General features: G+C 68.5%; 52 protein-coding genes and 2 pseudogenes. 26 read left to right on the top strand and 28 right to left on the bottom strand.

Annotation, left to right across the window (positions count from 1 at the left end; genetic code table 11):
* A pseudogene (locus EXE47_RS14730) lies at positions 1-128 on the top strand (hypothetical protein); the annotation flags it as partial.
* Between the two features lie 27 nt (positions 129-155).
* Here EXE47_RS14730 and upp read toward each other — a convergent pair.
* Both upp and EXE47_RS14740 read right to left on the bottom strand, forming a co-directional pair.
* Positions 156-833, bottom strand: coding sequence for a uracil phosphoribosyltransferase (upp, locus tag EXE47_RS14735; protein WP_049932007.1), 678 nt, complete (start codon positions 831-833; stop codon positions 156-158).
* A gap of 93 nt (positions 834-926) precedes the next feature.
* Positions 927-1,166: a hypothetical protein gene (locus EXE47_RS14740; RefSeq protein ID WP_086216696.1), complete on the bottom strand. Its 240-nt coding sequence runs from the start codon at positions 1,164-1,166 to the stop codon at positions 927-929.
* A 58-nt stretch (positions 1,167-1,224) separates the two neighbouring features.
* Between EXE47_RS14740 and EXE47_RS14745 the strand changes: the two genes are divergently transcribed.
* Together EXE47_RS14745 and EXE47_RS14750 are read left to right on the top strand one after the other, a co-directional pair.
* Positions 1,225-1,551, top strand: coding sequence for a hypothetical protein (locus EXE47_RS14745; protein ID WP_086220239.1), 327 nt, complete (start codon positions 1,225-1,227; stop codon positions 1,549-1,551).
* A 96-nt stretch (positions 1,552-1,647) separates the two neighbouring features.
* Entirely contained in the window at positions 1,648-1,881 is a 234-nt protein-coding gene (locus tag EXE47_RS14750; RefSeq protein WP_137708490.1) for a hypothetical protein, read from the top strand.
* A 27-nt stretch (positions 1,882-1,908) separates the two neighbouring features.
* On the opposite strand, the gene EXE47_RS14755 is transcribed toward EXE47_RS14750, so the two are convergent.
* Complete coding sequence (locus tag EXE47_RS14755; RefSeq protein WP_089308523.1) at positions 1,909-3,225, bottom strand: GTP-binding protein; 1,317 nt, start codon at positions 3,223-3,225, stop codon at positions 1,909-1,911.
* A gap of 163 nt (positions 3,226-3,388) precedes the next feature.
* On the opposite strand from EXE47_RS14755, the gene EXE47_RS14760 reads away from it, so the two are divergent.
* The 4 genes from EXE47_RS14760 to EXE47_RS14775 all read left to right on the top strand — a co-directional run bounded on the left by EXE47_RS14760 (position 3,389) and on the right by EXE47_RS14775 (position 7,120).
* A complete protein-coding gene (locus EXE47_RS14760; protein WP_049931998.1) occupies positions 3,389-3,595 on the top strand; it encodes a hypothetical protein in 207 nt (68 codons plus the stop codon).
* A gap of 94 nt (positions 3,596-3,689) precedes the next feature.
* On the top strand, positions 3,690-3,986 hold the full coding sequence (locus EXE47_RS14765; protein WP_049932143.1) for a hypothetical protein: 297 nt from the start codon (positions 3,690-3,692) through the stop codon (positions 3,984-3,986).
* A 28-nt stretch (positions 3,987-4,014) separates the two neighbouring features.
* Positions 4,015-4,968 carry a TRC40/GET3/ArsA family transport-energizing ATPase gene (locus tag EXE47_RS14770; protein WP_089308524.1) on the top strand — a complete coding sequence of 318 codons (954 nt, stop codon included), beginning with the start codon at positions 4,015-4,017 and terminating at the stop codon, positions 4,966-4,968.
* A 265-nt stretch (positions 4,969-5,233) separates the two neighbouring features.
* Positions 5,234-7,120 carry a carbon starvation protein A gene (locus EXE47_RS14775; protein WP_049931995.1) on the top strand — a complete coding sequence of 629 codons (1,887 nt, stop codon included), beginning with the start codon at positions 5,234-5,236 and terminating at the stop codon, positions 7,118-7,120.
* 49 nt (positions 7,121-7,169) lie between these two features.
* Here the strand turns inward: EXE47_RS14775 and EXE47_RS14780 are convergent, their stop codons facing one another.
* Both EXE47_RS14780 and EXE47_RS14785 read right to left on the bottom strand, forming a co-directional pair.
* Positions 7,170-7,844 (bottom strand): hypothetical protein, encoded by a 675-nt coding sequence (locus EXE47_RS14780; protein WP_049931993.1) that lies wholly within the window; start codon positions 7,842-7,844, stop codon positions 7,170-7,172.
* Positions 7,837-8,217 carry a cupin domain-containing protein gene (locus tag EXE47_RS14785; RefSeq protein ID WP_089308525.1) on the bottom strand — a complete coding sequence of 127 codons (381 nt, stop codon included), beginning with the start codon at positions 8,215-8,217 and terminating at the stop codon, positions 7,837-7,839. Before EXE47_RS14785 ends, EXE47_RS14780 begins: the two co-directional genes overlap by 8 nt.
* 127 nt (positions 8,218-8,344) lie before the next feature.
* Between EXE47_RS14785 and EXE47_RS14790 the strand changes: the two genes are divergently transcribed.
* From EXE47_RS14790 to EXE47_RS14805, 4 genes are all read left to right on the top strand, one after another.
* The gene (locus EXE47_RS14790; protein WP_049931991.1) at positions 8,345-8,596 is read left to right on the top strand and encodes a hypothetical protein; all 252 of its coding nucleotides are present in this window, start codon (positions 8,345-8,347) and stop codon (positions 8,594-8,596) included.
* A 122-nt stretch (positions 8,597-8,718) separates the two neighbouring features.
* Positions 8,719-9,405: a DUF5828 family protein gene (locus EXE47_RS14795; protein ID WP_086216691.1), complete on the top strand. Its 687-nt coding sequence runs from the start codon at positions 8,719-8,721 to the stop codon at positions 9,403-9,405.
* A gap of 76 nt (positions 9,406-9,481) precedes the next feature.
* The gene (locus tag EXE47_RS14800; RefSeq protein WP_049931988.1) at positions 9,482-9,721 is read left to right on the top strand and encodes a hypothetical protein; all 240 of its coding nucleotides are present in this window, start codon (positions 9,482-9,484) and stop codon (positions 9,719-9,721) included.
* Positions 9,722-9,776: 55 nt separating this feature from the next.
* Positions 9,777-10,151, top strand: coding sequence for a helix-turn-helix domain-containing protein (locus EXE47_RS14805; protein WP_049931986.1), 375 nt, complete (start codon positions 9,777-9,779; stop codon positions 10,149-10,151).
* Between the two features lie 18 nt (positions 10,152-10,169).
* Here the strand turns inward: EXE47_RS14805 and EXE47_RS14810 are convergent, their stop codons facing one another.
* The 6 genes from EXE47_RS14810 to EXE47_RS14840 form a co-directional block, all read right to left on the bottom strand.
* On the bottom strand, positions 10,170-12,299 hold the full coding sequence (locus EXE47_RS14810) for a S9 family peptidase (RefSeq protein ID WP_089308526.1): 2,130 nt from the start codon (positions 12,297-12,299) through the stop codon (positions 10,170-10,172).
* A 180-nt stretch (positions 12,300-12,479) separates the two neighbouring features.
* Entirely contained in the window at positions 12,480-13,073 is a 594-nt protein-coding gene (locus EXE47_RS14815; protein WP_086216688.1) for an IMP cyclohydrolase, read from the bottom strand.
* Positions 13,074-13,535: 462 nt separating this feature from the next.
* Positions 13,536-14,129: a KEOPS complex subunit Cgi121 gene (gene cgi121 / locus EXE47_RS14825; RefSeq protein WP_089308527.1), complete on the bottom strand. Its 594-nt coding sequence runs from the start codon at positions 14,127-14,129 to the stop codon at positions 13,536-13,538.
* Positions 14,126-16,585 (bottom strand): ATP-dependent DNA helicase, encoded by a 2,460-nt coding sequence (locus EXE47_RS14830; RefSeq protein WP_089308528.1) that lies wholly within the window; start codon positions 16,583-16,585, stop codon positions 14,126-14,128. Before EXE47_RS14830 ends, cgi121 begins: the two co-directional genes overlap by 4 nt.
* Positions 16,586-16,753: 168 nt before the next feature.
* Positions 16,754-17,650: a hypothetical protein gene (locus EXE47_RS14835; RefSeq protein ID WP_089308529.1), complete on the bottom strand. Its 897-nt coding sequence runs from the start codon at positions 17,648-17,650 to the stop codon at positions 16,754-16,756.
* 96 nt (positions 17,651-17,746) lie between these two features.
* Positions 17,747-18,424 carry a class I SAM-dependent methyltransferase gene (locus tag EXE47_RS14840; RefSeq protein ID WP_049931979.1) on the bottom strand — a complete coding sequence of 226 codons (678 nt, stop codon included), beginning with the start codon at positions 18,422-18,424 and terminating at the stop codon, positions 17,747-17,749.
* Between the two features lie 66 nt (positions 18,425-18,490).
* On the opposite strand from EXE47_RS14840, the gene EXE47_RS14845 reads away from it, so the two are divergent.
* Complete coding sequence (locus EXE47_RS14845; RefSeq protein ID WP_049931978.1) at positions 18,491-18,934, top strand: hypothetical protein; 444 nt, start codon at positions 18,491-18,493, stop codon at positions 18,932-18,934.
* Between the two features lie 63 nt (positions 18,935-18,997).
* Here EXE47_RS14845 and EXE47_RS14850 read toward each other — a convergent pair whose 3' ends face one another.
* Together EXE47_RS14850 and EXE47_RS14855 are read right to left on the bottom strand one after the other, a co-directional pair.
* Complete coding sequence (locus tag EXE47_RS14850; RefSeq protein ID WP_049931976.1) at positions 18,998-19,573, bottom strand: magnesium transporter; 576 nt, start codon at positions 19,571-19,573, stop codon at positions 18,998-19,000.
* Complete coding sequence (locus tag EXE47_RS14855; RefSeq protein WP_049931974.1) at positions 19,570-20,142, bottom strand: magnesium transporter; 573 nt, start codon at positions 20,140-20,142, stop codon at positions 19,570-19,572. The genes EXE47_RS14850 and EXE47_RS14855 overlap by 4 nt, the downstream gene beginning before the upstream one ends.
* 812 nt (positions 20,143-20,954) lie before the next feature.
* Here EXE47_RS14855 and EXE47_RS14860 point away from each other — a divergent pair.
* Positions 20,955-21,533 carry a hypothetical protein gene (locus EXE47_RS14860; RefSeq protein WP_049931973.1) on the top strand — a complete coding sequence of 193 codons (579 nt, stop codon included), beginning with the start codon at positions 20,955-20,957 and terminating at the stop codon, positions 21,531-21,533.
* Between the two features lie 27 nt (positions 21,534-21,560).
* Here the strand turns inward: EXE47_RS14860 and EXE47_RS14865 are convergent, their stop codons facing one another.
* On the bottom strand, positions 21,561-22,424 hold the full coding sequence (locus EXE47_RS14865) for a hypothetical protein (RefSeq protein ID WP_086216142.1): 864 nt from the start codon (positions 22,422-22,424) through the stop codon (positions 21,561-21,563).
* A 178-nt stretch (positions 22,425-22,602) separates the two neighbouring features.
* Between EXE47_RS14865 and EXE47_RS14870 the strand changes: the two genes are divergently transcribed.
* Complete coding sequence (locus EXE47_RS14870) at positions 22,603-23,076, top strand: hypothetical protein (protein ID WP_089308530.1); 474 nt, start codon at positions 22,603-22,605, stop codon at positions 23,074-23,076.
* Between the two features lie 227 nt (positions 23,077-23,303).
* Here EXE47_RS14870 and EXE47_RS14875 read toward each other — a convergent pair whose 3' ends face one another.
* The 4 genes from EXE47_RS14875 to EXE47_RS14890 form a co-directional block, all read right to left on the bottom strand.
* Positions 23,304-24,485: an aspartate kinase gene (locus tag EXE47_RS14875; RefSeq protein WP_049931970.1), complete on the bottom strand. Its 1,182-nt coding sequence runs from the start codon at positions 24,483-24,485 to the stop codon at positions 23,304-23,306.
* Between the two features lie 419 nt (positions 24,486-24,904).
* The gene (locus EXE47_RS14880) at positions 24,905-25,606 is read right to left on the bottom strand and encodes a Zn-ribbon domain-containing protein (protein ID WP_089308531.1); all 702 of its coding nucleotides are present in this window, start codon (positions 25,604-25,606) and stop codon (positions 24,905-24,907) included.
* Positions 25,607-26,020 carry a DUF2073 domain-containing protein gene (locus EXE47_RS14885; protein ID WP_049931967.1) on the bottom strand — a complete coding sequence of 138 codons (414 nt, stop codon included), beginning with the start codon at positions 26,018-26,020 and terminating at the stop codon, positions 25,607-25,609.
* Positions 26,020-26,661 carry an Era-like GTP-binding protein gene (locus EXE47_RS14890; RefSeq protein WP_049931966.1) on the bottom strand — a complete coding sequence of 214 codons (642 nt, stop codon included), beginning with the start codon at positions 26,659-26,661 and terminating at the stop codon, positions 26,020-26,022. The genes EXE47_RS14885 and EXE47_RS14890 overlap by 1 nt, the downstream gene beginning before the upstream one ends.
* Positions 26,662-27,115: 454 nt before the next feature.
* On the opposite strand from EXE47_RS14890, the pseudogene EXE47_RS14895 reads away from it, so the two are divergent.
* Positions 27,116-27,591: pseudogene (locus tag EXE47_RS14895) on the top strand (TetR/AcrR family transcriptional regulator).
* A gap of 1,336 nt (positions 27,592-28,927) precedes the next feature.
* Positions 28,928-30,670 (top strand): Cdc6/Cdc18 family protein, encoded by a 1,743-nt coding sequence (locus tag EXE47_RS14905; RefSeq protein WP_049931964.1) that lies wholly within the window; start codon positions 28,928-28,930, stop codon positions 30,668-30,670.
* Positions 30,671-30,722: 52 nt separating this feature from the next.
* Here EXE47_RS14905 and EXE47_RS14910 read toward each other — a convergent pair whose 3' ends face one another.
* The gene (locus EXE47_RS14910; protein WP_137708488.1) at positions 30,723-31,799 is read right to left on the bottom strand and encodes a S26 family signal peptidase; all 1,077 of its coding nucleotides are present in this window, start codon (positions 31,797-31,799) and stop codon (positions 30,723-30,725) included.
* A gap of 129 nt (positions 31,800-31,928) precedes the next feature.
* Here EXE47_RS14910 and EXE47_RS14915 point away from each other — a divergent pair, with 129 nt between their 5' ends.
* Positions 31,929-33,638 (top strand): DNA-directed DNA polymerase II small subunit, encoded by a 1,710-nt coding sequence (locus EXE47_RS14915; RefSeq protein ID WP_137708489.1) that lies wholly within the window; start codon positions 31,929-31,931, stop codon positions 33,636-33,638.
* 33 nt (positions 33,639-33,671) lie between these two features.
* On the opposite strand, the gene EXE47_RS14920 is transcribed toward EXE47_RS14915, so the two are convergent.
* The 4 genes from EXE47_RS14920 to EXE47_RS14935 all read right to left on the bottom strand — a co-directional run bounded on the left by EXE47_RS14920 (position 33,672) and on the right by EXE47_RS14935 (position 36,440).
* Positions 33,672-34,304, bottom strand: coding sequence for a YigZ family protein (locus EXE47_RS14920; RefSeq protein ID WP_089308534.1), 633 nt, complete (start codon positions 34,302-34,304; stop codon positions 33,672-33,674).
* Positions 34,301-34,801, bottom strand: a complete 501-nt coding sequence (locus EXE47_RS14925; protein ID WP_086220197.1) for a hypothetical protein — start codon at positions 34,799-34,801, stop codon at positions 34,301-34,303. The genes EXE47_RS14920 and EXE47_RS14925 overlap by 4 nt, the downstream gene beginning before the upstream one ends.
* 7 nt (positions 34,802-34,808) lie before the next feature.
* On the bottom strand, positions 34,809-35,414 hold the full coding sequence (locus EXE47_RS14930; RefSeq protein ID WP_049931956.1) for a hypothetical protein: 606 nt from the start codon (positions 35,412-35,414) through the stop codon (positions 34,809-34,811).
* 90 nt (positions 35,415-35,504) lie between these two features.
* Entirely contained in the window at positions 35,505-36,440 is a 936-nt protein-coding gene (locus tag EXE47_RS14935; RefSeq protein WP_089308535.1) for an MBL fold metallo-hydrolase, read from the bottom strand.
* Between the two features lie 132 nt (positions 36,441-36,572).
* Between EXE47_RS14935 and EXE47_RS14940 the strand changes: the two genes are divergently transcribed.
* A complete protein-coding gene (locus EXE47_RS14940; protein WP_049931954.1) occupies positions 36,573-37,517 on the top strand; it encodes an NAD(P)H-binding protein in 945 nt (314 codons plus the stop codon).
* Positions 37,514-38,182, top strand: coding sequence for a hypothetical protein (locus tag EXE47_RS14945; protein WP_089308542.1), 669 nt, complete (start codon positions 37,514-37,516; stop codon positions 38,180-38,182). Before EXE47_RS14940 ends, EXE47_RS14945 begins: the two co-directional genes overlap by 4 nt.
* A 114-nt stretch (positions 38,183-38,296) precedes the next feature.
* Here the strand turns inward: EXE47_RS14945 and EXE47_RS18540 are convergent, their stop codons facing one another.
* Positions 38,297-38,464, bottom strand: a complete 168-nt coding sequence (locus EXE47_RS18540; RefSeq protein WP_004599209.1) for a DUF5786 family protein — start codon at positions 38,462-38,464, stop codon at positions 38,297-38,299.
* 125 nt (positions 38,465-38,589) lie between these two features.
* Between EXE47_RS18540 and EXE47_RS14950 the strand changes: the two genes are divergently transcribed.
* Entirely contained in the window at positions 38,590-39,639 is a 1,050-nt protein-coding gene (locus EXE47_RS14950; RefSeq protein ID WP_049931952.1) for a DUF5784 family protein, read from the top strand.
* 106 nt (positions 39,640-39,745) lie between these two features.
* On the opposite strand, the gene EXE47_RS14955 is transcribed toward EXE47_RS14950, so the two are convergent.
* Positions 39,746-40,030, bottom strand: coding sequence for a hypothetical protein (locus EXE47_RS14955; RefSeq protein WP_008585525.1), 285 nt, complete (start codon positions 40,028-40,030; stop codon positions 39,746-39,748).
* A 167-nt stretch (positions 40,031-40,197) separates the two neighbouring features.
* Between EXE47_RS14955 and EXE47_RS14960 the strand changes: the two genes are divergently transcribed.
* Genes EXE47_RS14960 through hemB form a run of 3 tightly spaced genes read left to right on the top strand, consistent with a single transcriptional unit; the run spans position 40,198 to position 42,291 of the window.
* Positions 40,198-41,073, top strand: a complete 876-nt coding sequence (locus EXE47_RS14960) for a PHP domain-containing protein (RefSeq protein WP_089308536.1) — start codon at positions 40,198-40,200, stop codon at positions 41,071-41,073.
* Positions 41,074-41,098: 25 nt separating this feature from the next.
* Positions 41,099-41,263, top strand: a complete 165-nt coding sequence (locus tag EXE47_RS18800; RefSeq protein WP_167373086.1) for a DUF6757 family protein — start codon at positions 41,099-41,101, stop codon at positions 41,261-41,263.
* Between the two features lie 47 nt (positions 41,264-41,310).
* A complete protein-coding gene (gene hemB, locus EXE47_RS14965; RefSeq protein ID WP_089308537.1) occupies positions 41,311-42,291 on the top strand; it encodes a porphobilinogen synthase in 981 nt (326 codons plus the stop codon).
* Between the two features lie 223 nt (positions 42,292-42,514).
* Here the strand turns inward: hemB and EXE47_RS14970 are convergent, their stop codons facing one another.
* A complete protein-coding gene (locus tag EXE47_RS14970; protein WP_049931946.1) occupies positions 42,515-42,757 on the bottom strand; it encodes a ferredoxin in 243 nt (80 codons plus the stop codon).
* Positions 42,758-43,118: 361 nt separating this feature from the next.
* On the opposite strand from EXE47_RS14970, the gene EXE47_RS14975 reads away from it, so the two are divergent.
* Positions 43,119-43,373 carry a hypothetical protein gene (locus EXE47_RS14975; RefSeq protein ID WP_049931944.1) on the top strand — a complete coding sequence of 85 codons (255 nt, stop codon included), beginning with the start codon at positions 43,119-43,121 and terminating at the stop codon, positions 43,371-43,373.
* A gap of 72 nt (positions 43,374-43,445) precedes the next feature.
* On the top strand, positions 43,446-46,121 hold the full coding sequence (locus EXE47_RS14980; protein ID WP_089308538.1) for a valine--tRNA ligase: 2,676 nt from the start codon (positions 43,446-43,448) through the stop codon (positions 46,119-46,121).
* A 30-nt stretch (positions 46,122-46,151) separates the two neighbouring features.
* On the opposite strand, the gene EXE47_RS14985 is transcribed toward EXE47_RS14980, so the two are convergent.
* A complete protein-coding gene (locus tag EXE47_RS14985) occupies positions 46,152-47,207 on the bottom strand; it encodes a quinone-dependent dihydroorotate dehydrogenase (RefSeq protein WP_049931940.1) in 1,056 nt (351 codons plus the stop codon).
* A gap of 100 nt (positions 47,208-47,307) precedes the next feature.
* Positions 47,308-47,511: a hypothetical protein gene (locus EXE47_RS14990; protein WP_049931938.1), complete on the bottom strand. Its 204-nt coding sequence runs from the start codon at positions 47,509-47,511 to the stop codon at positions 47,308-47,310.
* 343 nt (positions 47,512-47,854) lie between these two features.
* On the opposite strand from EXE47_RS14990, the gene EXE47_RS14995 reads away from it, so the two are divergent.
* Positions 47,855-48,184, top strand: coding sequence for a non-histone chromosomal MC1 family protein (locus tag EXE47_RS14995; RefSeq protein ID WP_049931936.1), 330 nt, complete (start codon positions 47,855-47,857; stop codon positions 48,182-48,184).
* Positions 48,185-48,638 lie beyond the last annotated feature (454 nt).

A 48,638-nucleotide genomic window follows, 5' to 3' on the forward strand; every position in this document is an offset into this window, starting at 1 on the left:
ACATCCACTGGAGCCACGGCAACTTCGGCTACTTCCCGACCTACTCGCTCGGTTCCGTGATGGCCGCGCAGCTGTTCGAGGCCGCCGAGGCCGAGATCGACGACCTCGACGCGAAGATCGCCGAGGGGGGCCGGAAGGGGGAGCCGTCGAGGAGTTCACACGGTCCGGAACGCCCGGTCGCCGGCGTCGCCGAGGCCGGGGACGATGAACCCGTCGTCGTCGAGGTGATCGTCGATGGCGACCGTCAGCAGGTCCGCCTCCGGGACGGCCTCGCTCACGCGGACGAGGCCGGCGGGCGCGGAGACCGCGGAGAGCACGAACAGGTCCTCGAAGTCGTCGGCCTCGTCGAGGACGTGGTCGAGGACGGCGGCCATCGTCGATCCCGTCGCGAGCATCGGGTCCGCGACGATGACGGTGTCCTCCGGGCGGATCTCGGGGAGCTTCACGTAGTCGATGGTGATCGGGAACTCGCCGTCGTCGGTCATCCCGGCCGCCTCGTCGCGACCGGCGGAGATGACGCCCTGCTTCGCGCGGGGGAACGCCTTCAACAGCCCCTCGACGAAGGGGGTCGCGGCCCGGAGGACGTTGATGATCACCACGTCGTCGAGTCCTTTCACGCGCTCGCCGGTCGTCTCCGCGAGCGGGGTCTCGACGGGGACGTACTCCGTCTCCATCGCGCCGTCGATGATCTCGTAGCCGCAGATCCGCCCGAGCTTCACCAGCCCCTTCCGGAACGCCACCTGTTCCGTCTCGGCGTCGCGCAGCCGCGAGAGGGTGTCCGTCGCCAGCGCGTGCGTGATGAGGTACGCGTCGTCGCGGTCTTCGATCGTCATTATACGGAACCGCGCCCGGAACGGTCTTAAAACGTGGCGAATCGAGCGCTCGCCGGACCGCGACCGGAGGGCAGCCCCCTCCGGCGACCGCACCTAGCGGAGCGCGACGACGTACGTCACCGCGAAGAGGATCACGGCGAGGGTCGCGACGTTCCGGAGCGACAGCGTCGCCGTCCCGACGAAGTCGAGCCCCCAGACGATCATCCAGGCGAACCACGCCGAGAGCACGGCGTTCATCGCGAGCAGCACCTTGGGATCGCCTGAGGAGCGCTCGACGCCCTCGCGGATCCCGGCCTCGTCGCCTCCCTCGTCCGTGCGCTCCTCGGCACTCATACGCGGATTCGCGGCTGTGCGCCACTTAGCTCTTGTCCGTTCGGGCCGTACGGCCCTCATGATCGGCCCGGTCCGCCTCCGCAACCGACGCGGGGACCCCATCGATCCGATCCCCTTCCTCGTGACGACGGGGCTCGCGTTCGCGCTGGTCTTCTCGTTCGGGCCGCTGTACGGCCTCGCCTACGGGCTGTCGCTTTCGGCCGCGCTTGCCCTCTCGGCGCTCGGGTTCGTCGGAGTGACCATCGTCGCGTACCGACAGCTCGTCCGGTCCGCGCCTCCGGTCGGTGCCGGGGCGCTCCCGGCCGACCTCCGGTTCGAACGCCTGTTGTACGCCGGGGTCGTGCTGGGGATCGCGTTCCTTGCGCTCACGCTGCCGCTGCTGTGACGGGGCGCCGAGCGCGGGGCGGCCTCCGCGGGTCGGCTGTGCGAATCGGTTACACGACACCGGGGGACTAAGATGATCGATGCGGATCATTACGATATGGGCATCTTCGAGACGGTAACCGACGCGCTGGCGGGGTCGACGGGGACGGCACCCGGGGCCGCCGGCGATGACGGCTCCGAGGGGGCGTACTGGTGCGACGACTGCGGCGTCCGCGTCCGCGACGTCGACGACGAGGGGCTCGACCGCGACGCGGAGGGGACGCCGACGTGTCCCGACTGCGGCGACCCGATGCGGTTCGCCCGCGCGACCGGGGGCGACTGCGCCTGCTGATCGCCGACCGCCGGTCGCGTCGAGGGGTTACGGCTCCCGGAGCGCGACCTCGGCGCCCTGCTCGCTCGGGAACGGGGCTGGGCCGACGTCGGCCGGGTCGTCACCGATCCCCGGGTCGCCGAGCTCCGCGAGTTCGTCGTCGGTCAGAAGCGCGTCATCGAGCCGGTCGACGAGCGGTGCCTCGTCGACTCCCGTGCCGATGACGACGAACTCGGTCCGGCGGTCGCCGTGGTCGTCGTCCCACTCTAGCTTCGGGCGGTTCGAGCGGAGCATATCGCGCTCGACCGACGGCAGGCTCGCGATCCACGGGCCGAGCGCCTCGACGCGGACCGACCGACCCGCCTGCCCGACCTGCTGGCGCTGGTCGGTGCCTGCGACCCACAGCGTCCCCTTCGAGCGGACCACGTCGGCGGGGAGGTCTCGGAGGAGAGCGGCGAGTCGGTCCGGGTGGAACGGCCGCCGGCGGCGGTAGGTGAAGGAGGTGACGCCGTACACCTCGTCGGGGTGGCGGTGGTCGTGGGCGTGGTCGCCGTCGCGGCCGTGGTCGCCGTCGTGAGCGTGGTCGTCGTCCGTCCCGCTGTCGGCGTCGGCGTCGTCGACCTCGGCGAGCGCGCGCTTCCAGCCGGGGAGTTCGCCGAGTTCCCGCTCGTCGAACAGCTCGACGCCGAGGATCCGGTCCGGGTCGACCGCGGAGAACTCCGTGACGACCGTCTCCGCGTCGGGCTGGAGCGCGCCCACGAGGTCGACCGCCTCGTCGATTTCCGCGTCGGTACAGAGGTCCGCCTTGTTACACACCACGAGGTTCGATACCTCGACCTGCTCGACGAGGAGGTCCGAGAGCGGCCGGTCGGCGTCGTCCTCGTCGCCGGTCGCGGCCCCGGCGCCGGCGTCGGGATCGACGCGCCGCTCCGGCGTCTCGTCGCCCGCGAACGCGTCGAGGAACTGCCGCGTGTCGATCACGGTCACCAGCGCGTCGACCCGGTACCGGGCCGCCGCGCGCGACTCGGTCGTGAACAGCCGCGCGACTGGCGCGGGCTCCGAGATGCCCGAAGACTCGACGACCAGGGCGTCGAAGGAGCGCTCGTTCGCGAGCCGCACCACGGCGCTTTCGAGGTCGTCCTGAAGCTCACAGCAGATACAGCCGTTCGACAGCTCCGTGACGCCCTCGACATCGACCTCGGACTCCTCGGCGATCAGGTCCGCGTCGACGTTCACGTCCCCCATGTCGTTGACGAGGACCGCGATGTCGCGGTCGCCGGCGTTCCGGAGCAGGTGGTTCAGAAGCGTCGTCTTACCCGCGCCGAGTCCCCCCGAGAGCACGGTCACCGGGATGCGGTCGTCCATACGGGCGGATCGGACACGACGCTCTTGAACCCCCGGCCGACACACGGAAACTCGGGCGGCGGGGCGAAAACCGGGCGGCGCGCGGGGCCGGCCCGGGGGGTGAGACCGACGCGGACCGGTCCGAGCCGATACGTTGATACGCCGCGGTCGTCGTACTCGCGATATGGTTCTGTCCGCCTCCGCCGTGTCGCTCGTCAGCGTCTCGGTGACGGTGCTGATGGTCGCCGCGATGCTGTATCTCGTCTGGGGATCGCTCGACAGCGACATCCACACGCCGAGCCCCGGTAGCGAGGACCACCCGGAACTGGACGACGACGGCGACGACAACGACGAGGCGTCGGGCGAACTTCCGGACGGGAACGCCGCCTGACGCCGCGACCGCCGAGGCCGATCCGGCCGCTGTCCGCCCCTCGGCGGCCCGGGCCGCGACAGGTTTTAACAGGGGAAGAGTGTCATGAGGAATGATGACAGTAGCAGACCGGATCGAGCGGTTCCGGGCGGTCCTCGAGGAGTGGGTCCGGGGCCTGTACCACGGGATGATCACGCACCCGGCCTACGAGAAGATCGAGAAGGAGGCCGAGGACGCCGAAGACGAATTCATGCTGGCGTGTTTCCCGGACGCGTTCGGGATCCCGTCGCCGGTGTCGTACTACACCGCCGAGCTGCTCCCGTACCTCGAAGACGAGTTCGAGGCGTGGGAGCGGCGACTGTGGGACCGCGAGACGCTGCTAGAGCGGAAGGGGCAGCAGTACCACTTCTGATGACCGGACGACACTCACGCCGCGACTGATGGAGCAGTTCGTCTTCTTCGGCGGCAAGGGCGGCGTCGGCAAGACGACGGTCTCGTGCGCGTACGCCCACCGCTGCGCGCGAGACGGTCTCCGGACGCTCGTCGTCTCGACCGACCCGGCCCACTCGGTGTCGGACGTGTTCGACCAGCGGTTCGGCGACGAGCCCGAGTCGGTCGCGGACGTCGACAGGCTCGACGCGATGGAGATCGACCCGGAAGACGAGATGCAGCGGCACCTAACGGAGATCCGCGAGGCGCTCTCGGAGCAGGTGTCGGCCGCGATGGTCTCGGAGATCAACCGCCAGCTGGAGATGTCCCACGGGACGCCGGGCGCGTACGAGTCGGCGCTGTTCGACGCGTTCGTCGACGTGATGCGCACGGAGAGCGAGCCGTACGACCGGGTCGTGTTCGACACCGCCCCGACGGGGTCGACGCTCCGGCTGCTCGGGCTCCCTGAGTTCCTCGGCGACTGGATCGACCGGCTGCTGTACAAGCGCGAGCAGTCGATCGACCTGTTCGAGAAGGCGGCGATCGGGGACATGGAGCCCCGGCGCCTGCTGGAGGGCGACCCCGTGATCGAGCGGCTCAACGAGCGCAAGGAGTTCTTCGAGTACGCCGGCGAGACGATGCGCACGGACGCCGCCTTCTTCCTCGTGTTGAACCCCGACCAGCTCTCGGTCAACGAGACGGAACGGGCCATCGAGGCGTTCACCGAGCGAGACCTGCGGGTCCGCGGGCTGGTGGCGAACAAGCTCACGCCGTCCCCCGACGAGGGAGAGCAGGGGCGCGGAGCGCGCTACCTCCGCGAGAAGGTCGAGACCGAGCGCGAGCGGCTCGCGCAGGTCCGCGAGGGGTTCGACCCGCCGCTCGTCGCCGAGATCGAGTCGCGCACGACGGAGGTCCGGGGGGACGTGCTCGCCGACGTGGCCGCGTCGCTCGACGTGGAGCCGTAGATCCGTCGGAGGCGAGCGCGCGGCCGCGAGCTGGGAGAGCGCGCGCGGCGATCCGACTCGATCGCGCGCGGCGGCTGCGGTCCGTCCGGGTGCGCGCGAGGTGGGTCGACGGGCGATCTGGGCAGATTTTACCTATTAGTCAGAGAAATTAACTTCGTTTCGACGGTGAGTAGCGTTACTCGATCCGGGGGAGTCGTCGATCGTCATGAACGAAGATAACGTTTAAGTTCGACATAGTGAATCGATACCACGAGGCAGGGACCTTATGACAAGTATAATTTGGATCGTCGTCGCCGTGCTCAGTACGTTCACCGTGGGATACGTGGGGTACTCGCGGTACCTCTCTCGTTTCGTCGATCTCGACGACGAGCGGGAGACGCCGGCACACAAGTACGAGGACGGCCAAGAGTACGTACCGGCGAAGAAGCCGGTTCTGTTGGGGCATCACTTCTCAAGTATCGCGGGCGGCGCGCCGATCGTCGGCCCGATCACCGCCGGAGCCATCTGGGGCTGGGTGCCGGCGCTGTTGTGGGTCGCCATCGGCAATCCGCTGATGGGAGCGGTCCACGACTTCATCTCGCTGTCCGGGTCGATGCGACACGAGGGGAAGTCGATCGGCTACATCATCGGCGAGTACGTCGGCGAACGCGGCAAGGACATGCTGCTGTGGTTCGCGTTCCTCACCATCATCCTCGTGGTGGCGGTGTTCGCCTTGGTCGTCGGGATCGTGTTGAACGCGTTCCCCTCGGCCGCGACCGCGAGCCTCGTGTACATCGCGCTGGCGTTCCTGTTCGGCGTCTACCTGTACCAGCTCGACGGCCCGTTCCTCCCGGGGACGGTGGTGTTCGTCGCGGGCGTGTTCGCGGGCGTCTGGCTCGGTATCCAGTACCCGATCGCGCTGTTCCCGGCGGTGGAGTCCGGGGCGTTCCCCCAGGGGACCATCGTGCTCTTCGAGTTCCTCGGTAACGGCGGGTGGCTGCCCGGAGCGGTGATGAGTGCGGACGCCATCCTCCAGCCGAACGTCGCCGCGTGGGTGCCGGTCATCCTCGTCTACGCGACACTGGCGAGCGCGCTCCCGGTGTGGGTGCTGCTTCAGCCCCGCGACTACCTGTCGTCGTTCCTCCTCTACTCGGGAGTCGGCGGCGCGTTGCTCGCGATTATCGTCGGAACGCTGCTCGGCACCTCGGCCCAGCCGCTGACCGTCGATCCCTCCATCGGCGCGTACATGGGCTTCTTCGGTAGCGAATTGGCCGTCGATACCCGGGGTATCACGCCGCTTTTCCCGCTGTTGTTCGTGACAATCGCCTGCGGAACCATCAGCGGGTTCCACTCGCTGGTGTCCTCCGGGACGACGGCAAAACAGCTGAACAAGGAGAGCGACGCTCGCCTCATCGGCTACGGCGGGATGCTCGGTGAGGGGCTGCTCGCGTCGGTCGCCATCTCGACGCTCGCGGTGGCCGGGGCGACCACGGCGGCCGCGGGCGGCGGCATCGGCGGCGCGCTGCCGAACTTCGCGACCGGCGGGGGGATCATCCTCACCAGCCTCGGGATCCCGCAGGGCGTCGGCGCGCCGTTCATGGCGCTCGTGTTGGTGAGCTTCCTGCTCACCTCGACCGACACCGCGGCGCGGCTCGGTCGGTACATGATGGAAGAGATCGTCGGAACGACCGGGAGCGGGACGACGACGGGCTTCTCCGCCGACCTCGGGAGCATCGCCAAGGGCCGGTACACGAATCCGGCCGTCCAGTCGCTCGTCGCGTACCTGCTCGTCATCTCCGGCGAGTGGGTGACGCTGTGGGCGCTGTTCGGTGGCGCGAACCAGCTTCTCGCGGCGCTGGCGCTGCTCGCCGGCACGGTCTGGCTCGCGAACTGGGACGAGTCCAAGCAGCTCGCCTCCACCGGCGTCCCGATGACGATCATGGTGACGATCACCGTCCTCGGGCTGTCGTGGGTGGCGCTGTGGGACAACCTCTATCAGAAGCTCATCCTCGGTAACGTGGCCGGACTCAGCGGCCAGATATCGGCGGTGGTCCAGATGGGGCTCGCGTTCGTCCTCATCTACCTGGCCCTGTCGCTGGTGCGGATCGGCTACGACAACATCACGACCGTGCGGAGCGACAGCGGAGCGGCCGCAGAACCGAGCGACGACTGACTGAGATCGGCCCGGTTCGGCGCGGTTTTTTCCGAACGACCGGCGACGGTCAGCGCCAGAAGCGCTTCGCGAACCGCGAGAAGAACCCTTCGTCCGGCGAGTCGACCCGTTCCCACAGCCGGAACGCGGCCGCGGTGTCAGCGTTCTCGCTGGCGACGAGTGCCTCGCGGTCGGGCGCGACCGCGACGAGGTTCACCTCGTAGTGGCCGTAGTAGCCGAACTTCAGCAGCGTGCGGTCGCTGAACCCGGCGACGAAGTCGGCGACGTCGTCCGGGATACGGTCGGCGACGACGACGACGGTGACGTCCGTGCCGTAGTGCTCCTCGTGGCCCTCGACGCGCTCGTCGGCGACGTCGTGAGCGAACTCGACCAGTCGCTCTAGCTCCCCGACGCTCGGGGTCGACACCCGGCGGACGTACACGTACTCCCGCATGTCGTGGTCCGCGTAGCTCAGCGCCGGGTGGAGGAACTGCTTCTGATTGCGTACCCGCATCTCGGCGGTCATCTCGAAGCGCTCGCCGTCGACGACCGCGTCGCGGTCGAGGTCGTAGCTGTACATCAGCCGGTCGGAGACGCGGTCGAGGTACTCGTCGTCGTACTCGGGGACGGCCTCGCGAATCTCCGCCGGCAGCTCCTCGGGGGCGCGGCGGTCGTCGGCCCCCGCCGGGTCCGCGGCGTCGGCACCCCCCTCGCCGTCCGCCTCCGGCTCGGCACGCTCACTCATCGGCGGGCTCGTACGCGACCGCGTCGCCGTCGGCCGGGGGCGCACCGATCGCCAGCACGGTGACGGGAGCGTCGGCGTCGGCCGGGTTGTACGCCCGTTGGGGGCTCTCCGGGTCGACGACGAACAGGTCGTCCGCGGGCACCTCGTATGTCTCGTCGGGGGTCTCGATCACGAGGGTGCCGTCGAGCACGTAGAACGCCTCCTGTTGGGTCTCGTGGTAGTGGTACGCCAGCGGGAGCTGCTCGCCGGGGGCGGCCCTGAATCGGTTGATCGCCGCGGCGTCGAGCCCTCCAGAATCGGACAGCTTTCGACACTCGCACGGCCGGTCCGGCTCCGGGTCGACCGAGTCGACGTCGACGACACGATATCCCATGGGAACGCATTCCACGGAGCGAGTGAAAAGGGCGTCGGGAGCGGAGCGGGCGCGAGCGCCCCCGAGGCGTCGTTTTCCCGAGGCGGAGTTTTAACCGGGAGGACCACGTCGTGTGATGTGAGAGACCATGACAGACGAAGGAGACGAGGCGGACGGCGCGGTCGAGGCGGAGGCCTGCGGCCGCTGCTCGATGTCGACGGTCGTGGGGGCGGTGGCGAGAGACCAGTCCCCCGAGGAGCGCGCCGAGCGCGACCCGTTCCGCGGCGAGCGTATCGAAGTCGACGAGTCCGCCGTCCGGCGCGCGTCGCCGGCCGGCTACCTCGGCGAAGTTAAAGAGCGGCTCGACGCGGTCGCGCGCCGGATCGCGTACGGCAGGTGAGCGTCGCAGCGGTCCCGGCCGAGGAGGCGCGCGCCGTAGCGGTTCCGGCCGGCGAACCGAGCGGCCGAGTCCCGTCAGTTCGGAGAGACTTATACCCCTCCGTTCCGTAATGAGGGCAACCGATGGAAGAGAGCATCTCCGGCTTCAAGGTGCGCGGGGACTGGGGCGACGTCGTCGAACACGGCGAGCGGATCGCCTTGGCGCTCCGGGAGGTGGGCGTCGACAGCGACGCCTACTACGAGTTCGACGAGTGGCGTCCCAAGACCCACGAGCGCATCGACGAGGACGTCTCGGAGAAGACCGCGGCGCAGGCGTCCGTCGACGAGGGAGAGGGCGAGCGCGCGGGAAAATCGCCGGGCGACGACCTCCAGACGGCCGGCGAGAAGCTCACCGAGTCCTACGAGAAGGTCGAGGAGAACGACACCGAGAGCGCCCGCGAAAGCTGGGGCGAGTCGATCGGACACGTCGCCCGGGCGGCCGACTCGGCCGGTCGGAAGGCGATCCGGAAGGTGGAGGACGCCGTCTACCGGAACGTGATGACTCAAGTGGCGCCGTACTACTTCGACAACGATCTCGTCAGCGCCAACATCCAGGAGGTCGCCCGAGCCGAGGACGGCGAGACGTTCGTCTTCGAGGTGAACGTCAACGACGACGAGCTGAAATCGGAGGTGTCGGCGGTCCTCGACGAGTACGAGTCCGAAATCGACCGCTGGCACGTCGAGACCGAGAAGCGGACCGACGAGGTCGCGGCCGCCGAGGGCGTCGAGCCGCCCGCCGAGGAGGGCGGGCCGGACTCGACGACGACGTGAGGCGGAGCGTGTCGGGCGGCCGCGAACGCGGAGCCACATCGGTCGTCTTTAACTCGCTCACCGCTGAATCGAGCCCATGAGCGAGGTACTCCGAGTCGAGGCGGGCGAGCTGTCCGTGGACGAACTCATCGACGCGCTCAACGACGGGCAGCGGATCCTCGTCGACGTCGAGGTCGCGGGCGCCAACCACGAGGTCGCCCTCCGATACGACGGGGAGACGTACCACTGCGACACGCCGACGAACCTCCACCGGCACGCCGACGAGTCAGGGATGCGCGGCTGTATCGACCAGATGGGGTACGCCGCCAAGGAGTGACCACCCCGAGTCGGAGAAACCGGCATTTAACCTCGCCGCGCACGAATCGGCCCGCATGAGCGACCCCGAAATCGAGGACCTCGTCGGCGACGGCTCTCCCTCCTTCGAACACGTCCTCTCTTGTGTCTTCGGCGTGCGCGACCACGAGAGCCGCGCGTACCTCGCGCTGCTGGAGTACCCGGGCAGCACCGTGTCGGAACTCGCCGACGCGCTCGACCGGGACCGCTCGAACGTGAACCGTTCGCTGTCGACGCTCCGCGAGAAGGGGCTCGTCGAGCGCCGCCGCCGCCTGCTCGACTCCGGCGGCTACGTCTACCAGTACACCGCGACGCCCGTGCCGGAGGCCAAGCGCCGGCTCCACGACGCCCTCGACGAGTGGGTGGCCGACGTCCACGACGCCATCGACGGGTTCGAGCCGGACGAGAGCTGATCGCGTCGCTCGCGGCGACTACGTCTCGGACTCCGCCGAGTCCTCCGGCTCTTCTCCGGCGCTCAGCCCGTCGTCCTCAGGGCGGTTGAGCGCGCGCTCGGCGTCGTGGTGCTCGGAGTAGCCGTCGAACCAGCGGGCGATCCGCTCGATGCGGTCGACGACGTGCGCGGGCTCGCCGGACCGCGAGAGCTCGTGGCCCTCGTGGGGGTACCTGACGAATCGGGTGTCGACGCCGTTCTTCCGTAAGAGTCGGTGGTACAGCTCCGCCGTACAGATCGGCGTCCGGGTGTCGTCCTCGGAGTGAATCAGCAGGGTCGGGGTGTCGACCGCGTCGGCGTGGCCCGTCGGCGACTGCTCCCAGAGCCACTCCGGCTCCGCCGAGGGCACCGTGTCGAAGTCGCCCTCGACGAGCTTGTACGCCGCGTCGGTCGACCCGTAAAAGCCGGTGAGGTCGTAGACGCCACGCTGGGAGACGGCCGCGCGGAAGTAGTCCGTCTGCCCGACCGCCCACGCGGTCATGAACCCGCCGAAGGAGCCGCCGGTGACGAACGCGTTCGAGTCGTCGATCTGGGGGCGGTCGGCGACCGTCTCGACGCCCGCCATCACGTCGCGGAGCGTGATCGCGCCCCAGTCGCGCTCGATTGCTTGCGTGAACGCCTCGCCGTAGCCGGTCGAGCCGCGGGGGTTCGACCAGAAGACGGCGTAGCCGCGGGCCGCGAGCGTCTGGAACTCGTGCCACATCGTTCCGGCGGTCGACCACATCGCGTGCGGGCCGCCGTGGATCTCGACCGCGAGCGGGTACTGACCGTCCGCGTCGGCGGACTCGGCGTCACCGGCCTCGACCGGTGGGGTCAGCAACCACCCCTGGATCTCGACGCCGTCGGACTCGAAGCGAAGCTCCTCGGGCTCGCCGACCGCGCGCTCGTCGAGGTAGTCGGCGTTCAGGTCGGTCAGGCGGGTCGTCTCGTCGGCCGCGGCGTCGTAGGCGAACGCGTCGCCCGGGTGGTCCCACTCGCTGGCGGCGAACGCGACGGTGACCGACTCGGGACCCGCGTCGGCGTCGCCCCCGACGGTCGCGCCCGAGACGGTCCCCGGCCGGAGCAGGCGCTCGGGCGTCTCGCTCCCGTCTGCGGGGACCCGCCACAGCGCCGTCTTCCCCTCGTCGGGCGTCGCGAAGTACAGCGTCTCGTCGGCCGGCCCCCACTGCGGGGTCGTCCCGCGGCCGAGGCCCCGGTCGACACCGCCGGTGAGGTCGGTGACCGAGCCCGACTCGACGTCGAGGACGCGGAGGTCCGTCGGCTGCATCGACACCTGCTTCGGCTCCGCATGCGTGAACGCGACGCGGCCGTCCGCGGTCGCCGCGAGGTCGGCGCCCCACCCGGTCGTGGTGTGGGCGCGCTCGGCCTCGCCCGCGTCGAGGTCGTGGGCGTGGATCGCGATCTCGACGGAGTCGTCGGGGTCGTCGCCGACCGCCTCGGTGTAGTACAGCGTGTCGGCGTCGCCCCACGACGGCGCGGCGAAGTCAGCCTCCCGGTCCGTGACTCGGTCGACCGCGCCGGACTCGGCCGGGTCGGGGTCGGTGACGCCGCCGACCGTCGCGTCGGCGTCGACGACGTACACGCCGGGGCGTCGGCCGTCGAAGTGACGCTCGGCGGCGCGGTAGACGGTCCGGTCGATGACGCGCGGGTCGGGGTGGTCCTCGGGCTCGTAGTCGTCCGGCACCGCGAGGTCGCGGTCGGTCTCGTGGTCGTCGGCGGTCACGGACTGGACGAAGGCGATCCGCTCGCCGTCGGGCGACCACGCGATCGACGAGACGCCGCCGACCACGTCGGTGACGCGACGGGCCTCGCCGCCGTCGAGCGGGAGGACCCACAGCTGCTGGCGGTCGTCGGCCGCGCCGCGGGTGGAGGTGAACGCGATGCGGTCCCCCGAGGGACTCCAGCGCGGCTCGGCGTCGGCGCCCTCGGCGAGGGTGAGGCGGCGCGGCTCGCCCTCGCCCGCTGCGTCGACGAGGTACACCGTCGTCTCGTAGCTGTCGTCGTCGTTCGGCTGTCGGCGCACGAAGGCGACGCGGTCGCCGCCCGGCGAGATCCGGGGGTCGGACGGGACCGCGATGTCGTGGTAGTCGGCCGCGGTGATCGGCTCCATGCGTGTGGGTCGGACGGGGGAGGCAAAAGGCGTCGGGAGGCGGAAAGGCGAGGATCGACAGGCGAAAGGCCGCGTGTCGGGGGACGGAAAGGCGAGCGTCAGGAGACGGAAAGCCGGGCGGCGGCGCGAGCGACGCCGACGCCGAGCCCGCGCCGTGGGCAGCGCCCAGTCGTCCGTCGCTCAGTCGCCGCCGTTGTCGAACGCGAGCGAGACGCCGTCTGCGTCGACGGTCGCGCCCGCGGCGCAGACCGGGTGTTCGAGGTCGGCGCCGAGCAGTTCGGTCGCGACGGGCTCGGCGTCGGTCGCGGTCAGGTCGTACGGCTCGGGAGAGTCCGTCTCGTAGGTCGCGACGACGGTCGGCTCCTCGACGGCCTCGACGAGGAGCGCGTCGCGGCGGACGGTTCCGATCGTCGCCGACTCAGCGCCGACCACGCCGGCGACGCGAGGCGTGTCGTAGTCGTCCTTCTCGTAGTCGAGCGCGAGCAGCGCGGAGGCGAGCGCGTCGCGCGCGGGGTACCCGCGCTCCAGTTTCTCCGCGATCGGGTCGACGTGCGAGCCGTTGCCGAGGACCGCCAGCGGCTCCTCGGTCGGGGTCTCGACCGCGCGAGCGCAGTTGTACGAGACGTAGGGGTTGTCGGTCTCCGGCGCGTCCGCGGTCGGGCCGACGGTGAGCGTCCCGCCGCGGTCGCGGACGCGGCGGTTCGGGAACGAGCGCGAAGAGACGCGGTAGCCGCCGATGCCGGGCGCGACGACGACGAACCGTCCGACGTACATACATTTTCGTGTGTATCGAGTCGCATAAAGCGCATCGATATGCGCACGAACGCGATCCGTGGGCGAGATGCCTTCTTCATGATCTGCCGCCGGCGACGGCGGGGCGGTGACGGCGGGGCGGCGACGACAACAGTGGGGACGGGACGGCGACGACAACAGTGGGGACAGGACAGCGAGACAACAGTGGGGGCGGGCAGCGACGCCCGCCGGCGCCCGCCGATGCTCGTCAACCGATCGCACGGCGACCGCAACGCGCAACGCTTACAAACACGTACTGGCTATCCGTAGGTGCGCAGTCCATTGGGGTAGTGGCCAATCCTGTTGCCTTCTGGGGGCAACGACCCTGGTTCGAATCCAGGATGGACTACTTCTCTCGGTTTCGTTTCGAGTGGAACGGAGTGGCATCCACGTCTCGTGGTTTCCAGTTGAAACGAAGGGGTACCGATGAGCGGGCGGCCGCCGTCACTTCTCGACGTCCAGCAGGGCGACCCGCTCGCGGACGACATCGGCGAGACCGCCGGTAGTCGCGGTGAGTTCGCGATCAGTGACTCCGTAGAACTCGCGCACCCGTTCCTCGTCGAAGTCGACCGGAAGCCCGGAGTCGTCGGGGTCGGTGCGCGAGTCGGCGGCGAGTTCGCGAACGGACTCGGTCGCCTCGTCGAGGTCCGCGGACGGGCGGTCGGCGCCGGACACGTCACCGAAGTCCGCGACGAGGACGACCGCGGCGCGCTCGCCCTCCGAGACGCCGAGTTCGAGCGCGCGGTCGATCTGCCTGCGCCCGGCCGCGTACAGCAGGACCTCGACGCCCGGGTCGCGCGCGACGGCCTCGCCGCGAGCGATCGCCCGCGCCGCCAGTCGCGCCGCCTCGCGGAGGTGCGTCGGGGAGACGACGAGGTCGGCGTCGAACGCCTGGACGACCGCGCCGGTATCGGCCGCAATCGCGTCGAGGTCCGCGAGAAACGCGTCGAGGTCGTCGATCGCGAAGGTGCCGGCGACGAGGCTGACCCCGGGGTCGGGCGCTGGCATCCCGTCGCCGCCGGCCGCGGAGTCGGTCATCCGAAATCACCCAGGCTGGCCTGTCCGTCGCCGTCGCCGTCGGCGTCCGCGCCCGCGGTCGCCGCCGCGGAGGCCGAGCTGTCGGGGTCGACGCCGTCGAGCGAGGGGTCCTCGCGGCCGGCGTTCTCCAGGATGCGCTCGGCGGTTCGCTCGCGGCCCCGCAGCGCGCCGAGGACGACCGCCTTGTCCGCCTCGCGGAGGTCGGCGCGGCTCTCGATGCCTGCCTCGTAGAGGCGGCGGGCGCGCTTCCGACCGACGTTGCGGACGCCCGCGAGGTCGAGGAGTTCCTCCCGGACCCCGTACTCCAGCCGCTTGCGGGCCTCGCGCACCTGGACGACGGTGTCGCCGTCGATCCCCTCCACGTCGCGCGCGAGCGTCTCGGCCGCCCGGAGGAGCCACTCGGCGGTGTCGACCTTCCCGCGGATGTCGCCGGGGCCGACGCCGTACCGCTCCGCGATCCGGTCCTCGTCCACCTCGTTAGCCCAGTCTTCGAGCAGGCGCCCCGTCTTCAGCGCGGCGAGCCAGTCCTCGAAGCGCACGTCCTCGTACTCGGAGGGCACGTCGCCGAGGAGCTCCGCCTCGCGCTCGTAGCAGACCTCGGTGTACTCCTCGCGGTCGCCCGACTTGAGGTACAGCTCGTAGGTGTCGGGCGTCCGGCTGACGAGGTGGTAGAGTCCGAGCGGCGTGACCGCCGGGGCGGCGTCGCCGGCCGACGCCGGCCCCTCTGAGGCGGGGTCGTCCGGTTCGTCCTCGCCGGCGCGAGTGTACGTGGTGAACCCGGGGTCGTCGGCGTCGGCGGTCGGGTCGTCGGCCGCGACGAACTCGCCGTCCGCGTCCGCGGATCCGACAGGCCCGGACCCGTCGTCCGCGACGGTCCGAAGCCCGTCGAGTATCTCGGCCGCGCTCATCGGGTCGAGGTAGAGCCGCGAGACGGTGTGACCGATCCCGGTCGCGGCGAGGCCCTCGCTCCCGCCGTCGCGGTCGCGCTCGACGAAGCCGTTGACTTCGAGGTAGTCGAGGACGGTGTCGGTGACCGCCGCGAGCCGCCCCTCGTCGTCGGTCTGCGTGGCGTAGAGCGTGTTGTCGAGGAACGAGAGGAGCCCGTCGCGGGTGGCGGCGAAGCCGGACGCGACCGTCGCGAGGACGTGGGTGCGGAGGGCGGGCTCGGCGGCGAGCTTCGAGCGGACGGGTTCGGCCTCGGCCCAGACGTACCGCTCGAACAGCTCCTCGCGGGTGTCGGCGTTGTTCGCGAGCAGCACCGCCTCGCCGTAGGGGTCGAGGCCGGGGCGGCCCGCGCGGCCGCACATCTGGTGGACCTCGAGCACGTCGAGCGGTTTCATCCCGCCGAACTCGCCGTCGTAACGCCGCCAGTCGCGGACTATCACGCGGCGCGCGGGCGTGTTGACGCCGGCCGCGAGCGTCGGCGTCGCGGAGACGCACTTGATGAGGCGGTCGCGGAAGGCGTCCTCGACGAGGCTGCGGTGCTCGCTCGCGAGGCCGGCGTGGTGGAACGCCGACCCCTCCTCGACCGCGTCGGCGAGGTCCTCGGAGGTGTCGGTGTCGGAGACGCCGCGGATCTCCTCGGCCAGCTCGCGGAGGCGGTCGCGCTCGTCGCCGGTGAGCCGCGGCCCCGTCACGTCGGTGAGCTTGCGGGCCGACGACTCGGCGTTGCGCCGCGAATTGACGAAGACGAGCGAGGAGCCGCCCTGGCCGTCCTCCTCGGTGTCCAGGGCGTCGGCGACGAGCCTCGCGGTCTGGTCCTCGCCGCGCTCGACTGGGACCTCGCGCTGGCTCCCGTCGTCGAAGTTGATCGCGTTGCCGAAGTGGACGCCGGTGTGGAGCTCGATCGGTCGCCAGTCGGACTCGACGAGTTCGGCGTCGAGCCAGTCCGCGATGACGTCGGCGTTGCCGACGGTCGCCGAGAGCGCGACCGTCTGGAGGCCGGGGTTCACCTTGCGGAGCTTCGCGAGGGTCACTTCGAGGGTGGGGCCGCGGTGGGAGTCGTCGACGAGGTGGACCTCGTCGCTGACGACGCAGGTGAGGTCGTCGATCCACGGCGCGCCGTTGCGGATGAGCGAGTCGACCTTCTCCGAGGTGGCGACGATGATGTCGCGGCTGGCGAGCCACTCGCCGTCGGAGTCGTAGTTGCCGGTGGAGACGCCGACCGTCACATCGAACTCTTCCCAGCGCTCGAACTCGGCCTTCTTCTCGCTGGCGAGCGCGCGCAGCGGGACGATGTACAGCGCCTTGCCGCCGCGCTCGACGGAGGAGAGCATCGCCAGCTCGGCGATCAGCGTCTTGCCGGACGCGGTCGGGACCGCCGCGACGAGGCTCTCGCCGTCGGTGACGCCCGCCTCGACCGCCGCTTCCTGCGGCGGATACAGCTCCGCGACGCCCTCCGCTTCGAGCGCCTCGCCGACGCCCGCGGGGAGCCCGGAGAGCGAACTCGGTTCCATTACCGGAGTCTGGGCCCCGCCTCGATTTAAACCGTCGGAACGGGCCGAACATAGCGGAAGAACGCGCGGCGGCGCGTGTCGGTGAGCGGCCGGAGCGAAGCGAAGGCCGCGAGCTGCGCGCGCGAGTCGCTGGCGGCCGGGGGCAGACCAAGGGCGCCGTCTCGCGACCTACCCCCCGTGCGATCCCGACCCTACAGCGTCCCGGCGGCTGACGACCACGTACAGTCCTCGAAAGCCGACGGCGACGCCCGCGCCGAGCGACCCGAGCGCGGTCGCAACGGCGAGCGCGGGAACGAAGAAGGCCGGATCGAGGACGTAGTCGGGCGAATCGGCGATAAACGCGATCGCGGTTGCGTGTCCCAAGACGGCCGCGGCGTCACCGAGCCACGCGAGTGCGATCCCGCCCCGGTACCAGTAGACGAGCGCCGCGATCGGAGCCCCGAACACGGCGTACCCGAACGGCTGGTAGGTCGGATAGGAGGCATATAACCAGAACGTGGACGGGACCGAGAGAACGGCGGCGACAGCGATGACGACAACCGCTCTGTGCCGCTCCCCCGACGAGCCGAAGAAGCGTTCCGACGCTGAACGCTCGCTCGGGGGACTCAATCGACGGAGGGCAGAACCGACGACGACGGCGAAGGCGCCGACCGCGAGGCCGAGCCGGAGGTGAGTCGGAAGCGTGACGCCGAGGACCTCCATCTCCAGTACGTCCGGCAAGGGGCTGAACGCCGCACGCGCGAGAGCCGACGCGACCGGGATGGCGGGCCCCGCTGCGAGCGTGTAGATGGCGGCGCCACCGTGATACTGAACGAGGATAGCGATCGCCGCGGCGGGCAGGTAGAGGACGGCGGTGGCACGCGAGTGACCGATGTCGCTGATCTCCGGGGCGACCGCGCGGATGGCACCGAGTTGGGTGGTCACCTCCGTACTCGCACCGTACGCCGCGTTCGACCGCCAGTAGGCGGCGTAGAGGACGAACGCAAAGACGAACACGAGACCGACGGTGCCGGCGATACGGAAGCGACCGTCGGGACGGCCGAGGAGGGCACGGCGGACGTCCATTGAGGGAGACGACTGTGGGACTCGGTAAAACGGTTGGGAGATCAACTGTTCGTCTCGCACCGGCCGCCACGGGAGGTCGAATCCCGACGGACCGACTCAGGGAGCCACGCCGACCGTCAGCAGCGTCCCCCACGTCCGGTAGCGGTCCACCATCGCCTCGCGCGTCTCGTACCCCTCGGTCGGGAACTCGGAGGCGTCGGGAATCTCGGTCTCGCGGTCCGGGATCGCGTCCTGCTCGGCGACGTACAGGCCGGCCTCGCGGAACGCTTCGCGGTACTCCTCGCGGCTCCACAGCGTCATCTCGACGGCGATGTTCTCCTGCCACGCGTGGGTCGTCTCGCTCTCCGCGAAGTAGTTCACCGCGCAGTAGAAGGTACCGCCCGGCTTCAGCACGCGGCGGACCTCTTCGAGGGTGTGGACCGGGTCGGCCGCGTAGTAGAACGCCTCCATCGAGAAGACGTGGTCGAAGGAGTCGTCGGCGAAGGGGAGTTCGTCGAAGTCGCCGACGAGGAAGCCGACCGCGTCGTCGTCGGTGTACTCGCGGGCGTTGCTGGCCATCTCCGGGGCGCCGTCGAGGCCGTAGCCGCGGTCGATCCCCCGCTCGCGGAGCGCGCGGAGCGCGTAGCCGGAGCCGGTCCCCAGATCGAGGACGGCGTCGCCCGCCTCGGCCGGCATGCGGGCCAACACGTGTTTCGCGGTGTGCCAGTGGCGGTCCTCCATCCCGCGGTCCTTCCCGCTCGCCGCCCACTCGTCGAACTCCTCGCGGACGCTCATACCGGCCGAACGGGGAGAGCGGTGAAAAACGGCGGTGTTTTACCGGCTCCGCTCCCGCCGGTGGGTATGAAGCGACCGCGAGCGCTCCGCCGACCGAACTTCCGGGTGGCCGACATCGCCCAGCAGTCGGTCGGCGGCTTCCTGCTCGCGGGGCCGTTCGTCGTCACCGCGGAGGTCTGGGAGCTCGCCGCGGGGATGAACTGGGTCCAAGCCGGTGTGACCGCCGCGCTCGTCGGACTGATCGGGTACGCCGCGCTGTACCGGGCCGACACCGGACGCGACGTCGACGAGGAGCCGGACTTCGTCGGGATCCCGACCCGCTTCGTCTCGCTGATGACGGTGGCGTTCGGGTCCGTGCTCCTGCTCGCGCTGATCTTCGACGCCCCGCAGACGTTCCTCGTCGAGGGTGGGATCGGCGACGGCGCGGTGGTGGCGACGACGGCGAAGGCCGTCGCCGTCGGCGCGATGTTCAGCGTCGTCGGCGCGGCGACCGCCGACAGCGTGTTCTGAGAGGGGCGTGGCGCGCTGTCGCGGTCACGGCGCCGCGGTCGCGCCGTGCCGCTCGCTCCGGCCTCACAGCACGACCGAGACGACCGCGAAGAGGATCAGCACGCCGGCGATGTCACAGAGGTTCGTCACCACGGGGATCGTCGTGTCGTCCGGATTGAGCCCGACGCGGTAGGACACCTCGACGGCGGCGACGCTGGCGACGACGACGAGGACCGCGAGGCACAGCCCGGAGACCAACGAGATCAGCAGCACCCGGCCGAGCGCGAGCGACCCGCCGAGCGCGAGCCCGATCGCCCACGCGGCGACTCCCACGGCGCCGAAGACGGTCGCCGCGAGCCCGAACACCGCGCCCGTGTTCGCCCGGAGGGCCGGGTTCGACGGGCTGAGCTCGTAGGTCCCGAGGTACAGCTGGGTCGTGAGCCGCGAGCAGGTGATCGACGCGAGGTTGCCGGCCGTCCCGATCTGGACGGGAACGAGGACTAGCAGGGCCGGGTACCTGAGCAGTACCGCCTCGTACGTCTCCAGTACCGTCCCCGAGACGAGCTGAAGCACCGACAGCGCGGCGAGCAGGGGGATCATCGTCCGGACGATCCGTCGGACCGACCACTCGTCGACCGCGGTGGACTCGGGGTCGGTCACGACAGCGCCCCCACGGCGGCGACGCCGACCAAGAGGAAGAACACCCCGAACACGTCGCCGAGCGTGGTGACCACCGGTCCGATGACGTTGTCTGGGTCGAGCCCGCGGCGGTAGCCGAGGAAGATGACCGCGATGAGCACCGTGATCATCAGCACCGCCGAGAGGAAGCCGGCGACGACCATCACGCCGACCAGCTGGAAGAGGCTCCCGCCGTCACCGAACAAGACGAGCGTCGCGTAGGTGACGACCGCGATGAACACGGAGACGGTCATTCCGTTCAGGAAGGAGGCAACGACCGCGTTCGTGAGTCGCCGGTCGGGTTGAAACCGCGGTTCGATGATCCCCTGGTGGAGCCCGGTCGAGAGCCGGGCGCCGAGCGAGCCGTACACTCCCCCGCGGGTGGCGAGGAACGCCGGGAGCAACAGGAGGAGCCCGGGGACCTCCGCGATGTTCGCGCGCATGGCGTCGGAGGCGAGTATCGTCCCCGCGAACAGCCCGGCGATCAGGCTGACGGTTATCACCGGGACCGCCTGCCGGTAGATGTCGCGCGCGGAGTCGTGCCCGGGCATCGAACGCACCGACGACGGGCGGGGCAAAAAAACCGACCGACGCGTTTGAACGCAGGATCGAGACTTGTCACAACTCATCGGTCCGTGACGGCGATCTCCAGATGAAACGAAGGGGGCGAATGCGGTGGAGACGCAGAGTACGTACGAATCAATTACGAGGAACAGGATCGGGAGAACGAGCGACGAGATCAGTTTCAGGAGGCCACTCACTTGAAACGGATAGAGCCGTAGATTTTGGTAGTCCTGCTACTCCCGACGGACTCTGTCTAGCTCCATTCGATTCAGTAATTCCGTGTTTTCGTCACTGGATTCGATTTTCGAGTAGTTGAGGGCGTCAGTTTCGCCTGTCGGATGCTCTTTTCGGAGTTCCTCCAATCTTGAGTCGCTGTGCTGTTGGGCCTTCTATTGGTCAGTCGAGTCGGGTAGAGGAACGAAACGAGAATCGTTCCGACGAAACCGGCGGCGATTACAGAGACCAACCGCGAGGGGGCGTTTCCCCGGACGAAAATGAACGCGGGGGGAGAAGTAGCGACCCCGTCGAGAACGTGAGCGTAGTGCGAATCGAAAAGTATCCGCTAGTGCTGAGGCCACCCAACCCGTCCGGATCCAGCGGGTCGACTTACAGATCAACGTTCTGGAGTTCACGGACGGCGAGTATCGTGGTGACGACGCCGGAGAATCCGCCGACGATGACAGCGTCGTATGTCCCAGAAGACGTATCGCTCATTCGCTCAACCACAGGTGTATTCTATTTGACTTAATTATTAGCCCGTCGACCGCACCGTTAAGTCGGTCGCGTGATTGCCGATCCCATGGACTACTCGCTCGCGATCGAGAACGGACCGGAAGCGATACCGGGTGGCACGGGACTCCTGCTCGTCCACCCGAGCATCGGCGAGACGGACCGAATCGACACCGATTTCCTGAAGACCGACACCGACGCGTTCCTCGTCGTCTCGACCCGGACGACCGCCCGCGAGGTCGAACAGAAGCTGGAGTACTACGACGTCGACGAGACGAAGGCGACGATCCTCGACACGCTCTCCGTCGAGCGCGGCTACTCGCGACGGACCGCCGACGACGTCTACTACGTCTCCGCGCCGGACGACCTCGACGGCGTCGTCGACCGCGTCGAGCGGTTCCTCACCGAGAACGAGGGGAAGCGGCGCGTCTCGGTCGACTCGCTCACCGAGATGGCCTACTACGCCGACGACGACGCGGTGTACGACGCCGCGAGCGAGATCCTTGACCTCCTCGACGAGCACGACGCGGTCGGTATCTTCCACCTCTCCGAAGAGGTCCACGAGGTCGCGACGCTCGACCGGTTCCGCGACCTGTTCGACGGCGTCATCGACCTCGACGGGGACGGGAACGTCGTCGTAGACGTCTGAGCGGCGGTCTGCCGCCGCGAGGAAGCGTCAGCTCTCGTCGAGGAGCGCCGCGAACGTCTTCTCTGTCCACGCCACGGCGTAGGCGGCCCCGCGGTCCCGGTAGGCGGTCGTGTCGAGGGCGGCGTACGGCGCCGGGAGGTCGAGGTCGTGTTTGACCGCCGAGCAGGCGTACTCCGTCGCGCTCGGGAACTCCGTGTCGCCGCGCGCGACCTCGCCGGAGAGCTCACCGAGCCGGCCGGAGAGCCGCTTGCCGGCGTCGACCCACGCGTCGTACAGCCGGGGGTGCTCCGACTCCCACGACGCGAACGTGTCGCGGGTGTGGAGGCCGACCCACGCGTCGAACAGCGCGTTCGCAACCTGGAACACGTCCGCCGGTCCGAATCCCGTCGTCGACGCGCCCGTCTCCGGGTCGGGGCGGCGGATCGCCGCGTCGAGGTCGCGGTAGCGCTCGCCGAAGAAGGGGAGGAACGTCTCGGGGAGCCCGGTCGAGTCTCCGCCGCTCACTGCGCCCGGAGCCGGGTCGCAGTCGATCTGGACTAGCCGCTCGGCGACGAGGAAGGCAAGGAAGTCTTCGGGCGTCCCCTCCGCACGTCGCTTGACGAGGACCGCGGGCGGATCGGTCTGTGCGGTCCGGACGACCGTCCCGTCGCCGGGGAGTCCGACGGTGAACGCCGGGCCAGCGTGCTTGCCGAGTAGGTCCGGGACCGCCTCGGGAAGCCACTCGGCGGGGTACGACGCGGGGTCGAGCGCGTCGACAAAGAGGCCGAGGTCCTCCGCGGCGGCCGGCGGGAGGGTCTCGAAGTCGGACTCGACGTCGAGGACCGGCGATCCCGGTGCGTAGTGATCGCGGACCGCTTCAATATCGTCGTCGAGCGCCCGGGGCGAGAACATCAGCCGAGGACGTACGAGAGGATGATGAGCACCGAGAGGACGGCCGAAACGCCGACCGTGCCAACCACGATCTGGGTCGATTTGGACATGCGAGACAATCCGTCCGCCCGTCGTTAAAATCATCCGGTCGACGCCAACCGTGCGGCGATTTTATGCCGTCGGCCGAGAGTACTGACGTATGCGAGTTCGTGACGCGGTCGAGGCCGACGCCGCGGCCGTCGGGTCGATGACGGGCCGACCCCGCGGCGTCGCTCGGAACATGATCCACGACCGGTCGGTTCGCGTCGCGGTGACAGACGACGCCGGGTCGGAATCGGGGGGAGCGCCCTCGCCGTCGGAGCCGAGCGGCGACGGTGACGGCGGTGACGACACCCCGGTCGACGCGGTCGCCGGGTTCATCGCGTTCGACGTGCGTGACGGGACGGTTCACGTGACGAACTTCGAGGGCACCGCGGCCGCGGTCGAGCGGCTGTTCGAGGAGCCGGTCGGCTTCGCGAAACGAGAGGGAATGTCGGTCGAAGTCATCGTCCCCGCCGACGGGGTCGGTCCGGAAGTGGTCGAGGCGTTCGGCTTCGAGGCGGCGGGATCCGGGCCGCGGATCGACGGCACGGCGACGACGAGGTACCGGTTCGATCCGGCGGAAAGCGGCTGAGGCGGACGCTTCGGGGTTTATCATCCGGTCAGGGCCGCGGCCGCCCATCCGGTCAGGGTTGCGGTCGCCGATCCGATCAGGATCGCAGCCGCCCATCCGGTCAGGGTTGCGGTCGTCGATCCGGTCAGGGTCGCAGCCGCCCATCCGGTCAGGGTTGCGGTCGTCGATCCGGTCAGGGTCGCAGCCACCGATCCGGTCAGAGTCGCGGTCGTCGATCCCCGCGAGGCTTAGTCAAAGCGCTCTTGGACGATTTCGAGGGCCTCCTCTCGGTCGTCCCAGTCGACGAACACCGCGACAGAGGTGGCGCTCGTGATCAGGTCGATGATGTTGATTCCGGCGTCCGCGATGGGCGCGATGATGTCCTGAATGACCCCCGACTGGTTGGGGAGTTCGCCGCCCGTGACGCGGATCACGGCGATGGGGTCGGCGACGGTGACGGAGGAGAGCGCCTCGTCGGTGACGACCGCCTCGTGGAGCAGCGCCTCGGCGGTCTCGGCGATGTCGACGTCGACGTAGAAGGTGACCGAGTCCATGCCGGACGCGACCGCGTCGATGTTGACCTCCTCGGCGCGCAGCGCGTTCGACAGCTCCGAGAGGATCCCCGGACGGTTGCGGATGGCTCGCCCCGCGATGGTGAGACACGCGAGCGGCTCCTCGCGCATGTCGATCAGGCTCTCGAACTCGCCTTCGATCCGCGTGCCGCCGCGGAGCAGGTCACCGTGCTGGTAGTGGACGACCCGAACCGCGAGCCCCTCGTCCTTGTACGAGAGCGCAGACGGCGCGACGACCTCGGCGCCGCGGAAAGAGAGGTTGCGCAGCTCGTCGACGGTGATCTCGCCCACGTTGCGCGCGCCCTCGACGACGCGGGGGTCGCCGGTCATCACGCCCTCCACGTCGGTGACGATCACGACCTCGTCGGCGTCTATGTAGTTGCCGAGCATGACGGCGGTGGTGTCCGAGCCGCCGCGCCCGAGCGTGGTGACGTTGCCCTCGTGGTCCTCGGCGAGGAACCCGGTGATGATCGGGACGACGCCGTCCATATCGGCCGCGATCTCCTCCGCCCGCCGCTTCGTCTCCGCCACGTCGACCTCGCCGAGTTCGTTGGTGACGACCGGCCAGTCCGGGTGGCCGGGTTCGAGGAAGACGGCGTCGACGTCGCGGACGGACAGCGCGGCCTTCAGCATGCGGACGCTGGTGCGTTCGCCCATCGAGACGATCTCCGCGCGGTCGGCGTCGTCCGTCTCGAAGGTGATGTCGTCGAGGAGGTCGTCGGTGGTCGACCCCATCGCGCTCGCGACGACCGCTATCTCGTGGCCGGCCGCGACCGCGCTCGCGACCGAGTCGGCCGCGCGCTCGATCCGGTCGCCGCTGCCGAGGCTCGTTCCCCCGAACTTCGCGACTACGCGCATGCGGCTACCCCGTCGCGGGTCCGAGAGGGTCGGTCTCCGGCGAGCGGTCGGCGGCGGGCGAGCGGGACGGCGGGTGCCGAGCCGACGCCGGAATTCCGGGTCGGTCGGCGGGAGCGATCGGTAAACATGCGACTCCGTAGCGGAGGAAGCCGGATAACAGTATCTTCTTCGACAAGGGTCGCCCGAATCGCCGAATCGTCCGGTTCAGTTGTTATACTACGAATAAAACGAGACGAACGATCACCGACGTCCGGAATCGCCGGGAATGTGGGGAGACGACGGTCAGAGAACGCGGGGCGGGACGGGGAAGGGGCCGGTCAGGACGAGAACGGGGGCGGTCAGGAAGAGAACTGGGCGGTCAGGAAGAGAACTGGGGGGTCAGGAGCGTGAAAAGCCGGACGGGACGGGGAGTGAAGGCGTCACTCGTCGTCGATGCCCCACGCGTCGGGCATTTCGATGACGTACCGGCCGTCCTCTTGAAGCGAGATGATGTACTCCTGTCTGTCGTACAGCTCCATCAGGTTGAGCTCGTACTGGCCGGGGCTGACGATGCGGATGCTCTCGAACTGGTCGTTGAGCTCGTCGCGGAGCGCGTCGATGCCGGGCTTGGACTCCTCGTCGGTCGGCTCCGAGGTCTCGGCGGAGTCGACATCGCGGCTCGCGCGGTCAAGCTCGTCCGGGGACACCACTTCGGATCGCGCGCTCGCCTGTGCCATGTCCTCGTCACTCCGGTCGGCGATCTGTTCCGTACCGTCGGACCCGGTCGTTGATTCGGCGCCCGCCACGGCATCGTCCGGCGTCGGATCGGCCCGGTCGTCCGGCGTCGCGTCTGCGGCGTTGTCGGGGCCCCGAGCGGCGGCGCCCTCGTCGGACGCCGACGCAACCTCCCCGTCCGCGGTCGGCCGCGTTCTGTCGGACGGCCCCGAGTCGGAGTCAGGCGTCCCGTCCGCTCCGGCGGCGGAGTCGGGCGTCCCGTCCGCTCCGGCGGCGGGGCCGGCGTTCTCCGTCGCGTTCGCGGGCTTGAACTGGAACTTGTTCCCGCCGCAGTCGGGGCACCCGGACAGCATCTCCTTGGAGCCGTCGGGGAACGTCCGGCCGCAGGAGGTACACTGGTGGGGCATCTACTTGCGAGAGACGAGCGTGCTGATGAGGTTCTCGTCTTTGTGGAGGGTCTCGATTCTGTTCGCCGGGCCGATCACCGTGAGCTTCTGGGTCGACTCGCGGCCCATCAACTTGTCGAGGAAGCTCTGGTCGCCCGCCTCGGCCTTGGGGTACGTCTCTATCTCGATGCCGGTGAAGTCGTCGGGGCTGATCTCGGTCATCGTCACCTCGATGAGCTTCGACTCCTCGTCGGGGGAGAGCCCCTCTTCGAGGATGACGATGTTTCCCTCGCGGACGCCGTCGAGGATGAGCCGGATCTTCTCCATGCTCGTGAGCCCCTCCATCCGCGCGCCGCTTATCATGTCGATCCGGACGCCGTCGTCGGAGTCGTCGGGATCGTCGGCGGCGTTGACGTTGGCTTTCGGGCCGGCCATTAGCCGAAGTACTCCGCGATCTTGGTGTACACTTCGTCCATGTTGTCGCCCTCCAACGCCGACAGCGGAATCGTCTCGTGTTGCGGGAAGGCGTTCGCGATCTGCTGGACGTCCGATCCCGGCAGGTCAGTCTTGTTCGCGAGAATGAGCGCGGGGAGGTCCTGCGACTCGATGATCCCGATCAGCATCGTGTTCACCTGGGTGAACGGGTCTGACGTCGAGTCGAGCACGTAGATGACGCCGTCGACGTCCTCGCGGAGCCAGTGCATCGCCTCCGCGACGCCCTCGGTCGCCTCGCGCGACCGGCGGACGGCGTCGTCCTTCTCCATGTCGTGGTCCAAGAACTCCTTGTAGTCGACTTTCGTCGTCACGCCGGGCGTGTCGACGATGTCGATGGTGACCGTCCGCCCGTTGCGTTCGATCTCCACGCCCTCCTTCCGGCGGGCCCGGCGAGTCTCGTGGGGGATGTGGCTCTCCGGCCCGACGGCGTCACCCGTCCAGTCGCGTGCGATCCGGTTTGCGAGGGTCGTTTTACCGGCGTTCGGCGGTCCGTAGATCCCGATCCGCTTGGGCTCGTCGGCCGCGAACAGGCCGTCTGTGACCCGCGATATGCTGTCTCTGAGATTCGTGAGCAGTCCCATCCTGACCTCCAGTCCGTGTGTGGTTTACCCGAACACCGCTGTCGTTTCGGACGCCGTTCGATCCGTGCGCTCGACGCCCGTTCGGGGGATTACGGTACGGTCCTCACCGCTCTCACTTAAGAACTGCGTCAGACATCCCCCCGATCCGGAGCATCGGCGCCGGACGAACCCGAAATTCGGCGTCGGGGGTGCGGTTCGGCGGGGGAGAATCGGCTGATGAGAAGGCGCGGTCGCGGGCGGCAGGCGACACGGGATCCCGGGGACCGTCGGTCCGCGACCCGACTCACTCGTCGGGTGTGACCCACTCGTTTGGCGGGTTGAGTGAAACGCCGGTTCAGTTTCGGACGATCGTTTGTTTACCTGCGGTGATATCGTTCGATCGAGGGGGTAGATCTCGTCGGAGAATAAAAGCGAAGAGTAACCGTATTATCTACCTCACGCGTACCAAATTGGCATGAACGACTCACAGGATGGCCCGGCGAACGAGTCTGTCGAGTCACTGTCGGACGACGCGAACGACGTGGGTTCCGGTGACCGCGGCTCCGACAGGAATCCTCCGCAAGAGCGTTCCGCCATCGGATCCGACAATTCCGACAGATCCGGCAGAGAGACGGGCCCCTCGAAGGATACGAAGGAGGCCATCATAGAGGCGACGTTCCGCGCGCTGAGCAAGCACGGCTACAAGGACCTCCGGATGCGCGATATCGGCGAGGAGATGGACCTCACGCGGCAGGTGATCCACTATCATTTCGACGGGAAGTACGACCTGATGTCTTCGTTCTCGACCCCGAACGGATGAGCCAGTTGGTGACCGACGTTATCCACGCCGCTCGCGGGCGGCGGATCTCGCTCGGTCACGAGGACGCCCCGGAGGAGACGCGAGAAGCAATAGACGAGTTCATTTTTGAATCGCTCGAACGGACCGAGTAGTCGAACGGATCAGGCGGTGGGGCAGAGCAAGTAGTCGAACGGATCAGACGATGGGACAGAGAAAGTAGTCGAATGGATCGAGCCAAGTCGGGCCGAAGCGGCGCGAGGTGGTTCGGCGCACAGACATCTGGGGGAGTCCTCTCGACTGTCGTCGCGACGACCGCCGCCATTTCAACTGGACATAGCGTGACCTCCCTGCGGGTACCTGCGACGGCGGACGACGCGGCTCGTCGGTCCCGAGATAATCCTCGGTCGCGGACTGGTTCTCAGTGACTCTTTAGCGTTTTCGCGCCTCTTTTGACAGTTCATCGCCTCTTGCTGTCCGCTTGTTTAAATTTGAGGTGAGACTCTTCTCTCGGTGAGCCGGGTCGGGCAGTCTGGAGACTCGTCTTCAACGTGCGTCGGTGTGGAGTGACGGAAGACGTCATCGCAGTCAGGTTGTCCAACTTCGGTCACCCCTTCGGCTTGCTTCGCTAGAACCACCAAGCGGAACCCGCTGGCGACGAACGTCAGGGTGTTGAGGCGGGTGACACCTGTGGGGACTTCCCGGCCCAGTGCTAACGGCCGGAGAGGGTCCGGATTGGTACTTCTCGCTGGTATCCCCCCCACCCCTTCGTTTCAGGTGGAACCGGGCTCGGCGGTGGGGTGGTGGCCGGTTGAACCGGAGTTGTCCAGGGTTGTCTGTGGGCGGCAAGAAAAATACGACTATAAACAAGATAAAATAACTACAAACATACTAATATATTCTATAGTAGATTGCCGAGGGCACTGTTCTACGCTATAGATATTAAATCTACCTCTGTTACATAGAGCTCTTCGACCCCCTCCCCACCCCTGATCGCTGTTCCACACGAAACGAAGGGGTGGGGGGTCCATTCGAAGAGAACAATCAGTCGGCACTCCAGACCGCGCCCACAACCGGGAGATCGGGAACGACCAACGGAACTCCCAGCCGGATGATTGGTTCCTTCACGGCGACTCCCACTCATCAGGTCGAATGTGGACCGACTGATCCGCCGATGAGACGACCCGTTCGGCGATATCTCGTCAAACGTCGTGGAGCTTTCCCGTCTGTCGCTGGGATCACCTCATTTTCTCGACCAGTCTGCCCGGCGATTCGTTCGGTTCGGACGGGGTCTGTCTCCACCTGCTCGCTGGACTAATGGGGACGTTTCAACTCCAGAGAGGAACACTTTTGTACCGTCTCTTCATCTGGTTCGACTGTATCAAGTGGACGCGGTCGATGTCGTATTCGACCGCGAATGCGTATTTCCGACCGGAGACGGCGTGAGAATCGGTTCTCTTGGTCGTCTCCACCTGAAACGGAGGGGTTCACATGGACGAAGGCGATCACACACCGCGGGCTGACGACGGCACTGATCAGACCGACGACGATGACTCGGTCGACGACGACTCGGACCGTAGCGACGGCTCCGCGTCCGATATCGCTGATCTGAACTCCGATGGCCCGCCCGAGACCGGTTCCGACTTCGGTGACGACCCCGACCGTGACGCCGACTCCAGTGAGGACTCCGACCGCGACTCGGGATCCCGTTCCGTACCCGACCCGGTAACGGACGCCGGACCCGAAACCGCGGAGATCGACAACGGCAGTCGCGACCGATCGTCGCCCGACGTCGACTTCGACGGCGTCGTCCTCGACGACGACGACAATCAGGGCCTGTTCGACGACCTCCTCTCCGGCGAGCCGATCTTCGAGAACAAGGAGGTCCTCCGGCCCTCGTACACCCCGCACGAACTCCCGCATCGGAACGACCAAATCAACCGGATGGCGACGATCCTCGTCTCCGCGCTCCGCGGCGAGACCCCTTCGAACATCCTCATCTACGGGAAGACGGGAACCGGGAAGACCGCCTCGGCGAAGTTCGTCTCGCAGGAGCTCGAGTCCACCTCGCAGAAGTACGACGTACCCTGCGAGGTCGAGTACATCAACTGCGAGGTGACCGACACCCAGTACCGCGTCCTCGCCCAGCTCGCGAACACGTTCATCGAGGAGAACCAAGCGGTGATCGCCGATCAGCTGGAGCGACTCGAAGGCCTCCGCGCGGACGCGACGGACGCCGACGAGACGGCCGGCCGCGACGCGGCCGCCGCCCTCGCCGACACCGAGTTCGACTCGATCGAGGACCTCGACGACCGCATCGAGACGCTGGAGGACGACGCCGACGAGATGGAGGAGGTCCCGATGACGGGGTGGCCGACCGACCGCGTCTACTCGACGTTCTTCGAGGCGGTCGACTACCACGAGCGCGTGGTCGTGATCATGCTCGATGAAATTGACAAGCTCGTCGAGAAGAGCGGCGACGACACGCTCTATAACCTCTCGCGGATGAACTCCGAGCTCAACCGCTCGCGCATCTCCATCATGGGGATCTCGAACGATCTCAAGTTCACCGACTTCCTCGACCCCCGCGTCAAGTCGAGCCTCGGCGAGGAGGAGATCGTTTTCCCGCCGTACGACGCTAACCAGCTCCGCGACATCCTCCAGCACCGCGCCGACACGGCGTTCAAGCCCGACGCGCTCACCGACGACGTGATCCCCCTCTGCGCCGCCTTCGCCGCGCAGGAACACGGCGACGCGCGGCGGGCGCTCGACCTCCTCCGCACCGCGGGCGAACTCGCCGAGCGCTCGCAGGCCGAGATCGTCGCGGAGAAGCACGTCCGGCAGGCGCAGGACAAGATCGAACTCGACCGCGTTGTCGAGGTCGTCCGCACCCTCCCGACACAGAGCAAGATCGTCTTATTCGCCGTGATCCTCCTGGAGAAGAACGGCGTTCACAACATCAACACCGGCGAGGTGTTCAACATCTACAAGCGGCTCTGCGAGGAGATCGACGCCGACGTGCTGACCCAGCGGCGCGTCACCGACCTCATCAGCGAACTCGACATGCTGGGGATCGTCAACGCCGTCGTCGTCTCCAAGGGGCGCTACGGGCGAACGAAAGAGATGGGTCTCTCCGTGCCGGTCGAGGAGACCGAGGCGGTCCTCCTGTCCGACTCTCGGCTCGGCGACATCGAAAACGCGCAGCCGTTCGTTCAGGCGCGGTTCGACAACTGACGCCGACCGCGCCGCCTCTGACACGTCTGACGTCGGCGCGTCGCGTCCGCAGTTACCCCGCGGCCGAGAAACCCGACGACGCCGGAGAGAGGCTACTTCCGACCGTCCGCGCTATCGCCTCGTTCAGCTCTACCTGCCCCGTCGCGACCAGCCGGATGTAGCCGAGATACGGGACTCGGACCCGCGCCACCCCGTTCACCCACTCCGCTCTGACGGGCGGCGAGAGCCCGCTGGCCTGGTCGTAGGCCCCGTTGTTGTCCCCCAGCGTGATGTAGCCGTCGTGCGGCGCCGGGCAGTTGGCGAGCGACTCGCAGTCGACGGCGTTGTGATACCGATCGTCGGCGCGGTCGTACCAGTTCTCTCCCTCGGTCACGTGGAACCTAGCCCGGTGGATGATGGGCGATCCGGTCCGACCCGGGGGCGTGTATATCATCACGGAGCCGTAGGATCCGAACGTCCGGTAGTCGACCTCCTGACCAACCTCGTGCGTGACGACGCCGACGCCGTTCTCGGCCGCGTCCGGCGCCAAGCGTCCCGGTTCGGTGACGAACACGAGGTCGCCGACCTGCATGTTCGGCTCCATGCTCCCCGACTCGACCGCGACCATGGGCGGCCACACGCCGCTCACGCCGAACAGCAGCAGCCCGACCAGAAGGACGACGGCGACGCTCGACAGCATCTCGCGGATCCACATCAGCGCGCCCTCCCGGTCGTGACGGAACCGATACAGGAACGACTCGTCCGGGTCGCCGTCCGACGATCTTGTCGATCCGAGGCCCGCCTTGGTAGCGATATCCTCGCCGTCGCGAGGGGCCTCGTCGTGAGAGTCGGCGCCGTGAGACGCACCGTCGTAAGCGTCGGCGCGATCGGGTTCGCCCGACTGCTCGGCCTCGGGCCGAGAGCCGGCCTCGGGCCGAGAGCCGGCCTCGGGCCGAGAGCCGGCCTCGGGCCGAGAGCCGGCCTCGGGCTCAGTGTCAGGTGCGTCGCCGCCCGCTCCGTCGGACGCTTCGTCTTCTAACTCGTCAGAAACGCCGCCTCCTCCGTCGTGAGCCGTTGCCGATTCGCTTCGGTTCCGCTCGTCTCGATCGGCCGACTCGTCGCCGTCTGTCGGCCGATCCCCTTCATCCATTACGACGCGTTTGGGGGGTTTCGCTCATAAGCTTCCGGGTCTCGAGAGTTCCCCTACCTCCTGACTCCGGCTCCGACTCCAGCCGACGCCTCCGGAACGGTTTTGCCCGTGACCCCCCTTTCGAGTGTCGTGCCGCTGGAGTCGAACGCCCGGATCGCGAAAGCCCTCGCCGAGCGCGGCTACAACGCCGAACGCGAGGCGGTCACCTTACTCGCGGGCGCGACGGACCCGACCGCGGCGATCGCGGCCACCGTCGACCGCGCCCCGGACGAGGCGCTTCGGATCACCGCCGACCACGTCCGCGAAGCGATCGACCACACCGATAAATCGGCCGCTCCCCCGGACGAAACCGGACAATCTCCAGTCGAAACGAAGGGGTCATCAGCCACCGAACCCGGCGCGACCGAGACCGTCGCCGACCCAGTGACGACCGACGGCGCTTCGGCTATGGATGTCGATACGGGGGCCGCTAGCGACCCCGCGACGACCGACGCCCCAACCGTCGACCCCGGGACCGCCGATCCACTGACTGCCGACCCCACGACTGCCGATTCACCGACTGCCGACCCCACGACTGCCGATTCACCGACTGCCGACTCCGCGACCGCCGCTGATACCTCACGTGATCTCGACCTGCGCGATCTGGAGGTCGGCAACGACATGACCGGCCGCAGCACGGGAACCGGCGAGTACAGCGACTTCGTCACGACGTTCCGCGACCGCTACGAGCGGCTCTCGAAGGTCCTCCGCGGCCGCGTCAACCACCGACCGGCCGAAGCGATCGCGAACATGCCCGGCGGTAGCGACGCCGCGATGATCGGCCTCGTCAACGACGTGCGCTCCACGAAGTCGGGCCACTGGCTGGTCGAACTGGAGGACACCACCGGGACGTTCCCCGCCCTCGTGATGAAGGACAAGGGGCTCGCGGACGTCGTCGACGAAATCCTGTTGGACGAGTGCGTCGCGGTCGAGGGGACGCTCGCCGACGACGCCGGGATCCTCTTCGCGGACTCGCTCCACTTCCCGGACGTCCCCCGGACGCACAACCCTGGCGGCGCCGACCGTCACGTCCAGGCCGCGCTGATCTCCGATGTCCACGTCGGCAGCGACGAATTCATGGCCGACGCGTGGCACAGCTTCGCGGACTGGCTCCACACGCCCGAGGCCGACCCCGTCGAGTACATCCTGCTCGCGGGCGACATGGTCGAGGGCGTCGGCGTCTACCCGGACCAGGACGAGGAGCTGGATATCGTCGACATCTACGAGCAGTACGAGGCCTTCGCGGAACACCTCAAGGAGGTACCGGCGGACACCGAGATCGTGATGATCCCGGGCAACCACGACGCGGTCCGGCTCGCGGAGCCGCAGCCCGGGTTCAACGACGAGATCCGCGCGATCATGGACGTCCACGACGCGCGGATCGTCTCGAACCCGGCGACGGTCTCCGTCGAAGGCGTCGAGGTGCTGATGTACCACGGCGTCTCGCTCGACGAGGTGATCGCGGAGCTTCCGGAAGAGAAGGCGAGCTACGACGAGCCGCACAAGGCGATGTACCAGCTGCTGAAGAAGCGTCACGTCGCGCCGCAGTTCGGCGGGCACACCCGCGTCGCGCCGGAGGAGCGCGACTACCTCGTCATCGAGGATGTCCCCGACGTGTTCCACACCGGCCACGTCCACAAGCTCGGTTGGGGAAAGTATCACAACGTCCTCGCGGTCAACTCCGGCTGCTGGCAGGCCCAGACCGACTTCCAGAAGTCAGTCAACATCGACCCCGACGCCGGCTACGCGCCGATCCTCGACCTCGACACGCTCGACATGACGGTCCGGAAGTTCTCCTGAGCCGGCCCGGAACGAACGAGCCCCTCTCGACCGCTATCGACCGATCTCTACCCGCCCGCTCGTCGCGTCGTTGAGCCGCTCGCGGAGCGCGTCGACCTGCGTGACGGGCACTCGGAGGTCGAACCGAACCCGCTCGCCGTAGTCGGCGTCGAACTCGACGCCGGACGACTCGATCACCCCCCGGACCGTCCCCGAGTCGTCGTACTCGGTCTCGACGACCAGACTTCGGTGCGGGCGCTCCTCGGTCACTCCCGCCGCGTCGACACCCTCCTTCACGGCGCGCGAGTAAGCGCGCGCGAGCCCCCCGACTCCGAGGTTCGTCCCGCCGTAGTAGCGCGTCACCACCGCGGCGACGTTCCGGATCTCGCGCTGCTGGAGGACGTTCAGGGCCGGTTTCCCGGCGGAGCCGGTCGGCTCCCCGTCGTCTGACGAGTACTCCCTGAGCATCGGTTCCGACCCCCGAGCGCGCTCGGACGGCTCGCCCGCGGGAACCCGGTACGCGGGCACGTTGTGGGTCGCGTCGGCGTACTCGTCTCGGACTGCCTCGACGAACGACTCCGCCGCTTCGATCGTGTCGACCGGCGCGACGTGGCCGAGGAACTCCGACCCCTGGACCTCGAACCGCGCCGTCGCGCGCTCGGCGACGGTCCGGTACGCGTCGGTCACGGCGTCCCCCCGTCGGCCTCCGGCTCTCCTTCGGCTCCGTCCGCCTCGCGACGCTCGACGACCACGCTCGTCGGCGGCGCGAGCCGGAACAGCGCGAGGTAGGCGGCGAATCCGACGACTTCGACGATCACCGCGACGACCGCGAGCGGCTCCGCCGCCAGCGCCGCGGCCGCGCCCGTCCCGTGCCACGCGAGGAACCCGCCGAGGAACGTCCCGAGCGTTCCCGCGCCGAGCGCGTACAGTCGGCGGTACTCGCCGGCCCGCAGCGTCGCGACCGCGACGGCCACCGCGAGCGCGCTCCCGGCGACGAACAGGTACGGGCGGGCGTCCGGGGGCGAGCCGAGCCGCGGCCACGCCCATAGGAGGTGGACCGCCGCGGCGACGACCGCGGCCTGGACGGCGACCCACCGGAGGAGGCGTTTTCTCGGGGTGTCGCGGCCGGCGGCCCCCTCATCTCGACTCGGGTCCGCCCCGCCTAGCGCGGTGTCAGCGCTCATCGAGTCCTCACTCCCACGGGTGGTTCCCGCGCGCGTCCGGCCACAGCGGGTACCAGTACGACTCGTCGTCCTCTAAGCCGAGCTCGCCGTCGAGGACCGACTGGAGCTTGAACTCGACCTGCTGGCTCCGGTCGTTCGTCCCCCGCGGCGCGAACGGGTAGTACGCGCCGCGCCGGAACGAGTAGATCCAGTAGGCCGGGCCGTCGTCGTTCTCGAAGCCGAACACGGCCGCGAGCAGCCGCGACCCGAACCCCTCCTCGATGAACTGGTCGGCCGCGAAGTGGACGCTCGTGACGAGGTCCTCGGGGTCGTCGTCCTCGAGGACGAACCACTGGTACCCGTGGTCGTCCTCGTACCGGTGGAAGCCGGTGCCGGTGTCGATCTCGCCGGCCTCTAGGATCGACTCGACGCTCTCGACCGCGTCGTCGAAGCGAGTGCTGTCCATGCCGGAGAAACACAGCGCGGCCTCGCCGCAGTGGTCGTACCCGAGGTCCGCCTGCATCGTCAGATACGCGGTCGACATCCCGAAGAGGTCCTCGGGGTCCGCCTCGCGGGTCGCGTCGGTCTCGGCGCTGGTCCCGAGCACGGCCCGGATCGTGTCGAAGATACCCATCTGCTCCCCGCTACGTGCGGCGGGGTTTAGGGCGTTTCTCTCGGGTCCGCCGTCGCTGGCCCCTCGATTACTCCTCGCCGACGCCTTCGACTACTCCTCGCCGACGTCCGCCGCCGGAATCTCGTCGACGTGGTCAAGATACGCCAACACTCCTCTAACGTTCAGCCCCGTGTTCGCCCGCGCTCGCTCGCGAGTCCAGTAGTCGACGTTGCGACTCGCCGCCTCGAAGTGTTCGACCACCGCGTTGTCGTCGTCGAGCTCCGCGCGCTTCTGCCGGACCGCCTCCACCCACTCGACGTACGCCCGCTTCGCCTCACCGATCAGCGTCGACTCGTAGCTCCGGGGTCCGAAGTGTCCGAAGCAGACCGTGTCGGGGTCGAGCCGCTCGATCAGCCGGAGGTCCTCGAGGCACTGCTCTAGGTCGAACTGCGGCGGCGGGGTCGTCGGCACCACGTCGTCGACCTCTGGGACGTAGATCCCGGCGGCGTCGGCGGTGAAGACCACGCCCGCCTCCGGCTCGTGGTAGACCGCGTGGTGGGGAGCGTGCCCGGGCGCATCGTGGGCGATCAGCTCGCGGTCGCCCAGATCGATCCGGTCTCCGTCGGCGACGCCCGCGATCCGGTCTTCCGGGACGGGCTCCGGCTCCGCGTAGTACGTCCACTGCCCCTCGACCGCCGACTTGGTTCCCGCGACGAGCGCCTCGGGGTCGACGAGGTGTCTGACTCCCTCCTCGGGCACACGGACCTCCGCGTTCGGGTAGCGCTCGGCGAGGTATCCCGCCCCGCCGGCGTGGTCGAGGTGGGCGTGGGTCGGGAGGATCCACGCGAGCTCGTCGCGGTCGATGCCGATCGCCTCGATGCTCTCGAAGAGGGCCTCTCGGTTCGCCCCCGTCCCGGTGTCTATCACGATCGGTCGCTCGGCGTCGTACACGTAGACGGCGCCGTACTCGTCGGTAGCGAACATCCCGGTGTCGTGGACGTACAGGTCCTCGACGCCCCGGACCGGTTCGAACTCGCCTGCGCGCATACCGGACGAGGGACCCGGGGGCACTTCTAGCGATCGGTCCGCAGGCCGACCGCGACGCTCAGCGCCGGGTCTCACGGGTCGGCGGCGATCGCGCGGGACGGGGCTTATGGTCGCGCCGCCCGAGGGGACGGTATGCGAGTGCTCGTCACCGGTGCGACCGGGTTCGTCGGGAGCCGCCTCGTCCCGACGCTCCTCTCGCGCGGCCACGACGTGGTCGCGCTCGTCCGCGACGCCGACGGCTACGCGGCGCCCGAGGGGGTCTCCGTGGTCGAGGGGGACCTCTTGGAACCGGACACGCTCCCCCCGGCGTTCGAGATCGACGGCGAGACGGTCGACGCCGCGTACTACCTCGTCCACTCGATGGACGGCGGCCCGGGATACGAGGAGCGGGACCGTAACTGCGCGACCAACTTCGCGGCGGCGGCCTCGGCCGCGGGGATCGAACGGATCGTCTACCTCGGCGGGCTCGGTGAGGACCGCGAGGACCTCTCCGAACACCTCCGATCCCGACGCGAGGTCGAGCGGATCCTCGCGGAAGGCGACCCGGCGCTCACGGCCCTCCGGGCCGCGATCATCATCGGCGCCGGCAGCGCCAGCTTCGAGGTGATCGCGGGGCTCGCGCGGCGGCTTCCGGTGATGGTCACCCCGAAGTGGGTAGACACGCTGTGCCAGCCGATCGCGGTCGCCGACGTGGTCGCGTACCTCGCCGGCGTCCTCGCCGCGCCCGAGACCGCCGGCGAAACGCTCGAGATCGGCGGGCCGGAGGTGTTGACCTACGCGGAGATCCTCCGCCGGACCAGGCGACAGCTCGGCGGCGGGCTTCGCATCGTGCGGGTCCCGGTGTTGAGCCCGGGCCTGTCCGCCCGTTGGCTCCGGCTCGTCACCGACGTGAACCCGTACCTCGCGCGGTCGCTCGTCGAGGGGCTCCGGAACACCGTGATCGTCGAAGACGACCGGATCCGGGACCTCGTCCCGATCGAACGCACGTCGTTCGAACTCGCGGTCGCCCGGGCGCTGACCGACTCGCCGAACGCGCAGCGCCCGTGGCTGACGACGCTCCGGGGGATCCGCCCGTGAGCCGCGAGTACGGAGAGACGTGGGTGTACGAGAGCCTCGTCGGCGGCATCCCCGGGCTCGGGATCTCCCGGACGCTGGCGGTCGCGCTCCAGTTCGTGATCTTCGAGGTGGGCGTGGTGGCGCTCGGGTGGTACTACGGGGTCTGGAACGCCGTGGCCGCCGGGACGGTCGCCGTCGTCGTCGCCGCGGTCGGCAGCGTCGAGATGCACCGCTTGGGCGCGAAGAACCGCCTGCTCGGAACCCCTCCGGAACACAAGCGGCTGCTGTTCGGGTCGAGCATCGAGATCGTGTTGGGCGTGCTGGCGTTCATCGCGCTGGTGACGTACCTGTTCGCGTGGGACGGGACCCTCATCAACCGCCTGTTCGGCGTGGACCCGCCGATTCCCGTCGTCTACCTCACGCTGCTCGTCCTTTGGGACCTGACGTACCGCATCGGGACCTCGTGGTGGAGCGCGGTCGTCGCCCTGTGGCGCGCCGTCCACGTCGACCTCCCGTCCGAGGAGCGGGCGACCGTCCGCCGGCTCGACGCCGAGAACATCGGCTTCTCGCTCGTTCAGCTCGCGCTCGTCCCGTTCTTACTCTCCGAGCCCGTGCTGCTCGGCGCGGTGGTGGGGCACGTCATCGCGGTCGCGCTCGTCTGCGGCGCGGCGATCCTGCTCACGTGAGACGCGGTCGCTATCGGCAGCGAGTCCGGTACAATAGCACGGCCGGTATCGAGAGCGCGACCGCTGTCGGCGTTCGAGAACGGAATTAAAAGGCGCGGCGTCGCCGCGGCCGCGTCACTTCCCCTGAAGCTCTTCGAACTTGTCGAGGAGTGCCTCCGTGGAGTCGCCCGAGTCGTAGGTCAGGGAACCGGAGTACTCGGGCCGCTCCGCGTCGAAGTCGGCGTCGACTTCGCTGGTCTTCTTCTCGCGACGCTCGTGTTCGGCCTCGTCATAGGCACCCATTGACATGGTACGACTACACTTGGCCGTTTCCTGTAATATACCTGTCGGTAAACGTATCATAGATGATGAAGGTTCGGCCACGTCCACCGGAATCGATTAACCCCGCGACGTGATACCAAACGCCCGTGGCCCAACCCCTCCGATTCAGGCGCTCGCCCGGCCGGTGGACCGCGGATCGGGTCCGGTCGCAGCTCGGCCGTCCCCTCGACGAGAACCTCGGGTCGACCGCCGGCGACCCGTGGTTCGCGCCGCCGCCCGACTACGAGGCGCGGCGGTTCGACATGGACGACGACTCCTTCGCGCTGTTCTGCTGGACCGACGACGACGCCGACCCGCCGGCCGGCGCCGAGGGCGGTCCCGTCGGGTACTGGCTGGGCAACACGGAGACGCCGAGCGAGCTCTGGCGGACGGACAAGTACGGGTTCGACGAGGCGCCGTATCCCGTTTCCCGGTGGGCACAGCGGGAGCTGCTCGCCGGCCTCCACGACGACGAGCCGTGGCTGGCGGAGTACCCCCACGTCTCGTGGTTCTTTCTCCCCGTGTTCTGCTCGAAGGACGGCGCGGAGACGAGCCGGGCGTTCTTCCGCGACCACGCGGCCGGGTTCCCGGACGCGACCCGCGACGCCGGGACGGGGTTCGTCGAGGAGACCCTCCGGCCTGGGGTGCTCGACGACTACCGCGAGACGATGGCCGGGAAGCTCGGTACCTCCGCCTCGCGGGACCTCGTCCGGATGAGCGCGGCCATCGCCGAGTTCACCGCGGCCCGGATCCTCGCGGACGCGGGGTACGAGGTCACCCCGGAGATCGAGGTGACGACGGGACACTCGCTCGACTTCCGCGCGACGGAGCCCGACACCGGGACCGGTCACCTCGTCGAGGTCACGCGCCCGCAGCCGACCGCGGGGCGGTCCGCGAACGATCCGGTCGCCGCCGTCCGCGACACCGCCGAGACGAAGACCAGCGGACAGCTCGCGGCCCACGCCGGCGGCGTCACGCTGTTCGTCGACTGCTCGTCGTTTCCCGCCGACGAGTGGGCCGCCGTGCGCGAGGCCGAACCCGCGGTCCGTCACAAGCCCGCGGTCGTCTACCGCGCCGAGCCGGACGGGTCGATCGAGGGCTATCGGAAGGGGTCGGTCCCGCTCGACCTCTCCGGGGTCGTCGACGGCGTCTCGTAGCCTCGCGGGGTTCCGCCGAGCCGAGCTCTCTCCCTCGCAGCGGATCGGCGACGCTCCGCGATCGAGTTTCGAAAAAACGTGCGTGGATCCCGCGCGGTTCGCCGCCTCAGAACGAGACGGGCGAGGGCCCGTCCTCCGCGTCGGTGGTCGGGTCGCGGTCCGAGTAGAACCGGCGACCGACGCCGCGGTGACAGACGCCGGCCCGGAGCGTGGTGAACACGTCCTCCGCGTCTTCGAACGTCTGATCGCCGAACCGCTCCAAGACGTCGCCGAGCCGCTCGGACCCGTTCGCGAGCTCTACGGTCGCGTTTCCGTGAGCCGCGATGATCTCCTCAGAGGTGGTCGGGTACTGGTGCCGTTCGAGTCGGTCGTCGACGCCGTTCAAGCGCATCAACAGTAGGGAGCCGCCAGCAGTCCTTAATGATTGTCCATGTACGACCTTAGTCGGAGGGGATACCTTATATTGCCTTATATCGGGCCTGCTCCGGTTCGACGGCCCGGTCCGATCGGTCCCCTCGAACCGCCGTCGATTAGTGGCGCGCCCGACTACTCGCCGGTATGCCCGCCGCCTCTGACGACCGCGTCGTCGCCGACCTCCACGCCCACACGACCCTCTCGGACGGCACGATGACGCTCGACGAAGTCCCCGCGGCCGCCCGCGAGGCCGGCGTCGACTGGGTCGCCGTCACCGACCACGACAGCGTTCACCCCGAGATAGACGCGCCGGTCGTCGAGCGCGACGGCGTCCGGATCGTCCGCGGGATCGAACTCCGCGTCGACGCCGGGTTCGGGCGGCTCGACCTTCTCGGCTACGGCGTCGAACACACCGGCGCGCTCGACGCTGAGATCGACCGTCTCCAGCGCGACCGCCGAGAGCGCGGCGCCGCCATCCTCGACGCGGTCGAGGAGCGGCTGGGCGTCGACCTCGACATCGAGCCCCGCGCCGGGCTGGGGCGACCGCACATCGCGCGGGCGATCGACGAGTCGGAGGCCCCCTACGACTACGCCGGGGCGTTCGACGAGCTGATCGGGAACGACGGTCCGTGTTACGTCGCGCGCGACGTGACGCCGCTCGACGAGGGGCTCGACCTCCTCGACGACGCCTGCGCGCTCGTCGGCCTCGCTCACCCGTTCCGGTACGAGCGCGTCGACGAGGCGCTCGACGTCGCCCGCGAGTCGGCCGCGATCGACGCGGTCGAGCGCTTCTACCCCTACGGTCGCGCCGTCGACGACTCGCGGATCGACCGCCTCGCCGCCGAGGCCGACCTGCTCAGAACGGGCGGGACGGACGCGCACGAGCGGACGCTCGGCGTCGCGGGCTTGACGGCGTCGGCGTTCGAGCCCGTCCGCGATCGGCTCCCCGAGGCGGTCCCGACAGACGGGTCCGCGACGGGCGACTCCGCCGCCGCGGCGACGCCCGACGAACAGGATTAAGCCCGCGCCGGACCGAGGACCGGGTATGCGGTGTCACTACTGCGACCGGGAGGCCACGTACGAGGCGGAGCAGGGCGGCGTGGTCGTCGGTCTCTGCGAGTCCCACTTCAAACAGCGCGTCGAGGAGCTCGCCGAGTCGGACGAGCTCGCGGAGCTCCGCGACCGGATCGACGTCGAGTCCTCCGAGTAATCGGCCGGAGACGAACGCTAAAAGTCGGCGGGACCCGAACAACCGGTATGGACCTCACGGACCGGCCCCGCCGCCTCCGGACCGACGACGTTCGCCCGCTCGTCGCCGAGACCGACCTCTCCGCGTCGGACCTCGTCGCCCCCGTCTTCGTCGACGCCACGACCGACGAGCGCGTCCCGATCGAGACGATGCCCGGCCACGAGCGCGTGCCGGTCGACGAGGCGGTCGACCGGGTCGCCGAGGTCAGCGACACCGGCGTCGAGGCCGTCATCCTCTTCGGCGTCCCCGAGTCGAAGGACGCGTCCGGGAGCCGGGCGTACGCGGACGACGGCGTCGTCCAGCGCGCGATCCGCCGGATTTCCGCCGAGACTGATGTCACCGTCATCGGCGACGTCTGCCTCTGTGAATACACCGAGCACGGACACTGCGGCGTGATCGAGGAGAGCGCCGAGTCGGATCCGACGCTCACCGTCAAGAACGACGAGACGCTGGACCTGCTGGCGCGCACCGCAGTCTCGCAGGCCGACGCGGGCGCCGACGTGGTCGCTCCCTCCGCGATGACCGACGGGCAGGTAAAAGCGATCCGCGAGGCGCTCGACGCGGCGGGTCACGAGGAGGTGGCCATCCTGAGCTACGCGGCGAAGTACGAGTCCGCCTTCTACGGCCCCTTCCGCGACGCGGCCGACGGCGCCCCCGCGTTCGGTGACCGACGCCACTACCAGATGGACCCCGCGAACCGCCGCGAGGCGCTCCGAGAGGCCCGCCTCGACGCCGAGCAGGGCGCCGACGTGCTGATGGTGAAACCCGGCCTGCCATACCTCGACATCGTCGGCGACCTCCGGCGAGAGTTCGACCGTCCCATCGCGGCGTACAACGTCTCCGGCGAGTACGCGATGCTCCACGCCGCCGCGGAGAAGGGGTGGCTCGACCTGGAGGCGACCGCGCTGGAGTCGCTCACGGCGCTCAAGCGCGCGGGCGCGGACCTCATCATCACGTACTTCGCCGAGGACGTAGCCGATCAGTTATAAATAGACTCGGGCAGGAGTCGACGCGTTTCCCGACTATCCACCTCGGCGCGCGCCTCCGAGCGGTCGCCACCGGCGGCCGCGAGGAGCGCGTGCGATGGAGTCGCGAAAGGAGGCCGACGAGGCCGGGGAGGCGTGAGGCCGCGGGGCGGGGCTTCGGCGGTGTTCGCTCAGATCGAGACACCGGCTGTTGTTTATACGCAACCGATCGAGCGACCGGAACTGCTCACACCACCTGCTCGCCGTCGTCGTCGTACACCTCGATGGCGTCGACCGGGCACGAGCGCGCCGCGAACTTCGCGTCGAGCTCCTCGCCGTCGGGCACCTCGACGACGAACAGGTCCTCGTCCTCCTCGGTACTCCCCGCTAAGTCGGCCTTTCCGTCGTTCAGGTCCTTCTCGAAGGCGTCCCACTCGGCGACGCACTGGTACATCCCGACGCAGGTGTCGCGGTCGAACTCGACGTACATGCTCACCTGTTCGGCGAGCCGATACAAAGCGGTGACGACGAGACGTGTAGGGCTCCGGTTGGTTCTGATTCGATGACTGACTCGGATTCGACGGTCAATCCTCGGTAACTACCTCCGAAGCCCCGGCCTCGTCGCTCGCTTCGCTCCCGACTCCAGCGAGAACCGAAGATGCTCCGGCAGCCGGCGCGCAGCGCCGGCGACCTCGCGCGCGACTCACAGCCTGACGGCTGTTCGTCGGCACGCGTCCTGACGGCTGTTCGTCGGCACGCGTCACCGCAACCCCTCTCCGACACCGACCTCCCCCCTCGGTTTCCAACGGCCGACCGCCCTTCTTAAGCGTCGCAGGCACCGATCGCCGCGTATGACCACGGTCTGGCTCGTTGACCGGCAGTTCGACTCGAAGGGGCTCGTGCGGCTCACCTACGCCACTGAGGACGGCAAGCGGATACACACGAAGGAGCTGGCCGAACAGCGGCTCGTCACCGGTGGCGGGATCACCGCCGGCCGCGAGGTCGACGAGACCGCGTTGGGGGAGACGCCCGCGGACGAGGTCGAGCGGTTCGCGACGGAGGCGTCGAAGATGGCGGCCGACCACGACCTCGACGACACGGTCTGAAGCGCTCGGCGTGCGCCGATGTCCCGCACAACCGAGCCCGTTAAGGGGGAACCGGCGGAACGTGTGACCGAAATGCCCAGTGGTGAGTACGACCCCGACGCCGTCGAGCCGCGCTGGCAGCGGCGATGGGTCGACGAGGAGACGTACGCCTATTCCGACGACGACCCGGTCGACCCGAACACCGTCTTCTCCATCGACACGCCCCCGCCGACGGTATCGGGCAGCCTCCACATGGGCCACCTGTACGGGTTCACCCTCCAGGACTTCGTCGCGCGCTTCGAGCGGATGAACGGTGGGGAGACGTTCTTCCCGTTCGGTTACGACGACAACGGCATCGCCTCCGAGCGGCTCACGGAGGACGAGCTCGACATCCGGCATCAGGACTTCGAGCGGCGCGAGTTCCAAGCGAAGTGCCGGGAGGTCTGCGCCGACTACGAGGAGCAGTTCACCGAGAACGTCCAATCGCTCGGCGTGTCGGTCGACTGGAACCACACGTACCAGACGATCGAACCCCGTGTCCAGCGCGTCTCGCAGCTGTCGTTCGTCGACCTGTACGAGCAGGGCCGGGAGTACCGCGAGAAGGCCCCCGCGATCTGGTGTCCCGAGTGCGAGACCGCCATCTCGCAGGTCGAGACCGAGGACGACGAGCAGGCCAGCCACTTCAACGACATCGCGTTCCCCGTCGCCGGACGCGACGGGAACGACGAGGTCGCCGACGAGTTCGTTATCTCGACGACGCGGCCCGAACTCCTCCCCGCGTGCGTCGCCGTCTTCGTCCACCCGGACGACGACGAGAACCAGGACCTCGTCGGCGAGTCCGCGGAGGTCCCGCTGTTCGGCCACGAGGTGCCGATCATCGCCGACGAGCGCGTCGACATGGAGACCGGCTCCGGCATCGTGATGTGCTGTACGTTCGGCGACCAGAACGACATCGAGTGGTACCAGGTCCACGACCTCGACCTCCGGGTCGCCATCGACGAGTCCGGCCACATGACCGACCTCGCCGGGGAGTACGAAGGGCTCCACGCCGACGAGGCGGGCGAAGCGATCGTCGAAGACCTCGACGAGGCGGGCGCGCTGCTCGACCGCCGCGACATCACCCACACGGTCAACGTCCACGAGCGCTGCGGGACGAGCGTCGAGTTCCTCGTCACCGAGCAGTGGTACATCGAGATGCTCGACAAGACGGACGAGTACCTCGAGATCGGTCGCGAGATGGACTGGTCGCCCGAGAAGATGTTCACCCGGTACGAACACTGGGTCGAGGGGCTCCAATGGGACTGGCTCATCTCCCGTCAGCGGTCATCCGGAATCCCGTTCCCGGTGTGGTACTGCGAGGGCTGCGGCGAGGAGGTCATCGCCGAGAAGGCCGACCTCCCGGTCGACCCCCTGTCGGACGACCCGCCCGTCGACGCGTGCCCCGAGTGCGGGCACGACGCCTTCCAGCCGGAGGACGACGTGCTCGACACGTGGGCCACCTCCAGCCTCACGCCCCTCGTCAACGCCGGCTGGGACTGGGACGACGAGGCCGAGGAGTTCACGATGGAGCGCCCGGAGCTGTACCGGTTCGACCTCCGACCGCAGGGCCACGACATCATCAGCTTCTGGCTGTTCCACACCCTCGTCAAGTGCTACGAGCACACCGGTGAGGTTCCGTTCGAGGAGACGATGATCAACGGCCACGTCCTCGACGAGAACCGCGAGAAGATGTCGAAGTCCGTCGGCAACGTCGTCGAGCCCGAGGCGGTCCTCGAGGAGTTCCCCGTGGACGCCACGCGCTACTGGGCGGCCGGCACCGCCGTCGGCGACGACTTCCCGTTCAAGGAGAAGGACCTCCGCGCGGGCGAGAAGCTGATCCGGAAGCTGTGGAACGCCTCGAAGCTCGTCGAGTCGCTCGCGCCGGAGCCGTTCCCGGCCGAGCCCGAGGGAGGCCTCCGCGAGCTCGACCGCTGGCTCCTCGCCGAGCTCGACGCCGAGATCGAGCGGCTCACCGAGCTCCTCGACGACCGCGCGTTCTCGAAGGCCCGCGACGAGCTCCGGAGCTTCTTCTGGAACACGTTCTGTGACGATTACCTCGAGATCGCGAAGCAGCGCGAGGACGACGCGGCGGCGTACACCCTCCGCACCGCGCACCGACGGTTCCTGAAGCTGTTCGCCCCGCTCCTTGCGCACGTTACCGAGGAGCTGTGGCACGACATGTACGCCGACGCGGTCGACGGGGCCACACCCGAAGGGGTCTCGCTCGCCGACGGTGCGAGCGACTCGATCCACCTCGCCGACTGGCCCGAGCCGCTCGGAATCGAGGCCGACCGCGACGCCGGGACCGCCGCCACCGCCGTCGTCGGCGCGCTCCGGAAGTACAAAAGCGAGAATCAGCTCCCTCTCACCGCCGCGCTCGACGCGGTGGAGGTGTACGCCGACGTGCGGGGCTTCGAGGACGACATCACCGGCGTGATGCACGTCGACGACCTCGCGGTCCACCCCGACGGCGACGCGCCCGTCGAGACGGTGATCACGGGCATCGACCTCGACTACGCCACCGTCGGCCCGAAGTACGGCGATCAGGTCGGGGACATCGAGGCCGCTCTCGCGCAGGGGGAGTACAAGATCGACGGCGACGAACTTCACGTCGCGAGCGTCACGCTGGTCGACGACGAGTTCGCGGTCGAAGAAGAGCGGCAGTACCAGGGCGAGGGCGAGCTGCTTCAGGCCGACGACGTCGTCGTCATCGTGCGTAACGAGGCGTAGCCCGCCCTCCCCTTCCGCCTCTCGACCCGCTCACAGGTCCGCGCCGACCGCGTCCTCGATCGAGTCGAACTCGTCGCGTTCGAGCAGTTCGAGCAGTCCCTCGTTGATGTCGCGCGCGAGGCTCGGCCCCTCGTAGACGAGCCCCGTGTATAGCTGGACGAGCGAGGCGCCGGCCCGTATCTTCTCGTAGGCGCCCGCGGCGTCTGAGATCCCCCCGACACCGATCACCGGCACGTCCGTGCGCTCGGCGACGAACCGCACCCGATCCGTCGCGAGCGATTCGATCGGCTTCCCCGAGAGGCCGCCGCGTTCCGCTCGGTTGTGACTCCGCACTGAGTCCGGCCGCGATGTCGTCGTGTTGGTCGCGATGACGCCGTCCAGATCGAGGTCGTCGACGACCCCGAGCGCGTCTTCGACCGCTGGCTCCGGAAGATCCGGGGAGAGTTTCACGAGGAGGGGGTCTGCGCCCGCATCGTCCAGCGTCCCGAGGATCCGCTCCAGCGCGTCGCGGTTCTGGAGCTCGCGGAGTCCCGGCGTGTTGGGACTGGAGACGTTGACGACGAAGTAGTCGCCCGCGTCCGCGACGCGCTCGTACGTGTACAGGTAATCGTCCGGGGCGTCCTCGAGCGGTGTCGACTTCGACTTCCCGATGTTGATCCCGACCGGCACGTCCGGGAGCGGGTCGCGATCGAGCCGCTCGCCGACCACGTCAGCGCCCTCGTTGTTGAACCCCATCCGATTGACGAGCGCCTCGTCCTCGCGCAAGCGAAACAGCCGCGGACGGGGGTTCCCGGGCTGCCGCTCGGCGGTGACGCCGCCGACTTCGACGTGACCGAACCCGAGGGACGACAGCGCTCGCGGCACGTGTGCGTTCTTGTCGAAACCGGCGGCGACACCCACTGGATTCGGGAATTTCGACCCGAACGCGTCGACCGCGAGCCGCTCGTCGCCGACCACGTACCGCTCGGCGAGCGCGGCGGAAACCGGAGTCCCCTGAACGCCGCCGAGGAGTCCGTGGATCAGTCCGTGTGCGGTCTCCGGCGGCAGCCGGAACAGTGCTGGCTTCAACAGGTCATACGCGCCCATCGTGCGTGTCTCGTCACGAGCGACAATCAATCCGCCGACCGCAGTCCGCGTCGCGACCGCTCGGCGGCGTCCTTGCCGACGAAAATCCCGCGGGTCCGCGTCAGAAGTCGTGTTCGAGCTGCTCCGGGTTCGCGTCCGCCTTCTGGATGATTATCTTCCCGTCTCGGACTCGGACGAACACCTCGTCGCCGATTTCCATGCCGGCGACGGCGAGTTCGTCCTCGTGAAGGTTCACGTGGACGTTGTGGTACTCCCCCTCGTCGTCCTTGGCGCCACTGGGGCTGAGCTTCTTTTTGCGGACCATCGCGGGTGTACTTGTCGCACTTCGCCATAGCAGACACATAAGTGTTGTTTACGCGTATTCGTATGCCCGACGAGCCAACCGCGCGGGTGCGTCGTCGGCTCCCTTGGCCGATCGACTCCCCGGCTAGTCGACCGACTGGCAACTCCCCTCCGACTGTTCGTGTGAACACCGTCTCGCGCTCGCCGTCCGCCTGAAATCCTCCGCGGGTCGGTCAACTCGTCTCGTCGGCGTTCCAAACCGCTAGCAGCGGCCGAGACAGTATATAAATGTTGTGCCGCACAGCTTTCATTTCCCCGATATATTTATTACACACTGTGTGCTGGTGTCACATGGAGGCAAAACCATGGTACGTGAAGACGGTAAGCGAAACTTTGCCCTTCGAGAGGAAGACGGATCGGAACCGAGTGAGTTCTCGGGGAACATGCCGCGTCAGGCGGCACTCAAGGCGGCTCGAACGCTCGAGCCGGCGCCTTCGGAGGAGGAGGCGCAACGAACGACGCTCCGTCTCCGTGAAAAGGGGACGCAGAAAGTCCACGAGTACGAGGGCTGGGCGTGGAAGGACAACGCCCCCGAGGTCGACGAGGCGGACGACGACTTCTGGCTCAACGACCTCAACGACATCACTAAGGCTAACGTCTCGAAGCAGGGCATCGAGTACCTCGACGAGGAGTAGCTCCCGGACGCTCCGGTTCCGATCTCTCGTTTTCGGTACTGCTCGACCGGAACAGTCCGGGCTTGATCACTACACCGGCACAGAGAACTCGTCTCGGATAGACGCTGCCGCACATCGATTCGATCCGGTCAGTTATCACTGTTTTACGCCATGAAACCGCATGACGTAGTGGAGTTGGTTCGACGGGGTTAAGTATACCCCGGGCATTCGAAGAAATGCGAAGAACGCAACGCGGACTCGGGCCGTTCAACTCGGCCCGGTTTCGCTGGACCCGTACCGTTTCGATGGGTTTATGACCCGTCGCCCGGTACGTTCAGGTCCGCGAAGGATGAGGATCGCGCCCCCTGCGCTCCGGCGTAAGCGGCGATCTGATGTGAGCCGTGGTCGTTCGGTGTCATCCAAGCCGCTGGATGGACCGGACACCACACAGACCAATGCAATGGTGTGTCAACCT

It is taken from the genome of Halorubrum sp. GN12_10-3_MGM, from assembly GCF_005435235.1.
Lineage (GTDB): Archaea > Halobacteriota > Halobacteria > Halobacteriales > Haloferacaceae > Halorubrum > Halorubrum ezzemoulense.

What these genes read in the sequence shown, in the direction of transcription:
- upp (WP_049932007.1), bottom strand. Translation starts at nt 833, where the DNA reads ATGACGATCGAAGACCGCGACGACGCGTACCTCATCACGCACGCGCTG.
- EXE47_RS14740 (WP_086216696.1), bottom strand. Translation starts at nt 1,166, where the DNA reads ATGAGTGCCGAGGAGCGCACGGACGAGGGAGGCGACGAGGCCGGGATC.
- EXE47_RS14745 (WP_086220239.1), top strand. Translation starts at nt 1,225, where the DNA reads ATGATCGGCCCGGTCCGCCTCCGCAACCGACGCGGGGACCCCATCGAT.
- EXE47_RS14750 (WP_137708490.1), top strand. Translation starts at nt 1,648, where the DNA reads ATGGGCATCTTCGAGACGGTAACCGACGCGCTGGCGGGGTCGACGGGG.
- EXE47_RS14755 (WP_089308523.1), bottom strand. Translation starts at nt 3,225, where the DNA reads ATGGACGACCGCATCCCGGTGACCGTGCTCTCGGGGGGACTCGGCGCG.
- EXE47_RS14760 (WP_049931998.1), top strand. Translation starts at nt 3,389, where the DNA reads ATGGTTCTGTCCGCCTCCGCCGTGTCGCTCGTCAGCGTCTCGGTGACG.
- EXE47_RS14765 (WP_049932143.1), top strand. Translation starts at nt 3,690, where the DNA reads ATGACAGTAGCAGACCGGATCGAGCGGTTCCGGGCGGTCCTCGAGGAG.
- EXE47_RS14770 (WP_089308524.1), top strand. Translation starts at nt 4,015, where the DNA reads ATGGAGCAGTTCGTCTTCTTCGGCGGCAAGGGCGGCGTCGGCAAGACG.
- EXE47_RS14775 (WP_049931995.1), top strand. Translation starts at nt 5,234, where the DNA reads ATGACAAGTATAATTTGGATCGTCGTCGCCGTGCTCAGTACGTTCACC.
- EXE47_RS14780 (WP_049931993.1), bottom strand. Translation starts at nt 7,844, where the DNA reads ATGAGTGAGCGTGCCGAGCCGGAGGCGGACGGCGAGGGGGGTGCCGAC.
- EXE47_RS14785 (WP_089308525.1), bottom strand. Translation starts at nt 8,217, where the DNA reads ATGGGATATCGTGTCGTCGACGTCGACTCGGTCGACCCGGAGCCGGAC.
- EXE47_RS14790 (WP_049931991.1), top strand. Translation starts at nt 8,345, where the DNA reads ATGACAGACGAAGGAGACGAGGCGGACGGCGCGGTCGAGGCGGAGGCC.
- EXE47_RS14795 (WP_086216691.1), top strand. Translation starts at nt 8,719, where the DNA reads ATGGAAGAGAGCATCTCCGGCTTCAAGGTGCGCGGGGACTGGGGCGAC.
- EXE47_RS14800 (WP_049931988.1), top strand. Translation starts at nt 9,482, where the DNA reads ATGAGCGAGGTACTCCGAGTCGAGGCGGGCGAGCTGTCCGTGGACGAA.
- EXE47_RS14805 (WP_049931986.1), top strand. Translation starts at nt 9,777, where the DNA reads ATGAGCGACCCCGAAATCGAGGACCTCGTCGGCGACGGCTCTCCCTCC.
- EXE47_RS14810 (WP_089308526.1), bottom strand. Translation starts at nt 12,299, where the DNA reads ATGGAGCCGATCACCGCGGCCGACTACCACGACATCGCGGTCCCGTCC.
- EXE47_RS14815 (WP_086216688.1), bottom strand. Translation starts at nt 13,073, where the DNA reads ATGTACGTCGGACGGTTCGTCGTCGTCGCGCCCGGCATCGGCGGCTAC.
- cgi121 (WP_089308527.1), bottom strand. Translation starts at nt 14,129, where the DNA reads ATGACCGACTCCGCGGCCGGCGGCGACGGGATGCCAGCGCCCGACCCC.
- EXE47_RS14830 (WP_089308528.1), bottom strand. Translation starts at nt 16,585, where the DNA reads ATGGAACCGAGTTCGCTCTCCGGGCTCCCCGCGGGCGTCGGCGAGGCG.
- EXE47_RS14835 (WP_089308529.1), bottom strand. Translation starts at nt 17,650, where the DNA reads ATGGACGTCCGCCGTGCCCTCCTCGGCCGTCCCGACGGTCGCTTCCGT.
- EXE47_RS14840 (WP_049931979.1), bottom strand. Translation starts at nt 18,424, where the DNA reads ATGAGCGTCCGCGAGGAGTTCGACGAGTGGGCGGCGAGCGGGAAGGAC.
- EXE47_RS14845 (WP_049931978.1), top strand. Translation starts at nt 18,491, where the DNA reads ATGAAGCGACCGCGAGCGCTCCGCCGACCGAACTTCCGGGTGGCCGAC.
- EXE47_RS14855 (WP_049931974.1), bottom strand. Translation starts at nt 20,142, where the DNA reads ATGCCCGGGCACGACTCCGCGCGCGACATCTACCGGCAGGCGGTCCCG.
- EXE47_RS14860 (WP_049931973.1), top strand. Translation starts at nt 20,955, where the DNA reads ATGGACTACTCGCTCGCGATCGAGAACGGACCGGAAGCGATACCGGGT.
- EXE47_RS14865 (WP_086216142.1), bottom strand. Translation starts at nt 22,424, where the DNA reads ATGTTCTCGCCCCGGGCGCTCGACGACGATATTGAAGCGGTCCGCGAT.
- EXE47_RS14870 (WP_089308530.1), top strand. Translation starts at nt 22,603, where the DNA reads ATGCGAGTTCGTGACGCGGTCGAGGCCGACGCCGCGGCCGTCGGGTCG.
- EXE47_RS14875 (WP_049931970.1), bottom strand. Translation starts at nt 24,485, where the DNA reads ATGCGCGTAGTCGCGAAGTTCGGGGGAACGAGCCTCGGCAGCGGCGAC.
- EXE47_RS14880 (WP_089308531.1), bottom strand. Translation starts at nt 25,606, where the DNA reads ATGCCCCACCAGTGTACCTCCTGCGGCCGGACGTTCCCCGACGGCTCC.
- EXE47_RS14885 (WP_049931967.1), bottom strand. Translation starts at nt 26,020, where the DNA reads ATGGCCGGCCCGAAAGCCAACGTCAACGCCGCCGACGATCCCGACGAC.
- EXE47_RS14890 (WP_049931966.1), bottom strand. Translation starts at nt 26,661, where the DNA reads ATGGGACTGCTCACGAATCTCAGAGACAGCATATCGCGGGTCACAGAC.
- EXE47_RS14905 (WP_049931964.1), top strand. Translation starts at nt 28,928, where the DNA reads ATGGACGAAGGCGATCACACACCGCGGGCTGACGACGGCACTGATCAG.
- EXE47_RS14910 (WP_137708488.1), bottom strand. Translation starts at nt 31,799, where the DNA reads ATGGATGAAGGGGATCGGCCGACAGACGGCGACGAGTCGGCCGATCGA.
- EXE47_RS14925 (WP_086220197.1), bottom strand. Translation starts at nt 34,801, where the DNA reads ATGAGCGCTGACACCGCGCTAGGCGGGGCGGACCCGAGTCGAGATGAG.
- EXE47_RS14930 (WP_049931956.1), bottom strand. Translation starts at nt 35,414, where the DNA reads ATGGGTATCTTCGACACGATCCGGGCCGTGCTCGGGACCAGCGCCGAG.
- EXE47_RS14935 (WP_089308535.1), bottom strand. Translation starts at nt 36,440, where the DNA reads ATGCGCGCAGGCGAGTTCGAACCGGTCCGGGGCGTCGAGGACCTGTAC.
- EXE47_RS14940 (WP_049931954.1), top strand. Translation starts at nt 36,573, where the DNA reads ATGCGAGTGCTCGTCACCGGTGCGACCGGGTTCGTCGGGAGCCGCCTC.
- EXE47_RS18540 (WP_004599209.1), bottom strand. Translation starts at nt 38,464, where the DNA reads ATGGGTGCCTATGACGAGGCCGAACACGAGCGTCGCGAGAAGAAGACC.
- EXE47_RS14955 (WP_008585525.1), bottom strand. Translation starts at nt 40,030, where the DNA reads ATGCGCTTGAACGGCGTCGACGACCGACTCGAACGGCACCAGTACCCG.
- EXE47_RS14960 (WP_089308536.1), top strand. Translation starts at nt 40,198, where the DNA reads ATGCCCGCCGCCTCTGACGACCGCGTCGTCGCCGACCTCCACGCCCAC.
- EXE47_RS18800 (WP_167373086.1), top strand. Translation starts at nt 41,099, where the DNA reads ATGCGGTGTCACTACTGCGACCGGGAGGCCACGTACGAGGCGGAGCAG.
- hemB (WP_089308537.1), top strand. Translation starts at nt 41,311, where the DNA reads ATGGACCTCACGGACCGGCCCCGCCGCCTCCGGACCGACGACGTTCGC.
- EXE47_RS14970 (WP_049931946.1), bottom strand. Translation starts at nt 42,757, where the DNA reads ATGTACGTCGAGTTCGACCGCGACACCTGCGTCGGGATGTACCAGTGC.
- EXE47_RS14975 (WP_049931944.1), top strand. Translation starts at nt 43,119, where the DNA reads ATGACCACGGTCTGGCTCGTTGACCGGCAGTTCGACTCGAAGGGGCTC.
- EXE47_RS14980 (WP_089308538.1), top strand. Translation starts at nt 43,446, where the DNA reads ATGCCCAGTGGTGAGTACGACCCCGACGCCGTCGAGCCGCGCTGGCAG.
- EXE47_RS14985 (WP_049931940.1), bottom strand. Translation starts at nt 47,207, where the DNA reads ATGGGCGCGTATGACCTGTTGAAGCCAGCACTGTTCCGGCTGCCGCCG.
- EXE47_RS14990 (WP_049931938.1), bottom strand. Translation starts at nt 47,511, where the DNA reads ATGGTCCGCAAAAAGAAGCTCAGCCCCAGTGGCGCCAAGGACGACGAG.
- EXE47_RS14995 (WP_049931936.1), top strand. Translation starts at nt 47,855, where the DNA reads ATGGTACGTGAAGACGGTAAGCGAAACTTTGCCCTTCGAGAGGAAGAC.